The sequence below is a fragment of the Holtiella tumoricola genome (assembly GCF_027857615.1).
GTDB classification, from domain to species: domain Bacteria; phylum Bacillota; class Clostridia; order Lachnospirales; family Cellulosilyticaceae; genus Holtiella; species Holtiella tumoricola.
In genome coordinates this window covers 1-57,671 of the sequence record NZ_JAQIFT010000012.1, presented here as the reverse complement: position 1 = coordinate 57,671, position 57,671 = coordinate 1, and the positions used below count along the sequence as shown (strand labels likewise).

Sequence of the window (57,671 nt, the reverse complement as noted above, 5' to 3'; positions counted from 1 at the left end):
CTCTCCTATTTATAGTATATATCATATAATATCTCATTATAAAGTATATTCTATTAAACAACAATAGCAACCCCTTTAATCTCAAGAATATTATACAATATTCCTTCTATATCAAAGCACGTCCTCGCCAAGTTCCTTTTTTCCATCTTCTATAAACAAGAATGGCTCTTATAATCTCATCAAGGGCCATAGCAATCCATACCCCTACTAATCCCATACCTAGAATAATACCAAATACATATGATAATAGTGCCGCTACACCCCACATTGATAGTATCCCTATCATAACCGGATACTTGATATCTCCCGCTGCTTGCATCGAACGTATAATTACTAAATTAAATGTTCTTCCAACTTCTAAAAAGATTTGTATAAACATAATCTGTTTTCCCAATGCCAACATAGCTGGATCCTTTGTAAATAATCCAAAGAAAATATCACTTCCTAGATAAAGTAAAATGGCTACTACTAATGAGATAAATACTGTTGGCCTAAGGGTTTTCATTACTAATTCATCTGCATCATCAATATCTCCTGCTCCAATTAAGTGCCCCACAATAATTTGTACAGCCGATGAAATAGCCGCTGAATAGATACAAGATATATTCGTAATCATTGTACTATAAACTCTTGTTGCAACAACATATGTACCCATTGTATTGACAAATGCTAAAATACACATTTGCGCAATATCATAAGATAGTGACTCACCTGCCGATGGTACACCTATTTTTAATAAACTTGCTAAAGTTTCCTTAGGAAATGGTCTTAAATATTTGATGCTTATCTTGGCATCTAACTTTTTGCTAAATAACCACATAACTACAATAAGCCCTATGGATCTACTGATAACACTTGACATGGCAACCCCTGTTACACCCATTTGTGGCAAACCAAATAATCCATTTAAGAATATAAAGTTCCCTACTACATTAATAATGTTAATAATCATGGAAATAATCATAGTTTGCTTCATAAGACCATTACTTCTAAAAATAGCCGCATAAGACATAAATACACCTTGTAAAAAAATCATCCCACCCACAATAACAATATAAATGGTTGCATCTTGATATAATTCAGCTGGCATATTCATGAGTGTAAAAATAGGTTTATGGAAAATAATCATAATACTTCCTAAAACAATACTAAAAAAGAGATTTGTATACGTTGCTAAAGAATAAATCTCTGATACTTTTTCCTTATTATTAGAACCTAAAAATTGTGAAACTAAAATTGTTGTAGCCATAGTAATGATGTTAAAAGTAATAAGAAGAAGTGTCATAATCTGATTGACATTTCCAATAGCTGCTACTGATGTTTGTGAATATCTACTAATCATCATCTGATCCACATTTCCAATAAGCATCTGCAATAATAGCTCTACAATAATAGGCCATGTTAGCATAAATAGTGAAGTATTCTTGTTAATTTTTGTATTCATCTTGCCTCCTCAGTTGTTGTACGATATAAACTGTTTTATTATATCAATAACGCTTTCAAACTTCTACTGTTTTGGACTATTTATTCTTTCAATCTAATATATATAACTATAAATTATCCTTCGCTTAGGCAGGTGTTATTATGGAAATCTTGTACGAAAGCTTTAAACAGTTCACCTTTGGTCACTTCTTTATGATTCTCATCGGCTTTCTCCTCATCTATTTAGCTATTGTAAAAAAATACGAGCCTACACTTTTACTCCCTATGGGTTTTGGCGTACTTCTAGTCAATATCCCTCTTTCGGGTGCCATTACACAGGCTACCGAAGGAACCTCAATGGAAGGAATCTTAGATCTACTCTTTAACAATGGAATTGCCACTGAACTCTTTCCTTTACTTATCTTTATAGGGATTGGTGCAATGATCGATTTTGGTCCTCTACTTGAACGGCCTTTTATGCTCTTTTTAGGTGCTGCTGCTCAATTTGGTATTTTCTTTACACTCATCATTGCATTACTTTTTGGTTTTTCTCTACCCGAAGCTGCTTCTATTGGTATTATTGGTGCTGCTGATGGACCTACTTCTATATTCGTTGCAAGTAAACTTGCTCCAAACTTACTAGGTCCTATTTCTGTAGCTGCTTACTCTTATATGGCTCTTGTACCACTTATTCAGCCTATAGCTATTAAGTGTGTAACAACAAAAAAAGAACGTTGTATACGTATGACTTATACGTCTGGCCATATATCAAAACGTGCTAAATTATTATTTCCTATCATCGTAACCTTAGTTGCTGGTTTTATAGCGCCTCACTCTATTCCACTCATTGGTTTCTTAATGTTTGGAAATCTTATGCGTGAAAGTGGTGTCGTAGACCGTCTAAGCCAAACTGCTCAAAATGAGCTTGTAAATATTGTTACCATTTTACTCGGTCTTGCTATTTCTTCTACTATGCGTGCAGATACTTTCTTAAAGACAAGTACAATCATTATTATTGCTATGGGACTTATCGCTTTCGTTTTCGATACTATCGGTGGTGTTCTTTTTGTAAAACTCATTAATCTTTTTAGAAAAGATAAGATTAATCCTATGGTAGGTGCAGCTGGTATATCCGCTTTCCCTATGTCATCTCGTACTATTCAAAAACTCGCTAAAGAAGAAGACCCTCAGAACTTTGTTCTTATGCAAGCTGTAAGTGCTAATGTTGCTGGACAGATTGCTTCTGTTATTGCTGGAGGACTGATTTTAGCTCTATTACTTTAATTTCAATAGGAGGCGTACTATGTTACAAGAAGGTTTTATGATTATGTTGGGTGGTATGGGTGGTATCTTTATTGTTATGGGTATCATCTATATAATGATTAAACTACTTAACTTTTTTGCTAAATCTCATTCTAAATAAACCAATCACATAGTTCATATCTATTGCTACACATAAATAAAAGAGCTCTAAAACTAAATTTATATTAGTTTTAGAGCTCTTTTTGCATTGAGTAAGTTACTTCTTCATAGCTACTATTTTTTTGTTTTAATACGATAATAAAATTCCTGTGTCTGCTCATTAATAGCTTTAAAAACATATCCTTGAGATTTATAATAATTAATAATTTCAGGAAGTGCATTATAGGTATTCTTATTATTTGAGTTACAATGTGCTAGAATAATACGTTTTGTTGTATTACGGCTACATTTTTTTGCATTTTGAACCATCTGACTTGGTGATAGATTTGGATTCACACCATCTTCTAAGCTTACATTCCAATCATAAATTTTATACTCTTCATCATGTAGCTTATTTAAAAGTCCTTCACTAAGTCTTCCTGAACTACCACCTGGGAAACGAATAATCTTTGGATTTACATCCTCGCCAAGTACTTCATGTATTTTGTCTGTTGTCTTTTCCATTTCTGCTAAGAAATTTTCATCGCTAGCATAAATAGATTTTAAGTTATGAGAATAAGTATGAAGTCCTATACTATGTCCTTCTTCGTGAATACGTTTAAGTACTTCTTCCCTTTGTATAATTTCTTTTCCTACTACGAAGAAAGTTGCTTTGACATCATGTTCCTTCAATATATCTAATATTTTTTCTGTCACTTTTCCTGTTGGACCATCGTCAAAAGTTAAATATACAACTTTCTCTTCCTCATCTACATTTTCTTGAACTTGTTCCTTTGATTGATTCTTTTCGGGATCAGGTTTAGGAATGAGAGGCTCTTCAATAAGTTGTTCCATTGTTTCATCTTTTATTTGTCCAATTGCTTTTTCTACATTGGGTTCTGTAGAATGCTCTTCATTTTTTTCTGCTGGTTGAGTCACAAATTGTTCCATAACCTGTTCACTTACTTGTCCTATCTCATGATTTAGGATAAACTGATTGCACCCAAGGACAACTAAGAAAGCTATCACAATATAAGATAGACTTAAAGTAATTTTTTTCATTCGACCATCTCCTTTGGGCTTATTATGTGCCATTTCATAAAAATAAAAGAGAGCAAAAAGATTGTAATTTCTACCAATCTTTTTGCTCTCTTTATTATTTCCGCTATTTATGTTAATTATCCTATTTCTCTATATGGATATTTTAAATCCTGACTTTTTAACTTTTTTATAAATAATCTATTTTCCCCATTGACTTTCTGGAATAAAGCCAAAGAGTACGGGTGCAGAAGATCCATTTGGTAACATATAAGTAAATGTTCTTGTTTCACCTGCTTTAATTACACCTACAAATGCAGCACGATTAGAACTTGGGAAATAGCCAGAAGTTGGTGTTAAGTAGGCTTTATCATTCTCCCACTTGATCGCACCTTTAAACATATTACCACGAGGATTTAAAATAACTGCTGTATCCTCTTTAGCTGTTACTGTAACATGATAGTTCACACCAAAGTTACCTCTATTAGCTGACTCTGTACCAAGTAAAGCATCATAGCCTTGTACCCATTCTGTTGCATCTTTTCCAATAACTAATTTTGTGTTTTCCTCTTCATCCCTTAGGTCTATCATAATATTTTTATCTAAAATGCCAAATGTTCCTCTTGGGTGTACATCTCTATCTGGTCTTGGCATAAGTGGAATATTTTCAATTGTATCATTTTGTCCAAGTAGTGCTACTGTAAAGGTTACAGGACCACTTAATTCTACATCAAACATTCCGGAAATTGCTTGACCTTTTAACCAGTTTTTATTTTGGCTATCATAAATAATTTGCTGTGCACCTGGTTCTAAGTTTAGGCTTTGTACTGAATTATTATCTAAATAACTTAAAAGAAGTTGCTGTCCTACAAAGAGTACATCATCAGAAGGACCTTTTGTTGTAAGTTTAGAAATTGTTCCCGCTACAGGTGCTTCAGTATTATTTTTTGCAATCACAACAAGACGTTTTTTATCTAATTGGTTATCTGTACTGTCAAAGTTATTAATATGATGGAACATAACGCGTCCTGTTCCAATTAAAGTATCTTCATAAAGAAGTCCTTTTTGTGTCACTACTTCAGGAGAGTTACTCATCATAAGTAATCCTTTAGTATCTTCTAAGTACATTGCATCTGCTTCTTTATAGGTTTGATAGTTCGTTCCTTCAAAGTTTGCAATAGTGTTGCCTATATTACCCGATTTAAAGATTGCTTCAAACTCAGTTTGTAACGTTTCATCTGTTACTTCCACTGTTGTTTGTGCTTTTGTACTCCAATTTCCATATGCATCTTTTAATTCTAATGTTACTATGTATTCGCCTTCTGTGTAAATGGCAGTTGGTTTTGTAAATAAGTAGTTGTTTGCTGGATCTTTTGTACTACGATAAGTCCATTTTTCAGCTACAATATCTTCCCATTCTTCATTATCGTACTCATACTCGAAAGTAATTGCTTCACCTTGCTTATAGTGGCTCTTAACAGTATCAAATGTTACAACTTCTGGAGCCTCATTTGGTAAAATCATAATAGTCTTTGTTGTCCATTCACTCCAAAGACCTCTCTCATCTCTAACCTTTAAAGCAATTTCATAATACCCTTGTTTTGGTGTTTTAAAAATCTTTTCAAGACTTGATGCTGTTTTCGTTTGATCCCCATCAATCATCCACTGGCGTTCTGTAATTCTATGTCCATCTGGATCAAAACTTGATTCTATGGTCTGTACAGTTTGACCTGCTACATAACTTTCTGATACAAATTCAAATAGTGCAATAGGTGGAGTATTGGGAACTTCTATAGGTTTTTCAATAGAAATTGTACGTGTTGGTGCATCGTATTCAATAAGAAGTTCAAATTGCTCTGCCATGAAACGTAGTGGTAAAAGTGTTGTACCATTTTCTACAATAGGTATAGCTTCTATTGCTACTTCTTCACCATTTACAAATGCCTTTGCTACCTTTGTGCTTAGTACAACTTCTCTACCATCTTTTGTCACACGTACTTCTTGTGTTTCTGGCAACCACTCTACTTGAGCTTGTAAAATTTCTTCCCCTACAAATCTAAGTGGCAAATAAGTACGCCCTTCAACAACTTTAGGTGCTAAAAGAAGTTCTCTTTTTTCTCCATACAACCATACTGTTGTCTTATCTAAAGTAAGTAATACTTTATTAGGATCTATAACCTGTTCAGTTTCTCCTGGTACTTCCTCTGACACTTCCCCTTCCACTTCTGTTTCTTCTTTAGGTATTGTTTCTTCTAGAGTACCTTCTGGTAATACAGGTGTCTCCTCTACTTTATCTTTTTCTGGTAGCACACCTGGATTATCACCAATTGGATTGCCATCTTCACCAATGACGATACCTAAGTTTTCATCTTTCCCTTGACTAGTTTCTATACTATCTAATACTTCTTTGATTGGATCGAGTTCTTCTGCTTGCACATAAATTGGGCTAAAAAAAAGTGTGCCAGCCATGAATAATGTCCAAATTTTTCGCATATATTCTAACCTCCTTGCCGGTTTAAACGCGTTCATTTTTAGGAACATCTTTCATTTTAACACACTTTAAATTTTTGTTAAGTTAGTTTAATAGAATGTTATCAAATTTTAACATTCTATTCTTATTATAAAATTTCTACCACATACTCTTTATTTTCATATTGAGGAAATTTAGCTCTTTCTACTACAAGACCACATGGGAAGGTTGCAAAAAGTACCTCTTCAAAAGTTCCAGATAACTCACCTTTTGCCACAAGTTCATTAAAAAGTATTTCTGCCTGTTCTCTATGGCTTTCAAGAATAATATTATATGTCCCTACATGCCCCATATTCTTGCTAATTTCCCCTGTTTGAAGACGTTCTTGCACACGGTCATTTTGCATATCTATCATAATCTCTGCGATTAAAAGACTTGCAATATCATGCTCTAAAATAGCTTTAATACGTTCTTTAAGATCCGCATCATCTGTTCGATAGTATAATTTTGTAAGAGCTGTTAAGTTTGGCATTTTTAATTCTTCACCATTTGCTTTTACAAAAATCACTTCATCATTTGTATATTTAAGTGTATCAAGTTGTTTCATCATCAGTGTCATCTTCCTTACTGTAGTCTATTTTTATTCTTTTATTAGCTTATCATCAATTTTCTTCAATGCCAAGTCTATTATACTGAATCATCCATAAGTTATTGAGTGTTATTTTTTCTTGTTCTGTTAAGTCTTCTAAAGTTTTAATCTGCCCTTTTCCATCAATAACAAAATGCTCTCCATAAGCCTTTAATATCTTACTCGTATCTAAAAGGTAGTTCATATAGGCATCTTTATGATAACCAATATAATCTAATACTTGCCCCCCTAAATACGTTGCATCAATGGTTCCAAAATCCTTCTGAGGTAAATTGTAATTATTCCATATTACAAAAGGTGTTTGATAAAGTTTTGCACAGTCTTCCTTATCAAAGTTCCCTTCTATAAAATCACTATCTTTATATAGTTCATATTGTTCATCTAAGGCTGGTAAATGATCACCGTACATAACAATAACCGTTGGTTCATCTACTTGACTAAAATAATCTATAAGCTGCTTCAATGCCTTATCTGAATCCTTTATGCTATTTACATAACTGGTTAAACTATTTAGCTGTGTATCTGATAAATTAGGATGGGATACCGTAATATTATTCGCTGTATAGGTATCACTATAAGGCATATGATTTTGCATGGTTACAACATGATAAAACAAAGGATTATTATCTTTATGCTCATATAGATCTATAATTTTGTCTACTAAAGCTTCATCCGAGATATAGCCCCTTGCTAACTTAGGATTTTCAAAATCCTCACTTGCAATAAACTGGTCAAGCCCTAAGTTTGGATAAGCTTCATCACGTGAAAAGAACTTCTTCTCATATCCATGTAAAGCAACTGTCTTATAGCCTTCTGCCTTAAGTAACTTTGCCATACTTTGAGTATCTTCATGTACAAACTTACTATATGCAATATTGCTTGGGTCCGTAAAATATACAGATTCTCCTGTAAGAACCTCGTACTCTGTTTGACTCGTACGCCCACCATATATAGAAGTAGCAATACTTCCTTTTGCAAAGCTATTTTGATAATCTTTAAAGTTACTTAAAGGATTCTCTGAAAAACTTACTTCTTCTAGCTTTGTTACATCAAAGAACGATTCATTCATAATCATAATAATATTAGGTTTAACTTTCATTTCTTCTTCTGTACCCATTTGATAAGGTGCCAGCAGTCTTTGCACCTCTTCTTCACTGTAACCTTCTGGCTTCTCTAGCATAAGTTCCATAATTTCTTGAGTAAAGCCAACTATAAACCCATTTTCATTATACTGCTCATTTACTGTAAGATCTGAGGAATGAACGCTGATGTCCTTCTCACTAGGACACACTTTAACGCCTACTATTGCTGTTGTAAAAAATAAAAGGGCACAAAGTATTGTTCCAACAAAGCGATAACCTTTTTTTAACTCAATCCATTTACATTTAAATGCACTAATAATGATAGTGATAGACAAAAGTACGCCTATTACAACATTTCGCTCTATTCGTATATTCATCTCTTTACTAATACTCGCAGCTTCCCCTGCAAGTGCTAAATCTGCCGGTACTAAATATTCTCCACTAATGACAAACTTATAAAAAGAGATGACACATAGTGTCATATAGATTCCACCTACAATCAATACACTAGTTCCTATCTTATTAAACATTATGGAAAATATCATAAGTAAACTAAAAATTAAAATCCAATTTATAATAAAGCTTTTAGGATAGTCATATACCCACTTAAAAAGCCCAAAGAAATTCTGTCTGAGTAGTGCTTCCCCACAAAATAAAATAAGAAAACTAAATAGAATCATCCATCCTGAACTTATATAAAATTCTTTTTTTAAATCCCTTTTCATTCCCTCACCACATTCTTATAAAATCTTTTTACACCATCCTAGCATCTCTTCTCTAGTTCCTTTTTTATAGTCAATAACTCCAATTACTTCATCTTTATTAACAAAAATTCTATCATCTTTTTGAGGCAAATGCCAATAAAAACAACCTTCAGAGTTTACTCTTTTACTTAAATGTTCTATTTTAGTGCCTCCAAAAAGTTTTTTTACATAGTGATCGTATTCTAAAACTTCATCTCCTTTTTTTACCCATGTTTCATCTGCAATCAATGAGTTCAAATCTACGATATCTTCAACATGCAAATACTGTTTTTTCCCTTCTTCTTTTCTTTTATATAACGTTGCAGGGCTAAGTACTAATTCATATCGTAAGGTGGTTTCATACTTACTCCAATCCATATCTAATACATACTTATAGATGTCAGCAACTGCAGCAGGAAGTTTATCTGCCTCTTCCTCATATTCATTACCTTCTTTTATTATACGCCCTTGCTCTTTTTGTACAACCTCTAGCATTGGTTCTATACGTTCGGCATAGATTTGTTCACTTTGTGCCACATATCGCTTTGCCTTCATAAGCCATTCATAAAAGCGTATGTCGTCAAAAAGAAAAATGAGACGGTTATTTTTAAAATTATTATACTTAAGAGGATATTGCATATATTCCAATAGTTTTTCAAAATCCTCATAATGATACACTTCCCACGAATCTGCTTTCTCAAATTTAACTTCTTTAATTTTCTCTTTGTAATAATCTCCTACGTATATTTCATGCTTATAATATAAAAATATAATTGTATCCATTGTTCTCATCCTACCTTCTGCTATTCAAATCATTAACTATTGTATACCTATTTTAATCATTAGACCACATTAATTTGTTATAGTATTTATGTACTTAACTTGCTATAATAGAATAAAATAAAAATGATAAGTAAAACGAGGTGATTTTCATGTCTTCCACTTATGAGGAAGTATGTACCCTTCTTTCTAATAGGGAATTTAAAAAAGCGGAATCTTGGCTCATTGGTCATCCTATTAAAGATGATAAATGGCATTTTTTATATAGTAAAGTATTAATGCAAAAAGCATGGTTTGACTCAGCTAAAAGTCATTTAGAAAAAGCTATTGCACTTAATCCTTCTAATGAAGGTTATAAAAAGCAACTTGCTAGCTTTATGGCTAGACCTGGTCGTTATAGTGATGACTACTATAATGCTAGACGCTATAGAAGACGTAGCGGATGCTGTTGTTGCTGTTGTGACGATGATTGTTGTCACTTTAGTTGTCTTGATCTTATCTGCCTAGACTCTTGTTGTGAATGTATGGGTGGCGATTTAATCGAATGTATTTAAAGGGGGCTTCTTATGTTTGGTTATGTTACACCCTTAAAAGATGAACTTAAAGTACGTGAATTTGAAGCCTTTAAAGCCTATTATTGTGGTCTATGTTCTCATATTAAGCAAAACTTTGGTCAACTTCCACGTATGGTTCTTAATTACGACCTCGTTGCACTGGCTCTTCTTTTAGATGGATTAAGTCCAAATAAAGCTTACGTGCAAAAACGTTCTTGTATGGTACATCCTGTTAAGAACAAACCTATGATTGTTAATAATGAAGCTTTAGACTATGCAGCAAGTATGAATGTATCCTTAGCATACTATAAACTTCTAGATGATGTAGAAGACGAACGCAATCTTAAAAGTGAAGCCTTTGCTTCACTTTTAAAACCCTACAGTTCTAAGTTTAGCCCTGATGTAGTCAAAGTTAATCACTTAATTGAACGTGAATTAAAAAATTTACATGTTCTTGAAAAAAATAAGGATTTTGATTCTATTGATGAAATCAGCCATCCTTCTAGCTTGATTGTGGCTAATATTTTAAAACACTATCCTTATTCTTTTGAAAATGATAGCCCTGAACTTCGAGAACAGCTTTTTGATTTTGGGTATGCCCTCGGAAAGTGGATTTATGTTATTGATGCATTAGATGATTTAGAAAAGGATATGAAAACTGGGCAATTTAATCCTATTGTTATTCTTTATAATCATGAAGATTTAAGCTATGAAACTTTAGTTAAAAAAATTCGTGAATCTATTAGTTTTACACTTTTAAACTGTGGCTATAACTGTAGCCATCTTTTAAAAGCATTACCACTCAACCGTCATCGTGTACTACTTCATAATATTATTAATTTAGGCATGATGGATAAATATAATAAAATCATTTCTCCTTGTGCCCATCATTGTAAGGGAGGTAAATAGATGTCTACAAAGCAACTCGTAAGTGGTAGTATTTTAACTGCACTTACTATTATTATCTTGTATTTAACTTTACTCATTCCAACAAATACACTGACTTTGCTTACATTAGCATCTATTACTGTACCTATTGCACTTATTCGAGAAAATGTAAAGACTTCCTTAATGGTCTATATAACCTCTAGCTTATTAGGGGTTATTCTTTTACCACTTAACATTAGTTTACTTTATATCTTATTCTTTGGCTGTTACGGAATCATTAAATATTTTATTGAAAAACTAAATCGTATTCCTCTGGAATGGTTACTAAAACTTATTTTTTTCAATATAATGTTTACTCTCGCCTATTTTTTATTTGATAACTTAATAACCCCTGGTGCTTTTGCTGGACTGATTAACTTAATACATCAGTTATTTCCTGGTTTACAACTTCCACCTACTGTTATTATTTTTGTTTTAGCTCAAATTGGTTTTATTATTTTCGATTATGTATTTACATTACTTATTGATTTTTATTATACTTACTGTGAACAACATATAAAGTAATATTATACTCTCTGTATTTGTAACTTCTTTTCTTTTATAGAATAGACTAAATACAGAGAGTATTTCTTTTATTAAAGGATGATGACTATGAATAATTTACTTCCGTTAGCAGCACTAGGCTTGTTTTATTTAAATCATCAAAAAGCATCTTATAGACAATCTGACTCAGATACAATGCCAATTACTTTCTCTGTACTCGGACCAAGTGCTGCTACAATTTTACTACCTCCTACTCCAGAAGATGTTACTATTGGTGATTCCGTTCTTCAAGCCTCAATAGAAGTATTTACTAATCAAAACATCCCCTATGTATTAGGTGGAAAAAATAATAACGCTTATATTACAAGTATTAATAATATCACTCAAAACGATTATGGTAGCTCTAGTCGTTGGTTTTATAAAGTAAATGGTACCTTTTCATCTCTCCCTCCTACTGATTACACACTTAAAAGTGGAGATATTGTTGAATGGCTCTATACAACCAATGATGGCATAGATATTGGCGTACCTTTTAAAAACACTGCAGGAAAAAATAATACACCTTAAATAAATCTTAAACATACAAAAAGGAACGCATTCATCATTAAGATTCTGCGTTCCTTCTTTATTAATACCTTCTATAGATATTATTACTTTGGATATTCCGTTCCCCTACGTTCTCTATCTCTTATAGCACTTCTATCCCCTTATAGTACTGCCATCCCTTATAGCAATACTACTTCTCTTATTCCCCTGTTCTTGCTTTCCCCTTATGAGAATAGATTATATCTACTTTTTAGTGCCTTTTTTTATTTATGTAACGAACACTACAAACTTATGTAGTGAACTAAGTTATTTAATATAAATTAATATATGACTTACAAAAAATTAAACATAACTTTACAAATGAATAAAAAAGTAGTGTGTAGTTATCCTACACACTACTCAACTCTATTCAATTGTAATAATTTTACTACTACTATTCCAGTCAACTTTGGCTCCTAATTTTTCACTAATAAAGCGAATGGGTACCATTGTTGTTCCATTAACCATTTGCGGTGCCTCAAGTAAAGTTTCAGTCTTCCCATTAACCATAGCCTTTTTGCTATCTATAGTTAAAACCATCATATTATTATCTTGTTGAATAATAATACTTCTACTTTCACTTTCCCATTCTACCTCTGCACCTAAGTTTTCACTAATAATACGAAGTGGTACAAGTGTTGTCCCATTTTGAATAAATGGTGCTACTGGTGGCTTAACTTGTTTCCCCTTAATAATTAGTTTGATTGTTCCATCACTTACTGTTTGATCATTTGAATTAGGTGGAATAATTACTTCTTGATCCTCCTCTTCAACTACTTCATTATCTCCTAATATACGAACATAATTAGAACTTACAAAACCTACTTGTCCATTTGTAAGTCCTACTTGATACCATCCATTTGCCTCTGCAAAAATAGTTACTTTTGTCCCTTTATTCAATTTGCCAATGCTACTATAAGTAGTTCCTGGTCCTTCTCTAAAGTTAAGACTATCTTCTGTAACAACGCCCATTTTCCCTACTAATTCTGGATTAGAAGTATCACCTGTTTGCCCACTATCTACCTGGTCATCCTTGATCTGATCATCACTATCATCTACCCAGGAGCCTTTATAGTAAGTTTGTAATGCTGTTGAGACACCTTTCCTATTATTCATTAAATCTTTCATACTGAAATAAATACTACCTTCAATCTGGGGGTATTTTTCATTTTCTTTTAACTGAGTAATCATTTCTTCTGCTACAGTATCTTTGTAGATACCTTGCCCTATGTAAAGTTTTACCTTTGTTCCTTTAACTTCATTTGACCACCACTCTACAAGTGTCTTGTAGTTAGCTGTTTGATGTGTTGTCTCCCAATAAATCTGAGGTACTACATAATCAATCCATTCATTTTGTATCCATGTTCTTGTATCTGCACAAACAGTGTAGTAAGACTCTCCTCCACCTGTGTTAGATCCTGTTGGATCACTTTTTTGGTTTTTCCAAATACCAATTGGACTAATCCCAAACATCACATTAGGCTTTGTACGTTCAATAACCTTGCTTACACGTTTTACCATATCATTAATATGTTCTCTTCTTGCATTTGCAGTAGGCCCATCTCTATCTTCACCTGCTGGAAGTGGGTAATTAGATGGATAGAAATAGTCGTCAAAATGAATACCATCAATATCATAGTTTTTTACAAGTTCTTCAACTGTATCTACAATGTGTTGCTTTACTTCTTCTAATGCTGGATTATAGTAATAAGCATTGTTATAAGACATTACCCACTCTGGATTAAGTCTCGCTGGATGAGTTAAACTCAAACTATTTAAATCTGTTCCTGATTGCGTTACACGATATGGATTTAACCATGCATGGATATCCATTCCTCTCTTATGTGTTTCTTCAATCATAAACGCTAATGGGTCATATCCTGGATATAATCCTTGTGTTCCTGTTAAAACATCTGACCATGGATTAATATTTGAGACATATAAAGCATCTGCCTTTGGTCTTACTTGCACCATAATCGTATTAATCCCAATTTCTTGCATACGATCTAATTTTTTGATAAATTCTTGTTTTTGAGCTGTGGCATTATTCTTATTTTGTACGCTTGGGAAGTCAATATTACTTACTGTTGCCATCCATACTGCTCGCATATCATCATTATGCTGAGCTGCTTGTATTTGGCTTGGAAAAATACTTACCAAGGAGAATATAACAAGTAATGCCATCATTGTTTTTTTCATCTTTCTTCTCCTTTTTTGTCTTATTTTAATACATTTTTATTATACTCATCTATTATATACCATAATATGCCTGTTTAGGGTTTTGTCATGAAATCGTAAAGAATTTGAAAAAAGGGTATGATTTTATACCTTTTGATAATACTAATTTATAAGAATCAACCAAGGAGGACATCATGAACAAACATTATAAAGATAATGGCAAAACATCTAGCGACCCTAAAACAGGTAATACAAAAGGTCATATTTCTTCAAAAGCAGGTATCAAAGATCCTGATACTAAATAAGACATCGCATAATCCTATACTCTTACAACTTTAAAAGCCATGCATAGATTGTAACTATGCATGGCTTTATATTTATAACTGAATAAATTTCTATTTTACACACTCACTATCCTTTTACAGTATCTACAACACTCTCTTTAATAACATGTTTTTGACAAGTTAAATAACTATAATCCCTATTACATTATCTATTTTTTTAATATTAAATTTTTCAATCTCATAATTAATTTTACATTCCATTTAGACTAATACTCTTTTTTTTCGCTACTTCTTTAAAACTCTTGTTCCTTACTTTATTTTACTCTACAATAAAATTATATCTAATTTATTCTTATAGGGGGATTTATGATTAATTATACCATTGGTACATCATCTGAATACGCTGATTTATTGGATTTCGGTAATTACGTTTTTAAAATTGATTTTAAAGAGCTTCTTCCTAAGCTCTATGACGGAAGAGAAGATTTAGCACCTTATCATTTTATAGCTAAAGAAAATGACCGTATTAAAGCTATGGTAGGATGTTTTCCACTAACTTTACAAACTGGAGACCACCTTTTAAAAGGTATGGGAATTGGTACTGTTTCTGTTCATCCTTATAGTCGTGGGCAAGGACATATGAAACAACTTATGAAAAATGCTATGTCCTTTATTGAGACTGAACAAGCTGACTTTGCTATTTTAAGTGGCCAAAGACAACGCTATGAATACTTTGGCTTTACACCAACAGGCTCACTAATACATTTAGTTGTTGACAAAGTAAACTTAAAACACAAAGGAATTACTCATTCAACTACAGATACACTTAAGTCTTTTGATACGCTATCTCAAGATGATCTACAACAAATCTCAAATTGGCATCATGCTAAACCACTTCATAGCATTCGTCCATTAAAAAATTTTGTTACTATTTGTAAATCTTGGGAAGCAAAGCCTTATGCTCTTTACAATGATGGAATTCTAAAAGGATATATGATTCTTGCTGGCTCTAATATTTTAGATTTCTACATTGAAGATACTAGCCTTCTTGGCTCATTCTTATCTTTAATCTTAAATAAACTAGATTTAGATGGTGTTAACTTATCTATTGGCTTACACGATCAAGAGAATCTTAAATACTTGATGAGTTTTGCGGAAAACTATAGAATGGCTACGGCAACACAACTTAAAATTGTAAACTATCAAAATTTCATCCAAGCCTTCCTAGAACTAAAAGCAAGCTATGAACCTCTTGAAAAAGGAAAACTTATTTTAGAAATCAAAGATCAAGTAATACTCTCAATTGAAGTTAGTGATACTATCCAAGTTTCACCTACAACACATACACCTGATATCAGTCTATCTCACTTAGAAGCCACACACTTTATCTGTGATCCAGTTAGCTTCATTCCTCAAGAACTAAGAAGTTTTAGTCACCTTATTCACTCTTGGTTCCCACTCCCATTTAGCTATTGTCATACTGATAATGTCTAAGTATCTATAAAAAAGGACGAACATATTGCAATTTAATATGTTCGTCCTTTTTACTGTACGATAAATATTGGGGTAAGTGTGAGGGCATGTAGGTAAGCTTATTGTATTCCAACTTCTCAAATTTAAATTTCGTAGCTTAATTTGATAAATGTATCAATATCTTCTTCTATTGTTTTAAGAGATGCTTTCCAGAACTCAATATCATGAACATCGATGCCTGCGGCCTTTGTAACATCTACGATTTTATTTTTACCTGTAAGTGCAAGAATTTTCTCATATTCTTCTGGGAAAGTCTCTGGCTTTTTACAGTATTCTGCATAGAGACCTTTTGCAAAGAGAAGACCAAATGCATATGGGAAGTTGTAGAAGTTTCTGGTTGTGAAGTAATAGTGTGGTTTCCATGTCCACATATATGGATGTAAATATTCTGGGTCCAAGCCATCACCATAAGCTTCTTTTTGTGCATTTAGCATGGCATTCTTAATTTCTTCTACTGTAAGTGGGCTCACTTTACGTTTTTCAAATACTTCTGTTTCAAATAAATAGCGTGAATAAATATCTACAATAACTTGTGTTGCATCAGAAATCTCTGTTTCCAATATAGAAAAGGCTGCTTTTTTATCTACTTCTTTAATAGCAGCTTTTTTTACAATAGTTTCACAGAAAGTAGATGCTGTTTCTGCAAGTGGCATTGGATAAGATGTATTAAATGGTGATTCATTATTTAAACATGCACCATGGAACCCATGTCCTAATTCATGAGCCATTGTAATAACATCACTAAAGCTATTGCCATAATTAAGTAAAAATCTAGATTGTTTGATGGTACGAATTGTAGAACAGAATGCCCCACCACGTTTACCTGCTCTTGGATATACATCAATCCAGTGATTATCAAATGCTTTAACTGCATAGTTTCCTAAGTTCTCACTGAACTTTCTAAATTGCTTTTCTACAAAATCTTGCCCATCTTCATAGCTATAAGTCATATCTGCATCACATACTGGTGCATACATTTCATAAAATGGTAACCCATTTTTATAACCTAAAAGTTCTGCTTTTCTTCTTAAATAACTTCTAAACTTAGGGAAGCTTTCACGCATTGCACCAAGCATTGCCTCAAGTGTCTCACGGTCCATACGAGATTGATTAAGTGTCATCTCAAGTGGAGATTCGTATCCTCTTAAAGCACATACAGATATAGCCTCTCCTTTAATACCATTGAGTGCAGCTGCTACACCATCCTCAATTTTTTTATATGAAGCAATTTCAGCATGATATGCACGTTCTCTTACCTTTTTATCTGTGTCATATGCCATATTAAGTGCAACTGTTAATGGATACTCTTTCATCCCCTCTTCTTCTTCAATCTCTACTTTATGAGTAGAAATAATAAGATTCTTATAATCTTCCCATGCTGAAGAACCTGTTTCTTTTAATTTTGCTAACATGGCTTCTTCTTTTTCACTTAAGCTATGTGCATTGTTAGCTACAATTTCGCTTAAGTAAAAACTATGTTCTTTAAGAAGAGGTGACTTTTCTAATAATGTAGCTAAATCTTCAATTTGGGCAATCCATTTATTCACTTTCGCCATAGGTCCTGCTAATTCATTTCTTTTTGCTTGCAAAATTGCATTGTTCTTAATCGCAGGTTCATTTTTTGAATCTGTACTAAGGGTTAAATGAATAAATGCACCTAATCTTTCTTGATAGCTATATAGTTCTAAATCTTTTTTCATAAAGTTCTCTAACTTTTCAAGTTCATCCTCATGATTATTAAAATTTATGTCTATCCATTCTTTCATTTCATCAACTAAAATCGAACTTTTTTTTAAATCTTCTTTGAATTTCTCACTTTCAAATGAATCATATAAAGGGGTTAAGTCCCACTCTAATGCCATATTCACTCGCCTCACTTTCAATTTACTTTATTTTTTAGTTTTTGTTATATATTTCATATTATAAGTTAACATTTGACTTATGTCCATTAATCTTGTTTTTTTCTGTCATGTATATTTTTTTTATACTTGCAGATAATAAATGACAAATATTACTTATTGGAGGTTTACTATGAAACGTAAATTAGCTTTATGGGGCGTCATTGCTCTAACCCTTTCATCATTATTAGGAACTGTTTGGGCAGCCAATAAACTCTATCCTATCAAGGCATCCTTAAATAATAATTATAAGTATACCCTTGATGGCAAACAAATTATGAAGAACGTTCCTGCCATTATTTATAACAATCAAGTTTATGCTCCTATTTATAACCTAGCTAAAGATCTTGGCTATAGCGTAACAGTTACAGAAAGCGAAACAAATCTTGTAAAATCAACTACTAGTACACCAACTACTCCAGCTCAACCTAGCGATACTGTTACTATTGATCGTGCGCAAATCATTGCAATTAACTTTGCAGATGACACAGTGACAGTTGTTCCTGCCGGAAAATCTACTGATACTAAAAATCAAATCGTACTTAAAGTTACACCTGAAACAGCTATCCAAAATAGTAAAAACAAAAAAGCTTATAAACTATCTGATTTAAATACAGGTATTGATGTAAAAGTTGTTCATTCTTCTGCTATGACTAAATCTATACCTCCTCAAACAACAGCTTATAGTATTACCATTTTATAACTTTACTCAATATTTTTCCTTCCTTGCTTTATATGCTATAATAAGAGCTAAACATTTATAAAAAGCAGAGGAAGAATTATGGATATAACACAGTTGGGCGAAATAGCCTACGAAGATGGTAAATATTTAAAAGCACTTAATTACTTTTTACAAGCTTACAACGAAGATCAAGATACCTATACTCGCTTAAATATTGCACTATGCTATCAAGCGTTAAATAATAAAGAACAGGCTTTTTCAACTTATGAAGCCATTATCAAGGAAGATCCAGATGAGTCTATGGCCTATTATGGTATCGCTTCTTTATATGATGATGATCAAAACTATGAAATGGCTATTGCTCATTATCAAAAAGCTATTGAAATAGATCCTTTTTATGATAGAGCCTATTTCTTTTTAGCCAATGCTTATGATATTTTAGGAGAAACCTCTAAAGCTATAGAGACTTATAAAGCACTTCTTGAAATGGTTCCTGATGATTTTTGGGCGCTTACTAATCTAGGGTCTATCTATGAAATTCAAGGTATGGTTGACTTTGCACACCAAATGTTTAAGCGCGCCCTAGCATTAGAGCCACATCATTCAGTGGCACTCTTTAACATGGGTGTTATAAGCTCTAAGCTTAATCGTTATACCGAAGCCATTCATTATTACAAGCAATCTTTAACTCATGATACTTCTTATCCTTATACTTATTTAAATCTGGCAGTTCTCTATAAAGAACAAGGTGAAATTGAAACAGGATTAGAAATTCTGAATGATGGTATTTCTCATATTGTTGAAGAAGGTTTTCTCTATTATAATAGAGCTTGCTTCCACGCCTTACTTGGGCATCTTGAAGAAAGTAAAATAGATTTAGAAAAAGCAATCAAGCTTCATACTGGCTTTTTAGAATACTCTAAGAAAGACCCAGATTTAAAAGCTGTTTTGTCTCATTAAAAAAGGACCATAATGGTCCTTTTTTGCTACTCATAAACTTTTATTACTTAATACTTCATAAGAATACTTACTATTGTCCAATGTGTCCCTACTGTCCACATGTTAATTAAATCGCCTCTTTGTATACGCTTTTCTTTTATAGCTTCATAAAGTGCTATAAAAGGTGACGATGTTCCTGTATAACCATACTCATTCCCTATGTATATAAACTTATCCCTTGGCACATCTAATGCCTTACTACAGTTTTCTACCAATCCTAATGCATATTGTGAAGAACAAATGAGTTTAATATCTTCTAATGTGTAAGCATTTCTATCTAACAGTTCTATTAATGCATCTTTCATATACCCCGCTACAAAATCTGCGTCAAAAGGTGTCCACTTCATATATAGTTCTTCTACCTTTTCTGTTACACATTGTGAAAAACCTTTTTGAGGGTAAGTTACTAATCCCCATGTCTTACCGTCTGTACGATATGTACTATCAATAAAACCAGATTCTTGTTCTTTTGTTCTTTCTAAAATAACTGCACATCCTGCATCTCCAAATATAGGATAGGTATACTCATCTTTGTCTGTAGTTGTAAAAGTTAAGCACTCAGCTCCTACAATAAGTGCTTTTTTAAGATATGGTTTGGCCTGCATAATTTGTACTACAGTATCAAAGCCAGTTAACATTCCTGCACAGTTAACATTGATATCCATAACCTGTGCCTTTCTACTGCCTTCAATAAGTCCATGTAAAATAACTGCCTGTGAAGGAATTAAATACTCTGGACTTTGAGAACAAAATACTATAATGTCTATATCTTCTCCCTTCAAACCCTCTTTTGCTAAAAGTACTTTTGTAGCTTCATACCCCAATGATAATGTATTTTCTTTTTCTCTATCAGCTATATAATACTGTTCTCTTCCATAACCTTCTAATAACCGCTCAATATTTTTTCCTTGCTTTTTAAAATGCTCAATATAAGAATCAGCGTATACAACATTTTGTCCTCGCTGAACTTCAATACCTCTAATTTTTATATTTGTCATCTGATATACCTCTTTTATTAGATATTAAAAGTATTATTTTAGCAAAGCTTGGATCTCATCAATAATTTGGTTTAAATCTTCGATATGACATACAATTTGTTCTATAGCATGTTTATTGTCTTCAACTAATTCTGTTATTCCCTCTACTTGAGTCACTTCATCTTTCATGCTATTTGTAACTTCTTCATTAAATTCTACCGTCTGCTTCGTATACCCATATTGTTTTTCTGCCAATTCATCTACAACCGTTACTTTATTAGCAGCTACTTTTAGCTGTTCTAACATCTGATTAATATCTTGTTCCATTTGAGTAATTACATTGTTATGATCCCCTATTTGCTTTGTATTTTCTCTCATAAGACCTTCTACTAAATTAGCATCTTGCTTGAAGTTATTAATCACTTCATTTACATTTTGTAAAGATTTTGTAGTGCTATCGGAAAGTTTCTTCACCTCATCAGCTACAACTGCAAATCCTCTACCATGCTCCCCAGCACGTGCAGCTTCTATTGATGCATTTAATGCTAATAAATTAGTTTCATTTGCAACCTGTTCTATGATATTTAATAGGCTATCCACTTGAGTTGTTTTACTTTGTAGCTCCTGTGCAACTTCTAGTGTATGATTGGTAGAAGTTGCAATTTCTTTATTAATATTTAAAATATTATTTAGCTGTTTCTCATTATTAATAAATAACTGCACAAGCTCATTAGAAATATTTTGTGTTTCTTTCATTTGGTTTGATATATTGGCTACCCCAGTTTTTAGATTTAAAAGATTTTCTCTACTTTGTGATGACTTATCAAGCATCTTAGTATTACCTTGTACGATTCTTCTACTCACTTCATATATATTTTCCATAGAAGCTGTTTCCTCTTGTGCAATACAAGTTAAGGAATGAGAAGCATCTGTCAACTTATCCATTAGTAAGCTTACTTTACTAATAATCATCTTTAATGCTTGGTTATTTTTCATCATACGTTCTTGCCCTACATTTGCCAAAATATGTCCTGAGAAATAGCTCATAACCACAATAGCAGCAGTATTTAACCCTCCAACTAAAATCAGTGCAATTACTTCATCTCCTACAGGAACACTTTTAAGCACTGTTATAGGGTGTGTCATAAAATACATTACAATGATGGCAATATTTATGATGACATTAATCACTGTAAGCTTAAAATCTTGCTGTAAGGCTACTAAAACTGTAAAGAAAATACACGTTGTCCAAAGTATTAATGATGGCATTAAATTAATTACCATTCCAAAGTTTAAAATACATATAATAAGTACACATGCTTTAAACTTTTGGTAAGTCTTAATTACTATTTTATTTCCATCATACATTTTTTTTAGAATGTAACTTAAGATTATTATCTCTAATATTCCAATACATTCAAAAGCTATAAATCCTCCTATCGGTTTAGATGTGTAAAATCCAAATAACCTACACCCTAATGAAACAACCATCGCTGCAGCAATAGCCCCAACAACGATCCAATACGTAGCTTTTGCTACAGACGTCTGATAAAACTCTAACGTTGTCATCTCTTGATTATCCATATTGAGTTCTCCTGCTTTTTATATTTGTTTATGGGTAGCATAAATATTATATAATATTTTAAACACTAGTTCAAATTAGAATTGATAATTAAATTATGTTTTCAGTCTGATTTCATAATAAAAGAGACTATTGTGTCAATAGTCCCTTCCTTATTTTAACCTATTCTCCTGCAACCATTATATCTTCTAAGCAGATAGATACTGGACCTTCATAACCTTTTCTTACTTGACATTCCTTTGAAAGCATCAAATTATGCTGTACTTCTTGAATATTACCTGAAATTGAGCCACCTGTAAGTGGTGTAACTTTATCCCCTTCATGATAAAGAGCAAGTCTCATTTCTCCACCAAAATCTCCAGTAAAAGGATCTATTTGAAAATCGGAAAAGCTAAGGACTTCTAAATAAGTTCCTTGTTTCATTTCTTCTAATGTATGTGTACCTTCTGCAACTTTCACAGTACCATAAGACCCTGTTGGCTCTATACCTAGATAATGAGCAAACTTACATGCTCCATGAATAGTTTTTAAAACACCATCTTGAAGTAATACACGGTCTACCATTTTGATACCTTCACCACTATAGGGATCTGTTGCTTTTAATATAATATTTAGCTTATCCCCTTTTACATCTTCCCCTTGCACACAGTCTTCTACTTTAAAATTAGAGTACTTTGGATAAACCATGCTAGATGCAGATTTAAAGGTATAGTAATCTAACAAAGTTGCTATATGGATATCTGATAATATAACTTTGTACTTACCTGTACGAGGATTGTCTTTTGCTTGTGCTCTTAATGCCGTTGTTTCTAGTGCACCTTTTACTTTAAGTGCAAGTGCCTCACATTCTAAGTTTTCATAATAGAAATCATGATAGGTCTCTACATCTTGAGGCACTCTACATTGAACGACAAACTCTCCTTTTGCACAGTATTTTTCATAGGATACATCTATCCCTTCTGAATTTAAAATATGTATTGTACGTTTTTCAACGAAGACTTCACTTGAATTTATAAAAGTTTCTTCTTGCGTATCATATTTAAATAAGGCATCTGTAAGCTTTCTAATACATTCTTCTAAAGAATAACTTGCTAAAGAGGTCTGAGTACATATCCTATCTTCTTTCTCTCCTTTAGGTAAAGGATAGTAAAGATTGTTTACAAAAGAAGCAGCATAATATGCATCTTTAAGTGTATCATCTACTTCTTCATAAGACATACTTGGATAAATCTTTGCTGTTGCAGAGCCTCTCATCTTTGTACCATCTTTTTCAAAATCACGAAATACATTAACAACATAGTGTGTTACTTTTTTCATGCGACTCATATCAAGTTCTTTTTTTACAAAGAATAACTCTACAGACTCTACTTCTGCTTCATTAATAAGATAGGTCTCTATCTGATTTATTTTAAGTGCTTGTAAAATTTGTTCTTTCATCATCTTCCCCCCTTATCCTAATCTTACTCGTGTTTTAATATATGGACCACCAGTAGATACTTTGACCCATTCTTTATAGCCTTTACCACAAGCACCTGTACCTACTAATTGTAGATCCTTAGATACCATAGAAATCGATTTTAATAAATCTGGTACATATCCTGTTAATACAACTGGTGAAAAGATTTTACCTGTTAACTTACCATCTTTAATTTCTCTTGCAATACTTACCATACATTGGATTCCCCAGTTTTTAGGGTCTTCCATACCACTAGCACTTGCATCAAGTAGATAGCCATCTTGAATGGAAGCAATCATTTCCTCTAAACTAGAATCTCCTGGTTTAAAATAGGTATTAGTCATACGTGTATACGCTTTTCTTTCATAGCTTTCACGTCTACCATTGCCTGTTGGTATAGTACCTAATTTCATAGAAGTTAATCTGTCACTAATACCTTGTTTTAAGATCCCTTTATCGATAATAACAATATCTTGGGCAAGTGTGCCTTCATCATCAAAGAAATAAGAACCTGTATTTTCTACACCAACTGCCCCATCATGCATTGTAACAAGAGGGGAAGCCACATATTCATCAATGTATTCTTTTGCAAGGGCACGGTCTTTAACAAACATATCCATCTCTACACCATGTCCAAAAGCTTCATGTGCAATAAGACCTGATACATCCGGTGCACAAATCACATCATATGTACCTGGTATCATTTTTTCACTATGTAGAAGTTCACAAGCTATTTGTACAATTTCTTCTACCGAGCTATCCATTTCATTTAATAGCTCACTTCCACAAGCCCCTGAGAAGCCTTTATAATGATAGTTATTTTTGTTACCATCATCGCTCATACACATTAATGCACCCGTTGACCACATCAGGCTTTGCTCCAAATCTTTATTATTAGATAAAAAGCATTTACTAATTTCTAGGTATTCAAAATCTGCACGAAAATCAACAACTCTCTCATCTAAAGATTTTCCTTTAGAATGTAATGCTGTTAATATCTCTATGATTTTTTCATCCCCTAAGCTGCGTGGATGTTGGTCTATTTCTTTTGCTTTAGAGAAAGTACAGCTTTCTTCTTCAAGCTTTTCATATTGTCCTTCGGTAAGATTATCACTCAAATCCTCCGGCAACTTATTTACTTTCATAATTTGGTTTAAAAGTTCATCTATACTATTTGCATCTATTTCATTAAAAACATACTCACTATAGCCTATACCATTATAAACTTTAGCAACAAAGCCTCTTTCATCAAACATGCCATTTCCAATATTGGTCCCTGCACGTGATACGCGATAACTTTTCCCTTTAGCATCTGTCCCTAAAATAGAAGCATATGGGTAAACTTCTAATAACTTATTTAATAAACTTATCAAATAAGGCTTAACCTGTTTTAAATAAGGGCTCATTTCTACTTTCATCATTTCACCTTCCTTTTCTAGATTGTACTATACTTTTTTATTCTATTATGTAAAAATTCTAAATTCAACTCTATTTTCATATATTAAACATTAATTTTTGTTAATAAATAGTGCTTTTTATAAACTATATGGTATACTAAGACATATTAACAAATGAGGCGAAAAGCCAGGAGGTACTTTATGAAACTATCTGACTTTCATGTTCAAATAGGCACTAAGTCCATCAATGGAATATGGGCTGCCATTCTTGCAATCGTCATTGCAATCCCTATCCTTGCACTTGTAGGTGTTATTTTAGCAGGGGTATTTTCTATTGTTGGTGTCATCATTACAATCGCATTAGGTATAGCAGGTATTGCTATTATTATAGGACTTCTTTCACTCCTTATCCCAAAAAGCTGGCGTGAAAAACTAGGTATTCATGTAAACTTCTCTCGTGAGCATGCACAAACTTCTAAACCTAAAACGACGCCTGATGGAAAACCTATTATTGATGTAGACTTTGAAGAAGAAAATAAATAAGAAAAGCTACTGCATTTAATGCAGTAGCTTTTCTTATATCTAATACTTCTAAGTAATTATGTACTTATTATACTTTTAACTTATAAGCCAACTGTAGCATTTGAGATTTTTCATTCCATAAGCCCAGTGTCTTAACTGCTCCATGAAACATATTAAGATGTCCTGCTGCCCCTGGGTGAATACAGGATTCATCCCCAGCTGCAATCCAACCACCGCGTTTAATCATTGCCAGATGAACTTGGCCCATTTGCATCCATTCATCATAATGATTAATCAGTATAATTTCATTTTCTTTTGCACATTCTTTTATGGCTTCTACATATGGAATAAGTCTTATACCTCTTTCACTTGGTGCATCTAAACAAGGATTAGGTGCACGGAGCACAGGGATAGCCCCAACTTCTTTAATATCTTTTACTATTTTATAAAGATTTTTTCTAAAGTCTTCTAAACTCACGTCACTTACACAATCATTGGTTCCAAACATAATAAAGACCACATCTACATACTTTTTGTACGTCTCAAATCGTGCTTTATAGTTTTCAAGTTGGTCTTTTGTTGTAGCACCTGATACAGCTGTGTTAATAACCACATCGCCCACTCTTCCATACTCATCTTTCAAAAATTGCTCAAAGAGCTGAGGAAAACTTGCATACCCATGTGTATGTAAGGCACCATGTGTAATACTATCTCCTATAAATAACCAACGTAATGGTTGATCTTTATCTCTTTGAATAAGTGACTTGATAGAGCAAGCATATGGATTTTCCTCTAGCGTACTTTGCCCCTTCTGATATGTCTCCACTACTTCATCTAATGCAAAAGTTGTTACATCACCAATAGTTCCCTGCATCAATTGGTAGCCTATCTCTAAATGTCCGAGTGTATCTAATTCACCTTTACTATAACTTTTCCCTTTGGTCACACATTGATTATAATGATCTATTAGTATAATCATATGATCTTCTTTTGCCATCTCTATCATTACCTGAGCACACTTGTGAGCTTGCTGATTAAGATCATCTTCTTTTGCAGGTACAGGAGTCTGCAGTATAACTACAGCACCTATTTGTTTTACTTTTTCTACAAATATTTTGAGTGCTTCTTCAAACATACTCACCGTTTCAAATTTACCGTGATAATCTTCTGGCCCTGCTAAAAAGGCTACTGCCTTAGGTTGATACATACTTACTAATGTATCAAATTTCTCATTGATTGATTTTATATTTTGACCTGCTTGAGCAGTATTGATTGTATAACGTTCTCTTGTCCCAACGTGGTCATTATCTCGCTTTTCCCATCTAATATGTTCTTCAAAATGTCCAATGAAATTTCTAGCGCCTTGTGTTTGATGCCATCCTCCTTGTACATTTATTCCTCCTGTAAATACCCATGTGTTACCACTCTCTAGATTAAATAAGTCCATGCAACCTTCTCCTTGTACATTTATATATAGAAAAAGCTAATTTAAGTTGTCCCCCCTTAAAACACATAGACAAACTTAAATTAGCTTCTTTGTAGTGCCCATTGAGCTACTACTACGCTATATTCTCCTTTATAAAACCTTCCTAATACTATACTTTGCTTACCAGGTACAGCAGTCCTTCACCTAATTCCTCTCTTAGTGAAAAAAGCATCCCTCTTTTTATTATACACTGCAAGGTTTCAATTTAGGCACCCTACACTTATGGATTACATTAAGTATAAAACTAGTCATGTCTATAATCTTATAGAATGTAGCTTAATCGTTAGTGCTATATAATAGCCACTTTTACTATTATATAGTTAAAGAATTGATAGCAATTCTTTTTACAATTTAATTATATAAACGTTTTTTAGACAAGTCAATAATATTTTGCTATCAATCAAAAATATACTTATTATAAATACCTAATATATATCTTATATAATGAAGAAACTCATTTTAAAATCAAAACTTAGATTTGTTAATTACTCCATTAAAATAGGTTTCTATACTTGCTTTGCAAATTGCAATCATCTCATCCATTTCTTCTTCTGTCATACTAAGAGGTGGATTAAAATAGAGTACATTGCCTAATGGACGTAGTAATAATCCTTTTGACACTGCTATTTTATAAATCTCATATCCTATTCTTAACTCACTTGAAAATGGCTCCTTTGTCCTTTTATCTCGTACAAGCTCAATGCCATTAATAAAACCAATATGACGGATCTCACCTACGTAAGGTAAATCTCCTAGTGCATCCTCTACTTTCTTATGAAATAAAGCATTTCTACTTGGTAATCCTTCTAGTATTTTTTCGTCTTCAAAAATATTTAGTACTGCAAGTGCGCAACTTGCACCTAGAGGATTGCCACTATAAGTATGGCTATGCATAAAAGATTTCCCCTCTAAATAATCTGCATAAAAGGCGTCATATACTTTATTCGTAGTGGCTACTAAAGCCATCGGCATATATCCACCGGTCAAACCTTTAGATAGACAAATCATATCTGGGCTTATACCTGCATGTTCACAAGCAAACATTTTCCCTGTACGCCCAAATCCAACAGCTATTTCATCTGCTATTAAGTGGATGTCATACTGGTCACATGCTTCTCTTAGCTTCTTCAGATAAATAGCTGGATATATTTTCATCCCTGCTGCTGCTTGCACCAAAGGTTCTATAATAAAAGCTGATACTTCTTGTCCATAAATCTTTAATTCCTTTTCTACTTTCTCAAAGCATTCTGCTTGACAATTCTCTCTACACTTTCCATATGGACAGCGATAACAATCTGGTCCTTGTACTCTTGTTACATCTATCATAAGTGGCTTATAAACTTCTGTATAAATGTCTAAATCTCCCACTGATAATGCACCTATGGTCTCACCGTGATAAGCATCTGTCAAAGCCATAAAACGTTTCTTATTAGACTGCCCTATTTGTGCATGATAATGGAAACTCATTTTAAGTGCCGCCTCTACAGCAGCGGAACCATTATCCGTAAAGAAAAACTTATCTAGCCCTTTAGGCAATACTTTATGCAACCTGTCACACAGTTCAATGACAGGCTTATGTGTAAAATTAGCAAAAATCACATGCTCTAAACTTTCTACTTGTTTGCAAAGTGCAGCATTGATTTTAGGATTTGAATGTCCAAATAAATTACACCACCAAGAACTTACTGCATCTAGATATACATTACCGTCTGTATCATAAAGTCTAAGCCCCTTTCCTTTTTCTATCACTATAGGCTTAAAGCTTTCATAGTCTTTCATCTGAGAACAAGGATGCCATATATATTCTAAATCCTTTTCTATATAATCCATTACCTCTTCACCTCTTGCCATTTCATTAATACCTATTCATTTTTTTATTTAAATGAGTTTATTAGCATGAGCTCATCTAGCTAACTATATAGTTCAACAAGCTTCTCTATATCTAACTCAACTTGCTTCTCTTTGCATTTCATTCTTGGAATAGTTGCTATAACCTCCACTTTACTTAGACGTTCTATCATTTGCCTATTATCCTCATGTAATCTATTTCCTATTTCATACTCATTAAGAATAATCCCTTTAATAGGTATTCCTAATTGTCTGATATAAGCAACTGTTAGTATGGTATGATTGATTGTTCCAAGTCCTGCACGTGCTACAATCACCACTGGAAGTTCTAATAACTTTATAATATCTTCTAACAAAATCACTTCTGTATCACTTACTTGAATAGGACAAATAATACCGCCACTTCCTTCAACAGTAATATACTCATATCTTTTAGAGAGCGCCTCATAATCTCTTTTGATCTTATGAAGTTTAATAGGTCTTCCTTCTATTTGTGAAGCAAGATGAGGAGAAACTGCTGTTTCAAAAGTATAGGAAACACATTTATCATATTCTTCCTCTATACCTGCTCTTGTCAAAACTTCCTTTGCATCACCTGGTATAAGTTTATCGCCCTCATAATAACCACCACTTAAAGCTGCCTTATAATATCCTGCTTGGATACCCTGTTTTCTAAGTGCCTCTACTATAAGACTGGTTACAAAAGTCTTTCCCGCATCGGTATCTGTTGCTGTAATAAATATTCCTTTACTCATCTAACTTCACCTCATACTCTAAGCCTTCTAATAGTTTAAAGTCATCTTGAATGGTATTACCACATGTCGTAAGTAAGTTTCCACTAATCGTGGCATTGGCACCACCTTTAAAAGCATACCTACCTGCATCAGTTAACTGACTTCTACCTCCAGCTAAACGGATTTTAGCATCTGGATGAATAAATCGATAGATGGCTATGGTTTTTAAAACTTCTTCTTCTGCAATAGGCCTGATTCCTTCTAACGGTGTACCTGGAATTGGAACAAGAACATTAATAGGAATAGACTTTACTTCTAATGCCCTTAAGTCAAATGCCATATCTATACGATCTTCTAAAGTTTCTCCCATTCCAAATAAGCCTCCGCTACACACTTCCAATCCCACTCTTTTGGCTGCTTGTAATGTCTCTAGTTTATCCTCGTATGTATGTGTTGAACAAATAAAAGGAAAATAGCGTCTAGAAGTTTCTAAGTTATTATGATAACGCCTTACACCACTTGCCTTTAACTTCTTCATGTCCTCTTCTCCTAAAAGTCCATGAGAAGCGCAAAGTGAAATCCCCACTTTTGTATGTATTTGTTCATATATAGGAATAATAGCTTCCATATCTTTTTGATTTAAACGTTTACCTGAAGTCACAATGGAATAACGAAGTACACCTTCATCCTTATGTTCTTTAGCATCTCTTAAAAATGTAGCTGCCTCTTGTAGAGGATATACCTCTGCTATTCCCTTATAGTGAGCTGATTGAGCACAGTACTTACAGTCTTGTGAACAAGCTCCACTTTTCCCATTAATAATCGCACACATATCAAAACTGTTCCCACAATGCTTTAATCTAATTTCATCTGCATACTGACTCAGTATAGGTTGAGGATACTGCATGAGCTTCATTGCTTCATCTTTTGTTACTTTGTAACCTTCTAATACCTTATCTTTAATTGCTGTAAGCCAATCCATCTTCTGACCTCCTAAAGTTATTATGCCACTGCTCTCATCTTCCTAAGAATAGGAATAAGTTTGGTACCAACTACTGCTGTTACAGCACATAGAAGTATATCACCAGGTGCACAAATAATTGCACCACCCCATACTGCACTCCAAAGTCCCATTTCATTTCCTATATAAAAGTTATAAATGGCATACATGTAGATTACACCCAATACATACACCACTAATAATCCTACTAATGAAGCTATAAATAAATTTTTAAAGTTAACTGTTTTTAAGTATTCCATGCATTTCCCAATCACATAAGCCCCTACTATAAAGCCTATTAAATATCCAAATGTAGGTTTAAGTATATAGTGAAATCCACCACCTTCTGTAAAAATAGGAATACCTACTAACCCTACTAAAACATAAATAAGTTGAGATAATCCACCTATTTTAGCACCTAATAATACACCTGCTAGTGCACTAAATAGAAATTGTAGTGTAAAAGGTACTAGTGGTGGTGGTAATGGTATTTTAATAAATGCTCCTATAGCTGTTAATGCTGCAAATAATCCACATAATGTTAACGTTCTTGCATTAAATTGCTTAGTATTTTCCATATTTTTTTGCCTCCTTTAGTTTAAAAATAAGTTAACATACAAAAAAATATAAGTCAACTTAATTTTTCATTTAAGTTGACTTATATTTTTGATTCATAAATTCTTTTGGCGAAAGTCCTACCCATTTTTTAAATACTGTACAAAAACTCTTATACTCAGAAAAACCTACCTTTTCAGCAACTTCATAAATCTTATATTCATGACTTAAAAGTAACTCTGTTGCTTTTTGAATACGATAGCCATTTAAAATTTCTCCAAAGGTATGACCTGTTACTTGTTTAAACTTTCTACTCAAATAGCTACTACTAATTCCCATTTCATCTGCTATCAATTCAATACTTAAATGTCCGGTATATTCTTGCGCAATCATTTCTAATACTTTCTCAACTTGAGGTTGGGTCCCCTTTGCCTGCTCTAATAAAATGACTGGGTTATAGAGTCTCTCTTGTTCTTTCGCTAATTGTTTAATATCTTGAATTTGACCCTTTTCTTCAATTTTTTGTCTCAGACGTGTTAATGCACTTTTTAGATTCTCCTCATCTACAGGTTTTAAAAGATAGTCAAAAACTTGTAACTTAATTGCTTGTTTCGCATATTCAAATTCCTCGTAACTAGTAAGTAAAATACTTTCAAAATCATGTATCTTCTTCCCTTTTCTAATCATCTCTATCCCATCCATTACAGGCATACGAATATCTGTAATTACAACATCTGGAAGATATTCTTCAATAAGTTCTAGCCCTTCTTGCCCATCACTTGCTTCTCCTACTATTGAGCATCCCATCTCTAGCCAATCTATTGTGCTTATAAGCCCTTTACGAATAATCCACTCATCTTCTACAATTATTATTTTTAGCATCTTTGTTCCCCCTACTACCTTGCTGCAGTCTCCTTAAATCTTATGAGTTCAAAAGTGGTAGTGTAATTTTAATAACTGTCCCTTCATCAAGTTGACTAATAATACTTAATCCATATTGCTCTCCATACATCAATTGTATACGTCTATGCACATTATATAATCCTATATGTTGATTGCCCTTCGTATGTAAAATTTCATTAATACTTGCTACCTTCCCAGCACTCATTCCCTTTCCATCATCATAGACCACAATAACTAGTTGTTCCTCTACTGCACGTATGGAAATCTTAATGGTAAGCTTCTTTTGGTTATTAAAGCCATATTTAATTGCATTTTCAATGAGTGGTTGTATAGTTAGTTTGGGTACTTTATAAATCTCTGCTTGATCATAGACATCTATAGAATATGCAAAACGTTCATGAAATCTAAATTGTTGAATTTCTAAGTAACTTCTTGTATAACCAAGATCCTCTTCAATAGTTACCTCCGAAAGGCCTCCATTAATGCTATAACGCAAAATAGATGATAGATTCAAAATGATTTTATAAGCAGTCTCTTGATCTAGTTTCATGGTATACCTTAACATTTCTAACGTATTAAATATGAAGTGAGGATTAAACTGACTTTCTAATTGTTTAATTTCTGATTGAATACTGTGACATGCCTTTTCTTTATTCAGTTCGATTAAAGCTTTAATGTCCTCTAACATTTGGTTATAAGCAGTTGCAATAAATTCAAATTCATCTTGTGTTTTTATGTCTAAATAAGTTTCTAAGTTACCCCTTTGGACTTCCTCAATTCCTTTTACAATCTTATCAATTACCTTTGTTTTATCATTAGCCACCTTCTTTGCCGCAAAAGATAGAGCACCTAATAATACAATAATCATAATAAGTAAGAACAAAAAGCCCATTCTTAATAAATCATCTAAGAAACCTATAAATGAAATCGTATAAACATATAAATTTTCTTGAAAAAGTGTAGATCTTGATATATAGACATCATTATCTATTAGTTTTAAATATCCCGTTTCATCTGCTAAGTCATTCCTGACTTTGCCGTTTTCATTTTTAAAGCTCTCATTGGTCGTAAGAATAATATTTTTATGCCTGTCTGTAATCATGATATTATACTGACTATTTTTCCCTACCATATTCTTTAGGCTATCTTCCTTAATGTCAAATACAATAAAGCCTACAATTTCTTCGCCTTGGGTAATCGCCTTACCTATAGAAAGAATCGTAAACTTATCATGTCCTAAGTAAGTTCTATTTGGCATAGTCCATGCTGTATCAGGCTCCAGTCTCATCTTCTTAAAAATCCCCCAATTATAAGTCTGTGTACTATATTCAGGAATTAACGTTGTATTACTCATAAGAATTTTATAGTCTGTATCAAAAATATAAAAGTTACATTGTAACTCTCTTTGGCGCATGAACGTATAAATATCTTCATACCATTTCTTCTCGTCTAAATGACTTATCTCTTTACTTAAAAGGTCTGCCAACTTCTCTGCCTTTATCTCATAAAAGTTTAATTCACTTTCTAGTTGACTTGCTAATACTTGTGTATTTTGCTCATTTCTTTTGGTTTGAGCAATATAACTCATACTATATAAAAAGATATAGCACCCTACACATAATAAAAGGGTTGGAATCAATGCATAAACAAAGAAAGACCTTCTTATCTGTTCACTAAAACGCATTCATCCCACCCCTTATTAACTTATTCACATTTTAAATACTGTCATTCTACTTTTTGCTAACGAGTTATGCACATACTTCACATTATTTTGTTAATTATTTGTTATTTTCTATTAAATTTTAACATATTTTCTTTTTATCCACAATCCTTAAAGACTAACCTCTTTACTTCCAGATAACTTAAAGAATATGAGTAAAGAAATAACTGTCGTTAAAGTTAGAATTGTAGATAACGCTGCTGCTGTTCCATAACTGGCCCTTATAACTTCCGTATAAATTGCAACAGACATAGTCCTTGTAGAACCCGTATATAAAATAACAGAAGAACTTAACTCATTAATAACTGTAATCCAACTTAAAATGGCACCAGATAATACCCCTGGTAGCATCATCATCGCTGTGATTTTGAAAAAAGTCTTGACTGGTGAGGAACCTAAACTAATAGAAGCCTCCTCCATACTTGGACTAATCTGATAAAGAATAGCCGATGAAGACCTTAATGTGTAGGGCAAACGTCTAATGACAAAAGCCACAATCATAATCATAGCTGTTCCACTTAGTAAAAGGGGCTTGCTGTTAAATGCAAGCAATAATGTAATACCTATAACAGAACCCGGAATAATATAAGGGAACATGGTAACTGTATCAATAAATCCTGTAAAAATATTACGTCTTCTTGTTGAAAGATAAGCTATAAACATCCCTAATAATATAATAATCACAATTGCTACTAGCCCAAATAGATAAGTATGAGTAATACTATCACCAAGCTTATTGAAAACTTTAATATAGCTATCATAGGAGAACTCTTTTACAAACATAGAACCCTTAGTCTTTAAGAAAGACGTGTAGATCACTGTAAGCTGAGGAATAATAGATAAGAATACAACAAAATAGATAAACAAATGCATAAGAACATTTTTATAACCTTTTAATGCTTTAGGTTGAATAGGTCTTAAAGAACTCATGACAAAAGATTTCTTATTTACAATATACTTCTGCCCTAAGAAAAGAACGGCAGTAATCAAAACCATGATTGTTGCCATTGCTGCTGCAAAGTTACCATCCCCCCCCATCTCACCTACAAACTCGGAATAGATAAGAACAGGCATAACATTGTATCCTTCTCCAATAAGCATTGGCGTACCAAAGTCTGCTAATGCATTCATAAAAACTAATAGTGCGCCTGATAAAAGGGTAGGTAATATAAGAGGCATAATAATGGTTACCACTTTTTTCACTGAACTACATCCTAAACTTTCTGCTGCTTCACTTAAAGACACATCTATTTTCTTTAAAGCACCGGAGACATAAAGATAAATAAAAGAATATAACTTTAAAGTAAAGACAAGTACAATCCCATTAAAACCATAAATAGTTGGTATTTGTATATTGAAAACTTGGTTAAAGAATTGTGTAATCACACCACTACGTCCACATAAAATAACCCAAGAATAGGCGCCAATAAACGGTGGTGATAGCATAGAAATAATAATCAATATTTCCATCAAACCTTTTAACTTTACTTTATAAGAAGTCATAAAATATGCCATTGGTACACCTATGAGTACTGCACACACAGTAGCACAGGTCGTTACTGCAAAACTATTAAATAACCCTTGATAATAATATTTCTTAGTGAAAAACCGACTAAAGTTCGCTAGACTACAAGCTCCCGTTGCTGGATCTTTAAAGCTACTTATAAGCAATGAAAATAATGGATAAATTAGAAAAAGGGCAAAGAGCAGAAAGATGATAATGGTAATCACTGACCAAAAATCCCATTTTATTTTTAAGCGTTTCACCTTTGTTTCATTCATATCTTCTCACATCCTTAATGAGACTCTTCTCACCATCTGCTGTAAACACATTCATCTTTTTGGCATTCGGTACCAGATGTACCTTCTCCCCTACATCATAGATACATGTTGCATGCCCAATATCTTGTGAAACTTCTACTGGTGGTAAATTAGGTACAATCATCTTCTCCTCAACTTCTACTTGATACGTGTTATATTTCCCGAGAAAAGTACTTGTATGAATCGTTGCACTTAATCCATCTTCTGCAAATTTAAATTCTTCTGGTCTTACTGCAATACATACTTCTTGCCCATTTTCAACTGTCTCTAACAAATTATCCATTTCAACTTCATAGCCATCATTAAAGACTACAAAGGTATGCCCTTCAAAGCACTTGATATGTCCTTTAAATAAATTGGAAGAACCTATAAAAGTTGCTACAAATTGATTATAAGGTCTTGTATAGAGTGTATGAGATCTATCAATTTGTTGGATAACCCCATCCTTCATAACCGCAATACGATCTGAAATAGAAAGTGCCTCTTCTTGATCATGAGTAACATAAACCGTTGTAATCCCTACTTCTTTTTGAATTTCTCTTATAGCTGAACGCATTTCAATACGTAATTTGGCATCTAAGTTAGAAAGAGGTTCATCCATCAGAAGTACACTGGGATGGATCACTATTGCACGTGCAAGTGCAACTCGTTGCTGTTGCCCACCTGATAATCTTTCTGGTAAACGTTCTTGATAATCACGAATCTTAACAACATCTAAAATATGATCAACTTTTTCTTTGATTTCTGCTTTATTAAGTTTACGTAATTTCAAGCCATACTCTACATTTTCTCTAACTGTCATATGTGGGAAGATGGCATAGTTTTGAAATACCATTCCAATATTACGCTTATGCGCTGCAACATCATTAATACGTTTTTTGTCAAAATAAATGGAACCATCTTCTATGGAATTAAATCCTGCTATCATACGTAATAGAGTGGTCTTACCACATCCGGAAGGTCCAAGTAATGTAAAGAATTCTCCGTTTTTTACTTCTACTGATAAATCTGGAATAATAGTCGTTTCCCCAAACTTTTTAACTACATTTTGAATTGTAATAGCAACACTCATGGAATCCCCTCTTTTCTACGTTAAAAAGGGCTATCGCAAAAGCCGCCCTGCTCATCTTGGGAGAAGGCATTTTTACGATGGCCCCTTTGCCTAAACATTATTTTGTATAGATTTCTTTGAAACGATCAAGCCATACTTGTTTATTAGAGTTAACTACATTAATATCATCTTCAATGACCTTAATATTTTCATAAGGTTCAAGACCTTTTCCACCTGTAATATCACTACGTACAGAACGTCTATTAAGTTCTTCAGTAATCATTGTTTGAGCATCTTTGCTTGTTGCAAAATCTACGAATGCTTTGGCATTGTCCATATTCTTGCAGTTTTTGATAATATAGATTCCATCTGGTTTAACAATGGTTCCTTCTTCCATGTAAACCACTTTTACAGGGGCACCTGAATTGACATATTTCGCAGCACCTTCCTCAAATGTAAGCCCTACTGGGTATTCACCATCTGCTACACCTTTATAAACAGCTGATGAGCCTGAAAGTAACGTATTATTTGTATTCTCCATGAATTTTTCTACATAGTCCCAACCTTGTTCTGGGTCACCATTTCCCATTGCATAAAGCATATTTACTAGGTGCTCAAAAGATGAGGAAGATTTAGCTGGATCAGCCATTGCAATTTTGCCTTTAAGTGCTGGATTTAGTAAGTCTTCATAACCATTAACCTCAATATCCCCGATAATATTTGTATTAATCATAATAACACTCGGTACAGCAGTAAAGCGTGTCATATTACCTTCTACATTCTTATAAGCATCTAAAATAGCTTCTTCATTAACAGAGGTATAAGGTTCAAAATAATCCTTAATAGGTTCTACTGTTGTGATTGTTCCTCCCCAAAGAATATCACCTAGTGGATTGTCTTTTTCAGACTCTACACGTTTCATAAGCTCTCCAGTCCCAGCAGCGATTACTTCTACAGATACACCTGTTTCGGCTTCAAATTCAGCTACAAGTGGATCAATAAATTCAAGTGGATGAGGGCAGTATACAACCAAATCTCCTCCCTTTGCTTCTGCCCCACCAGAAGCTTTAGCACAACCACCTAAAGATAATGCCATTGTAAGAGCCATCAAACCTGCTACTAATTTCTTCATATAAAATCCCCGTTCATTCTTAACGCTTACTTATACTTATATCCTATCATTTTTATCATTTTTTTCTATCCTTATATCTTTTTATTTATACCCAATACTGAACATTTGAATAATATTTACTACGCTATCAAAATAAAGTATAATTTAAAACAGTATCTTTACCCTCATTATTAATATCTTAGCAAGAAGGACATGAACCTTACTTATTTAACTACATCAAGGAGGCCTCAAGATGAATACCAAAAAACGTATACCTATTCAAAGAGCAATTTTACAGATTTCTCTCATCTCAATTATCGTTACCAGCTTAATTTTATCTGGAATGTTTATCTCTTACACCATTAAATCTAGCCAAGCCATATTAGATATTAATATGGATAGTTTTAATACTAGTGTTTTAGAACAGATTAATGATCCTATTGAACAGGCTACACAAATTTTACAAAATATAAAAAATATACCTATTATTAAATCCTGGGATGGTTCTGATGAAGAATGCGAAAATTTAATGAACTTTTTCAACGAAATCCTAGCTCAATCCCCTTTATTTACCCATATCTATGTAGGCTTTGAATCTAAGCAAATGGTTGCCACAGGCTCTGTACCACCAGGCTATGACCCAACCATTCGACCTTGGTATCAAGAAGCTCAAAATACTAATCGTTTAACTGTTAGTAAACCTGAAATAGATGTCGCTACAAATCATCTTGTAGCCTCTATTAGCACGCCTGTTACAACTCTAGATAGTAACTTTAATGGTGTCATTGGTGTAGATGTTGATCTCTATACACTTGATAACATTATTAAACAGCAACTAGATAACCTTCTTTTTAAAGAAAGTAAAGTATTTGCATATACGAATGATTTTATGATTGTCGCTTCTTCTGAGAAAGATGTTATAGGAACAAATCTAAATGATTTAATTCCTAACTTTTCACCTGAACTGACTGAAATTGAAATAGATGGAACAACTTATTTAGCAACTACTGCTCAAGATAAAGTGGGCTATCAACTTATTACACTTTCTCCTAAAAAGTTAGTTTATGGCTTTGTCTTTAGAGAAATGTTCATTGTTTCTATCGTTGTACTGTTCATTCTTATCATTGTTTCTTTACTCATTACATTCTTTACAAGGAAGTTAGCTAAGCCTATTGAAGCAATGACTACTGTTATGAATGCAGCTAGAGAAAAAGACTTAACAAAACGTGTAGATACCAATACTATTCCTATTCAAGAGTTATTCCTTGTATCTGAAAGTATGAATCAACTAATGGACAGTATGACTAGCCTTATTAATACACTTAGCCATTCTTCCCAAACGCTAGCCTCTGATACCCATTTTACTCAGACAGCTATTAGAGAAAACTGTATGACCTGTGAAGAAATTGCTTCAGCTGTTACTCATATTGCTGAAGGTGCAACAGCTCAGACAATGGCTACTCAAGAAAGTATTGCTATTTCTCAAGAACTACATAGTTGTATTCAATACAGTGTTGAACAAACAACACAGATGTTACGCTGTTCTTCCTTAGTAACTGAAGCTATTGGCGATGGTGTCAATCATGTAAGTTTACTAGAAAAGGCTTTTGAAAATAATAAAGTTACCTTAGCATCTCTTCAGACACAAAGTGTAACGATTGATAATAACTCTAATAAAATCCAAAATATTGTAGGTACTATCCAACAAATTGCTGCTCAAACCAATCTTCTAGCCCTAAATGCTTCTATAGAGGCCGCACGTGCTGGTGAGTCTGGACGTGGATTTGCAGTAGTTGCAGAAGAAGTACGTAAACTAGCAGAAACTTCTTCTCATTTTGCTTCTGAAATTGAAATGATTGTTTCTGAGAACATTAAAAATGTTAAGCTTCTTAATCATCATGTTGAATCTTTCCTTACTTCACAGCATACCATGCAAGAATATGGTCTAAATACAAGTAAAAGCTTTGATAATATCCAGCATAGCATTGAAGATATGGACAAAATCATCCATGATATTGCACAACAAATTCACGTTATTGATCAAGGTAAGACGACTTTAGTAGAAAAAATCGAACACGTGGCTAATGTTGCTACAAATGCAGCAAGTGCTACTGAAGAAGTCAGTGCTTCTACTGAGGAACAAGTATCTGCCCTAGAAAATATTATTAAAGGCACCACACATATTGTTGAACTTGCAAATGATTTTAAAACTATTACAGAGGAATATCGTATCTAAATAAATTAAAAGGGATGTATTGAAATGACTAAGTCATTTCAATACATCCCTTTTCTTATAAACAAATATTAATATATATACCTAACTTTACTACATTATTATCTCACAATAATATAAGCCATATATGCTACATAAGTTGCTACAAGGATTCCACCTTCAACACGGTTAATACGTTTACTCATAGCAAAGAAGTAAGTTATAACTGTAATAACAATCATAATAAACATATCTGTAAAGATTGCACCACTTAACTCAATTGGATTAATCGTTGCAGATACCCCTAAAATAAGGAATACGTTGAATATACAAGAACCAATAACGTTACCTAATGCGATATCACTTTCACCTTTTCTTGCCGCTACAATAGATGTAACAAGTTCAGGTAATGATGTTCCTACTGCAATAATTGTAAGACCTACTAATGTTTCACTCATTCCCCATGCAAGAGCAATATTAGTTGCACTGTCTACAACAATATCTCCACCAACAACAATCCCTGCAATACCACCTAATGAAAATACAATCCCTTTCCAAAGAGGCATGCCTTCTATTTCCTCTTCCTCTTCACCATTTGCTCTAGCTTGAAGAGCAACTTCAATTAAATAGTACATAAAAATGCCAAAGAAGATGAGTAACATGATTCCATCTGTACGAGATAAAATATTAGCTGATCCACTTCCTAATACTGTATCTATTGCCATAATGAATAATGCTATTCCAGCAAGAATTGTAAATGGGAATTCTTTAACTAAAATAGACTTTTTAACAACTAAAGGACAAATCATAGCTGATACCCCAACTACCATTAAAACGTTAAAGATGTTTGATCCAACTACGTTCCCAACAGCAATACCGTTTTGTCCTTTCATAGCTGATGTAATACTTACTGCAAGCTCTGGAGCACTTGTTCCAAAAGCTACAATTGTTAAACCGATAATAAGTGCAGGTACTTTTAATGTTTTAGCAATAGAAGATGCACCATCTACGAAGAAATCAGCACCTTTAATTAAAAGTACAAAACCAATTAATAATAAAATATAATCCATCGCCTTATCCCTCCTGTTTCCTTTTTAAGTCAAGTAGCATAAAAAAACCTTCAGAATAATAGGTAGCACAAAGCTAGCTTATTATTCTGAAGGTCTTGCATCAAGATCGTTCTTGTTAATTAACCGAGTACCAACTTGGTACTGTCATGACGACTAATTATCACTATAAATAGTGTAGCTACTCCCCTTCAAGGTGTATAAAGTTGTCTACACGTTATTATAGCATATTTTCTTGGTTTCGCAATATTAATCCTTTCGGATTATTGAATCTCGGCACCAATTGCTGTTGCAATATCTTCTAACATAAGTTGTGTAGAAGTAAATCCACCACCTGATAAATACCATGGCTCAGGACTTAAATATACGATTTGTCCTTTTTCATAAGCTTGTGTCTTTTTCACAAGTTCATTTTCAATAATTTCTTTAGCAGGTGTTGCATCACCCATAATTGCTCCTCGATCAAGTACAAATAAGAATTCTGGGTTTTTCTCTAAAATATATTCAAATGAAATCGTTTGTCCATGTGTTGCATCTTCTAATGTTGTATCAACATTGCCAAATCCTAAATCATTAATGAATGAAAAACGTGAATTGTTTCCATATGCATTAACTGATCCATCATTTACAAGTGTAATAAGAGCATTTGCATCTTCTGCTTTTACCTTTTCAGCTACAATAGCCATTTTTTCTTCTATAGCTTGTAATCTTGTTTCAACTTCTTTTTCTACTCCAAAAAGTTCACCAATAAGTGTCATGTTATCTCTAAATGAATTAATGTACTGTGTATTGTCTATTGCCATAGAAATAGTAGGTGCAATCTCACTTAATTTTTCATATAAACTTGCTTGTCTACCACCAATGATAATAAGGTCTGGTTGTACACCATAGATTTTTTCCATATCTGGTTCTTTTACTGAACCTACATTTACAATATCTTCTGTGTTAAAACCTTCAAGATATGATGTTAAACTATCTGTTGGAACTGCTGCAACAACTTCTTCTAATCCAAGTTCTTGAAGTGCATCTAAAATACCAAGTTCAAATACAACAACTTTTTTAGGATTTTTAGCTACAGGAGTTTCTCCTAAAGTATGTGTTACTGTTAAAATTTCAGTTGCATCTCCTGCTCCTTCTACTGAGGCTGTACCTCCCATACCTTTTAATGCTACAAATCCTGCTATTATAAGGAGAATAATACCTCCTACAATTATCCCTACTTTTTTATTCATTCTAAATCCCTCTTTTCTTTCTTTTTATTAATAATACACACAAATGTTTTGTCCATTCAGACTATGAATGTCAAAATTCATCTCATAAATTTCTTCTAAAACTTGTTTTTTGATAATTTCTTCTGTTTTACCTGCTGCTGCTACACGACCTTTTTTAAAAGCAACAATATAATCAGAATAGCAAGAAGCAAAGTTTATATCATGCATAACGATAATCACTGTCTTACCTAACTCATGGGCTAACTTTCTAATGACTTGCATCATTTTTACCGAATGGTGCATATCCAGATTATTAAGAGGTTCGTCTAATAAAACATATTCTGTATCTTGGGCAATAACCATTGCAATATAAGCACGTTGTCTTTGGCCCCCACTTAATTCATCTAAATATTTATGTTCTATATCTGTAAGCTCCATATAATGAATTGCCTCATCTATTTGCTTCTCATCTTCTGGTGTCAAACGACCTGCAGAATGTGGGAATCTCCCAAAGCTTACGAGTTCTCGAATAGTGAGCTTAAGGTGATGATGATTAGATTGCTTAAGTATCGCTAACTTTTTCGCTAAGTCGTTGCTCTTATAGGCTTCTAGTGATTGCCCATCTAACATAACTTCACCATTATCTCTAGCAATGAGTCTTGTAATCATTCCAAGTACTGTACTTTTACCTGCTCCGTTAGGGCCAATAAAGGATGTTACTTGACCTTTTGGAATAGTTACAGAGACATCTCCTACTACTGTTTGTTTGCCGTATTTTTTTATGAGGTTTAATATTTTCATGTTTGTTTGCTCTCCTTCAATAAAAGGTAGATAAAGTACAGACCACCTATTAAATTCACAACTACACTTAAAGTTGTTGTAAAGCCTAATACTTGTTCAACAATCAACTGCCCATAAAGTAAGGTAATACCGCCAAGCATCATTGAACCTAGTATTAAATAACTATGTTTATATGTCTTTAAAATTTGTCTTGCCACATTTACAACTAATAGCCCAAGGAAAGTAATCGGCCCAATTAAAGCGGTTGAAATGGAGATAAGGATAGTAACAACCACTATTAATTTTTTTACAATCCTATCATAATCAACCCCTAAGTTAATTGCATGGTCTCTTCCTAATGTCATAACATCTAAGTATTTTAAGTCATCCCATACAAACGGAATGAGTAAAAGCATAATAATAATTGCTATAGTAAGAATAGATGTATGTATGTTATTAAAACTGGCAAATAAATTATTTTGCAAAGCTAAAAATTCATTTGGATCAATTACACGTTGCATAAAGGATGATAGGCTTCCAAACAAAGTTCCAAAGATCATCCCCACAAGAAGTAAGAACATGAGATCGCCTTTACCTCTTTCAAAAAGCACTTTATATAGTGCAACTGAAGCAAAGATCATAACAGTTAAAGCAATCATAAAATTATATTGTTTGTTAACAATAAGTGGGCTAGTTGAACCTAGTACAAAAACGATAAAGGTTTGAACTAATACATAAAGAGAGTCTAACCCTAGTATACTTGGTGTTAAAATATGGTTATTACTAATGGTTTGAAACACTACTGTTGCACCACCTATACAAAAGGCACTAAGTAACATTGCAAATACTTTAGGAATACGATTTTTCATGGCATAGTCAAAATATGACCATTCCACTCCCACAAAGAGGAATAATACAATGCCAACGATGAGTAACCCTGTGAGCCAACCTATTTTACGTTTAGCTTGCATAGTTTTTCCTCCTTAAAATTAAATATAAAAAGATAACGCTTCCCACTACACCTACTGTAAGTCCTATTGAAATCTCATAAGGATAAATCACAATACGCCCTACTATATCACAAGCAAGTAAAAATACTGCCCCAATTAATGCTGTATCAATAAGCGTTCCTTTTATACGATCACCTTTATAAAGTGAAACAATATTAGGAACAATAAGTCCTATAAAAGGAATACTTCCAACCGTAATAACAACACTTGCTGTTACCAGTGCTACAACACCTAATCCCATATATAAAATACGGTTATAGTTCACCCCTAAGTTGGTTGCAAAGTCTTCACCCATACCAGCAATATTAAAATGATTTGCATAGATGAATGCAATCATTACAAGTGGTATACAAAGATAAAGCATCTCATAGTTTCCTTTTAAAATCATAGAAAAATCACCTTGCATCCAAGCGCTTACATTTTGCATAATGTCATACTTATAAGCAATAAAAGTGGTAATAGATCCAATAATGTTCCCAAACATAATCCCTACTAATGGAACAAATACTACATTTTTGAAGGTTATTTTACGAATAATAACCATAAATGTTACTGTACCAACAAGTGAAAAAATAAATGCCATCCCTGTTTTAAAAGCTATTGTTGCACCTGGTATCATAACCATTGCAATAACTATTCCTAACTGTGCAGCATCTATTGTCGCACCAGTTGTAGGTGATACAAATTTGTTGCGACTTAATTGTTGCATGATAAGTCCACTAATACTCATTCCCACTCCTGCCATAATCAAACTCACAAGACGTGGCAAACGACTAATAATGAATACATCTGTGTTTAAACTGGTAGCACCAATCAAAAGTGATGCTAAAGATAATGTAATCATAAGTATAATTAATAGAAAACGTTTCATTATTTTGTTCCGTCTCTTTCGATATTGATAATTCTTTTCACTTAGTGAGTATACACTTAGTTGATAACTATTGTCAATAAATTTTTAAGAATAATTATCATTTACAGCTTTGCTTGCAATTTTTTTCTTGTTTTTGTATTCTAAAATCAAAAGTTTTACTTAAAATTAAAGCCTAAATTTGAGGTGAATGATGAAACATTATTTAATTGGAGATGTGGCAAAGCTCCTACCTATAAGTAAAGATACACTACGCTATTATGATAAATTAGGGCTTGTGAGTCCAAAAAAGTCTACACAAAATAATTATCGTTACTATACAAAGGAAGACCTTCTTACACTGACTTATGTTCTCGTTTTAAAGGATCTAGAATTACCATTAGAAGAAATCAAATTACTCATATGTAATAATTCTCTAGAAAGTTTCAAGCAGCTTCTAGAACGACAAGAACAAATTATAGACTTACGTCTTGCAAAGTTACAACATCTAAAATCTAAGCTACACTATTTCAAAGAAGATATTGAAAAGGTACCTCAGCATTTTAGAAAAATCGATTGTATTATGAGCCCTTCTTTTGTTTATAAGACCCTATCTTCAGAGTTTGACCCTAATTACTCGAATATTATGACTGAAATGGAAGAGGCCCCTTATATTAAGGCCCCTGTATTTTCTGCTCTTATTTCAAAAGATACCTTTTCTACTAACAATCAATTTGACTTATTAGTTGTAAGCGGTCTTGCTGATGAACAAAGATTTTCTCACTATCCTAAAAACTATAGTTATCTCAAGCCCACTTTATGTCTTCGTACAATTTTAACTATTGGTGAAACCATTTTAGAAGAAGATTTTGAACTTATTCGTAACTATTTAGAAAAGCATGAACTGACTCTAAACGGTGATATTCTTGCTCGTTGTATTGCCTTTGAGCATCATGATGAATTACCTGTTGAATACTATGAACTTTTCATTCCCATTAAAAATTAGCAAAAAAACCTTGACCTTAGACTTACTCCAAGGTTTATTCTATTAAGATGAGCAAAATTTTTTAAAAGGGGGTTATCAGATGGATCATACTTTAGAACTTGGAACCGAACGCATCGGGAAACTCTTCTTGAAATATTCAATTCCTAGTATTATTGCTATGCTTTTCTTCTCTATATACATAGTGATGGATGGCATTTTCGTAGGGCAAGCAGTAGGGCCTAGTGCCTTAGCTGCTATTAATATAGCTATGCCATTTTTCAGTGTAGCCATGGCTATTAGTATTATGGTTTCTGCTGGTGCAAATACTATTGTTGCTATTGAACTGGGTCAAGGGCATGCAGATAAAGCTTGCAAAACTTTTAGTTTAGCTTTTTATACATTAATGGCTTTATCTATTACCGTTTCACTCATTACAATTATTTTCTTAGAACCTATTTGCCGTGCCTTAGGTGCAACAGATGAACTTATGCCTATGGTTAAAGAATACCTGGTTATTCTTTGTATCTTTGTTCCTGTATTTACAGGTGGTGGCTTACTTGCAAACGGTATTCGTAATATGGGTAAACCTAATTATTCTATGTTTTGTAATGTTATTGGTTCTGTCTTAAATATTGTATTTGACTATGTATTTGTTATGGTACTTGGCATGGGAGTCTTTGGTGCTGCATTTGCATCAGGACTGGCTTTTATGGTTTCATTCCTACTTGCTTTCTTCCCATATTTCAAGAAATCTAACATTCTTCATTTCACTAAATGTACAATAGATATTAAGAAAATTGGACGTTTCTTCTATAATGGTTCTTCCGAGGCATTAACAGAAGTTGCCGTTGCTTTTTCAACTTATATTTTCAATATTGTACTTTTAAAACAAATAGGTGAAGTAGGTGTCTCTGCTTTTTCTATTATCACTTATGTAACATCATTAGTTGTTGCACTTCTTCTAGGAATTGCAACAGGTATTGCACCGATTACAGGCTATAACTATGGTGCTAACAATAGTGAGCGAATTATTGCACTGAATCGTTTAGCCTTTAAGGTTATGCTCGTTATTGGAATTATTTGTACAGGTGGACTCTTCTTATTTGGAAAACCACTTATTTTACTCTTTGCACCAAATGATCCTGAGCTTATTGAGATGACCGTATGGGCTACTAAACTTTATGGTTTAGCCTTCCTCATCAACGGTATTAACATTTTAGGTTCTGCATACTTTACTGCACTAGAAGATGCCAAAACATCCGCTCTTATCTCTTTCCTTAGAGGAATGGCTTTCATTATCGTAGGTATTGTCTTCCTTCCTTCTATACTAGGAGAAGCAGGTATTTGGCTTACAGTATTCTTTAGTGAAGCAGTTACTTTAGTCTACACCTTATACCTCTTTAGACGATCATTTAAACAACTTCAAACTGAAGAATCTTAAATCACTTGATTCACATAAAAACTAGGGATATTGCCTAATGCAATATCCCTAGTTTTTTATTCTATCTATGCCTTTTCACCAAAATCTAAATTTAAATTTGACTATCATCTAAATTTATTTTATACTCATCACATAATATTAGATATCCATCTAAAGTAGTATTTTTATGAACATCAATAATTCTTACAAAGCATTAAAAGGTGAAAAGGAATATTGGAAACTTTTCATCGCACATAATATTAGCCGTTTCGGAGATTCTGTAGATGCCATTGCATTTAGCTGGATGGCCTATGAAATTACAGGTTCTGCTAGCTGGTTAGCTATTATCATGGGGATTAATGCTATCCCTACTATTCTTTTTCAGCCACTCGCTGGTGCACTTGTTGAACGCATCAACAAAAAAATGCTTATGGTTCTTACAGACTTTGGTTGTGGTTTACTCGTTCTTCTCATTGCTATGCTCTTCTTATTTGGAGAACTCTCCCCTTGGACCCTTGCCCTATGTACTTTCTTAATGTCAACTTTAGAAGCCTTTGGCTTACCTGCAAGTATGGCAATCTACCCTAAAATTATTTCTAAAGAGAAGTACACCGTTGCCACTTCTTTGAATCAGTCGGCATCCCAAGTCTCTCAAATTATTGGTATGGCGTTAGCTGGTGTCATCATTGGCTTTTGGGGAACTAGCGGTGCTCTCGTTGTAGATGCTATTACCTTCTTCTTATCAGGTCTTATTCTTTGCTTCTTAAAAACGAAAAACGATGTAGATACTTCTAATAAAAGTACAATTAACTTTTCAAGCTATAAGAAAGACTTCCAAGAAGGGCTTACATATTTTAAAGGTCATAAGCTTATCCTCATTATCTGCGCTATTGGGAGCTTTATGAATGTTGTTATCTTCCCCATTGGATCTTTACAAGCTGCCTATATCAATGAAAGTCTACAACTAGATGCTATTGCTCTCTCAGTAGCAAGTATTTCTTTAACCGTTGGTATGACAGTGTGCTCTTATTTGTATCCTTTTATTAGTAATAAAGTTAAACGTTATAAGCTTTTTCTTGTCTCTTGGTTTATTATGATGATTTTATTTGTTGGACTTTTTATTAATGGACCACATCTTCCACTTTGGCTTATTTGGGGACTCTTAATCCTTCTTCTTTTCCTCGTTGGATGTTGCTGCTCTCTTATTAGCTTAGCGGTTAATGTATCTTTTATAGAACATGTTGAAGAAAACTATTTAGCACGTATTGGCTCTTTATTTAACAGTATGGTTATGCTAGCAACGCCTATTGGGTCATTCATTTTTGCAGGCATGGCAAAAGTGATGCATGTTAATCAAATCTTTCTATTTACTGGATTATTTGGTATGATACTCTTTATTATAATGTGTTTAAACAAAACTATAAGAGAATTATAAGAGGTGACATCATTGAACTATACCTTACACGAAACACTAAGTCCTATTTTAGAAGCTTACTTTGCACTTAACATAGTAGCAAATGGATCTAATCCTAAAGAAAAAGAAGCGCCACTTCTAAAAAATAATCCAGAGTTAAAAGCAGAATTTGATTCTATGATAGCATTGCCTTGTAAATTATATGACCTTGTAAAAGAACACTGCCCTTGTACCAAAGAACGTCTTTTCTTCTTTTTCAAACATTGGGAAGATCCTGGGCAATGTATTGCTAACCTTTTTCTCTATCCTTCATTAGATACTTCTTTTGAAGCTTTACAGATACATCTAAAGACATTATCGGATGATGAACGCTTTGAGTTTTTAAAACAAATTGTTTTACTTAGTACTTCTCTAGAAAATTTAAAAACTGATTTTAATGCCTTTACTTTAAAAACCGAAAGGGAACTGTTTCAATTTATAGAGCAATTAGGGCAACTTTCAGATTTAGAGAAATATCATATTACACTTGTTTATTATCAGTATGATACCTTGCTTACAGAATTGTACCAAGTGCTACAAGAAACCGCCCAACTTATTGCACCACTTCTAGAAGAAGCTAAGCCTCTCGTAAATACTTTTGTTACTGCTTTAGATGCAACACTTAAACAACAAGGTATAGACTATTTTAAAAATGCTTTGAATATTGCCTTACCACCTGATAGTAACATGATTATTTATCCTTCTCTTAGTGCCTATAATAGCCTTACCTTAGAAAACTTTCTAGGTGCTGGTACTTATGATCATCTTGTCTTTGGCATTCATATTAGTAGATTAATAGAAATGCGTAATGCTTATGTTAAGCAAGAAATGGATCTTACACCTTTTCTTAAAGCTATTGCCGACTCTAGTAAATTAGATATTTTACGCTACTTAAAAGAGGAACGTCTTTATGCAAGCCAGCTAGCTGAACGACTTGGCATTAGTAATGCAACCGTTTCTCATCATGTTTCAACATTACTCAGTTTAGAACTTATAAGCTGTGAAAAAGAACAAAATAAAGTCTACTTTATCTTAAATCAAACAAAGATTCATGATTATATTGATATTCTTAAACATCTTTTTGAGTAAACATGTCCTTTCCCTCGTACACTATAATGTGTATAATAGGATTTAGTAAAATTTTTGAATCTAGGAGCATACACAACTATGGAAAATACATTTCAGGCCTTAGGCGTATCTGAAGAACTTATCAACGGCCTTTCAAAACAAAATATTACATCACCTATGCCAATTCAATCTTTAGTGCTACCAGTGGCTAAAGAAGGTAAAGATTTAATTGCTCAAGCACATACTGGAAGTGGCAAAACACTTGCCTTCTTACTTCCTCTTTTTGAGAAAATTAATCCATCTTTAAGACAAACACAAGCACTTATCTTAGCCCCTACTCATGAACTTGTTATGCAAATTCAAGAGCAAATTAGACTTCTTAATGAAGGATCTAATGCTGGTATTACTAGCCTAACCATTATGGGTGGTATGAATATTGAAAAACAAATTGAAAAGCTTAAAAAGAATAAACCACATATTATTGTAGGTTCAACGGGTCGTATCTTAGACCTTATGAAAAAGAAAAAGATTACCGCTCATACGATCAAAACAATTGTTTTAGATGAAGCAGATAATCTTTTAGACAAAAACCAAAGTCATCCTATTAAAGACATTATTAAAGCAGTAATGAAAGATACTCAAATCATGCTCTTTTCTGCAACCATCAATCCTTTCACTCTAGCTAGTGCTAAAGAGTTTATGAAAGAGCCAGTTATGCTTAATGCGTGTACTGAAACGATTTTAAATCCAAACATTACTCATCTTTATACTGTAACTGAATTTCGTAAAAAGTTTGAAACACTACGTAAGATGATTAATATTCAAAACCCAACAAAGTCACTTGTATTCCTTAACAATAACCACGAAGTTGAAGTTGCTGTAGAAAAACTTAACTACCATGGCAAACTTGCTGGTGGCTTATATGGATCACAAACAAAAGAACAGCGTAAACAAACTTTAGACCAATTTAGAAGTGGTAAATTAGAAGTACTTGTTTCTTCTGACTTATCTGCTCGTGGTTTAGATATCCAAGATATCACACATGTATTTAGCATGGATTTACCACCAAGTGCTCATGACTATCTTCACCGTGCAGGTCGTTGTGCACGAGGACATAACAAGGGGACTTCTCTTTCGATTCTTACACCAAGAGATTTAGCAACGGTTAAAGAATATGAGAAAAAACTTGGTATTAAAATGGAAGAAGCTTAGAGCAATATAAAAAGGGCCATATCTATGGTCCTTTTTATATTGTATGTGGAAAGCTACAGTCTTCTACTCATTAAAGCATAAACCATCTCTCAAACCAAGCGGCTCTAAAAAACAAAATAAGCAAGTAGAATAACGATTTATAGCTCTCCACTTGCTTATACGACCTTGGTTATATATCTCCTGTCCCTATTACATTCCTGAGGAGTGTAATAGGGACAGGAGGCTACTTGGCTAAGTTGTAGGCAATAAAACTCCCTAATACAAAACATAGGGCCGCTGTAATCCAGCTGAAGATACCATTTACAACTACTCCAGATGTAATCCATATAGCAATAGATGATCCAATTACTAGCCCTATAATAGCCCAGTATACTAATGTCTCATATCGTTCTAAAAGGAATTCTATTATTTTAGCTATAAGAAAAATCCCAACAACTACACCTATTCCAAATGGAACAAGAGGCATTCCTGAGGCAATACAGGTTACCCAGTCTAAATGGATTAATCCTTTTATACAGTGGTTAATGGTTTCTATAATAGGTAAATAAAAACCCATAAGTGCTAAAATCATAGACCCACTTACTCCAGGTATAACCATTGTGGCTGCAGCTATAATACCAACTAAAAATAGCTCTATTCCTCCGCCTATGCTCATCGTTAAAATCTCTTGTGTTGCACTCTTTCCTTTCATTAAGCTCATACCTACTACAATGATAAACATGACTAAAAAAGCTAGTATATAATTTCCTTTTACTGGCTTGCCTTTAACTTTTTTATATAAGATAGGCAATGCACCTATAATAAGTCCAATAAAGAATAAATTCGTTTCTAAAGGATAGTATTTAAAAAGCCATTCTATACAAAAGGACAATCCTATTATCCCTACTACAGCCCCTATTCCATAAGGTAGTAAAGTTCTCATACTCTTTTTAGGTTGTTTGAAAAATTGTGTAATGGCTTGTATGATTTGGTCATAAATCCCCATGGATACTGCAAGTGTTCCACCACTTACCCCTGGAATAATATTGGCTACTCCAATTATGGTACCTTTTAATATTTGTTTAACAAATGCTCCACTCATTATTTCTCTCCTTCGCGAGTGTTATTTATATATGTTCTATAATTTACCATCTGATTCCTTATTGCTCAATAGATTGTCTAACTTCTTAACAGTTTCTTAGCAGTCCTAAGCTATTGTCTTTTTTATTTATTATTGTATAATTAATCATCATTAAGATAGGAGATGTTTTATGTTTAATTCAAAGCTTAAAGAAACTTTATACAATCTTTGTATAACTGCTACATTACTTCTTTCAGCCACTGGATTTTCTTTCTTTTTTCATCTAGTCACCCAAAATGTAGCTAATGTTACTATTTTATATATTCTTGCACTTGTTCTTATTGCACGTTTCACCACCCATTACTGGCCTGGTATTGTAGCCTCTTTAGTTGGTGTAGTATGTGTTAACTTCCTTTTCACATATCCTTATTACGAACTTAACTTTTCTTTAAAGGGGTATCCTTTAACCTTTATAGGTATGCTTACTATTGCACTCATTACAAGTACAACGACTTCACACATGAAAACTCAGTCACGTATTATTCATGAAAGAGAGAAACTTTTATTAGAAGCTGAAAAAGAAAAAATGCGTGCTAATTTATTAAGAGCTGTATCACATGACTTACGTACACCTCTTACAAGCATCATCGGTGCCAGTTCTACTTACCTAGAGCATGAATCACGCCTAAAACCTAATGAACAATTAGATCTTGTACAACATATTCATGAAGATGCACATTGGCTCTTAAATATGGTTGAAAACCTTCTATCTGTTACCCGTATACATAACAATTCTACAACGGTTACTAAGTCTCTAGAGCCTGTTGAAGAAGTTCTTTCTGAAGCTATTTTTCGTTTAAAGAAGCGGATTCCAGATGCATCTATTACAGTTAAAGTGCCTGATGAACTCTTGATGATTCCTATGGACGCTATGTTAATTGAACAAGTTCTTATCAACCTTTTAGAAAATGCCATTATTCATGCACATTCAACCCAACCTATAGAATGTACAGTTGATCATGATATGGACTCTGCTATTTTTCATGTTCGAGATTATGGCATAGGTATTAATAGTGAACATATTGACCATCTCTTTGATGGTACCTATTCATTAAACACATCTAGTCCTGATTCAAAAAAAGGATTTGGTATTGGATTATCCATCTGTCAAACAATCATTGTTGCACATAATGGTACGCTATGGGTAACACCTAATGCAATTGGCACTACCTTCTCTTTTAAACTTCCAAAGGAGGCCTAATCATGCCTAATAAATTATCTATTTTAGTTGTAGAGGATGAAAAGAATATCTGTGACTTTATTTGTACTACTTTGATAGCCCAAGAGTACAAAACCTTTAAGGCTTATTCAGGTTCTGAAGCTTTCGCACTTATTGCTTCTCATTGTCCTGACCTTATACTACTTGATCTTGGCTTACCAGACAGAGATGGCATGGAATTGATTCAATATGTACGTAGTTGGTCTCATATTCCTATTATTATTATTTCTGCACGTACACAAGAAAAAGATAAAGTAGATGCTCTAGATCTAGGAGCTGATGACTATATTACAAAACCCTTTGGTACTTCTGAACTCTTAGCACGTATCCGTACAGCCATTCGTCATAGTCATAAAACCATTTCCTCCTCTCATATGACTTCCCATCTTTTTAAAGCTGGTAGGCTGGAAATTGATTTTGATAAACGATTAGTGCTTATTGATCACCAAGACATTCACCTCACTCAAGTTGAGTATAAAATTGTATCACTACTTGCCGAAAACTCAGGCAAAGTCATAACTTACGATACCATTATGGCCCATATTTGGGGTCCCTATACCGATACAAACAATCGTATTTTACGTGTAAATATGGCCAATATTAGACGTAAAATGGAGCGTAATCCTGCCGAACCTGAATTCATCTTTACTGAAATTGGTGTAGGTTACAGAATGATTGAAGAAGATATTCATCCATAACCTCTTCCCCTTTCTTGCTAAGATTCTGCTAAGAAAGGGGCTTTATTATTGTATAGCCTTATAAGTAATGCTATCCTAATCTTGTCAAATTTATATCATAATACATTTTTATAAAAGGAGATATTCTATGGAACCCTCAAATTTATTTGTATGCCTTATGGGGATGGGAACTGTATTCGCTTGCTTAATTTGTATTATTCTACTTTGTATGCTGATGAGCTTCTTATGTCAAAAAGTTCAGCCCACCCATACCCCTCCCGCCCCTACTTCATCTACTCCATCAGCTTCTTCGTCTATTCCCAATCATCAAGAGTTTGTTGCTGCTGTCTCTTGTGCTATTGCTGAGGATTTAGGCGAAGAAGTTAGCGGTATTCGAATTGTTTCTATTAAAAAACTATAAGGAAGGTGTCATGCTATGAAAAAGTATAAAGTTAATGTTAATGGAACTGATTATGAAATCACTGTAGAACTCCTTGGTGAAGTCCCTTCTCAAAACATCTCCTCTACTTCTAGTGCCTCTTCAACCTCACCATCTAATGTAAGCCCTACCCCATCTACTAATTCCTCTGTCACTAAAATTACTAGCCCTATGCCTGGTACGCTTTTAGCCATTAATGTTTCCCTTGGTGCAACTGTCAAAAAAGGTGATACACTTATGATTCTTGAAGCCATGAAAATGGAAAATGAAATTCTTGCACCTAAAGATGGTAAAATCTGTGCACTTCATTTCACAAAGGGAGCAACAGTGGAATCTGGTACACTCCTTTGTGAAATTCAATAGTACTTATCTAAAAGGAGATACATACAATGGAAACCTTTATAAATTTTCTTAATCAATCAGGTTTTTCTCTTATTATGGAAGATCCTAAAGTCATTATTATGCTCTTTATCGCTTGCTTCTTAGCTTATCTGGCTATTGTCAAAGGCTTTGAACCGCTTTTGCTTCTTCCCATTGCTTTTGGTATGTTGATTACTAACTTACCTGGTGCCGAAATGTATCATGAAATTCTATTTGCAGATGGCTATGTGCATTGGGATTTATTTGGAGGTCACTCAGGTATTACGCCAGGTTTAGTAGACTTTTTATATTTAGGTGTAAAACTAGGTATTTATCCTTGCCTTATTTTCTTAGGGGTAGGTGCTATGACAGACTTTGGCCCACTTATTGCTAATCCCAAAAGCCTCCTCTTAGGAGCTGCTGCCCAACTTGGTATATTCTTAACCTTTGTTGGCGCTAGATATTTAGGCTTCACACCTGCTGAAGCAAGCTCTATTGGTATTATCGGTGGTGCAGACGGTCCTACTGCTATCTTTGTTACAACCAAACTTGCGCCTCACCTACTTGGTCCTATTGCAGTAGCTGCCTATTCTTATATGGCCCTTGTGCCCGTTATTCAACCACCTATTATGAAAGCCTTAACAACTAAGAAAGAACGACAAATTGAAATGAGAGAACTTCGTCCTGTCTCTAAAATGGAAAAGGTTGTCTTTCCTTTTGTCGTAACCATATTCATTGCGCTTCTTGTACCTTCTGCTACACCTCTAGTAGGTACATTAATGCTTGGCAACCTTTTTAGAGAGTGTGGTGTTGTAGACCGTTTAAGTAAAACAGCACAAAATGGACTTATTAATGTGGTTACTATCTTCCTTGGTATTTCTGTAGGTGCAACTGCAACTGCGTCTACTTTCTTAAGTACTTCCACACTTAAGATACTAGTTATGGGCGTAACAGCCTTTGCTATTGGTACTGCCGGTGGTGTGCTTCTTGCTAAGTTTATGAATCTCTTCCTTAAAAATAAGATCAATCCACTTATTGGTTCAGCAGGGGTATCCGCTGTTCCAATGGCAGCACGTGTCTCACAAGTAGTTGGTCAAAAAGAAAATCCAGGTAACTTCTTATTAATGCATGCTATGGGTCCAAATGTAGCTGGTGTTATTGGTTCTGCTATTGCTGCAGGTGTTCTACTTGCACTTTTCGGTTAAAGGAGATGGTACTTATGAGTCAAAAAATTTATATTACAGATACAATCTTAAGAGATGCACATCAGTCTCAAGCTGCTACACGTATGCGTATAGAAGATATGCTTCCTGCATGTAAGTTATTAGATGAGATAGGCTATTGGTCCCTTGAGTGTTGGGGCGGTGCTACCTTTGATGCTTGTATGCGTTTTTTAAATGAAGATCCTTGGGAACGCCTACGTACCCTTAAGGCACATATGCCTAATACTAAACTTCAAATGCTACTACGTGGGCAAAATATACTGGGCTATAAACACTATGCAGATGATGTAGTAGAAGCTTTCTGTAAGAAATCTATTGAAAATGGTATTGATGTTGTACGTATTTTTGATGCTTTAAATGATACTAGAAATATGGAAATGGCTATGAAATGTGTTAAAGAATATGGTGGTATATGTGAGGCTGCCATAAGTTACACAACTAGTCCCGTTCATAATGAAGACTACTTTGTTAAATTAGCTATTGAGCTAGAAAAAAAAGGAGCTGATGTACTTTGTATTAAAGATATGGCAAATCTACTCCTACCTTTTGAAGCTTATAACTTAGTCAAACGCCTTAAAGAAAATCTCTCTATTCCCATTCATCTACACACACATAATACAACGGGTACAGGTGATATGACTTATCTTTTAGCTATTCAAGCAGGTGTTGATATTGTAGATTGCGCCCTTTCTCCCTTAGCAAATGGTACATCTCAACCCACCACAGAGTCACTTGTCGCTACCTTAAAAGGTACTGATTATGATACGGGTCTTTCACTAGAAAAATTAAGCCTAGCTGCTAGCCATTTTCGTACCGTAGCAGCTAAGCTTAAAGAAGAAGGTTACCTTGATTCAAAAGTTCTATCTGTTGATACCAACACCCTCCTCTATCAAGTTCCAGGTGGCATGCTATCCAACCTCATTTCTCAACTTAAGGATGCAAAAGCTCAAGATAAATACTACCAAGTCTTGGAAGAAATCCCTCGTGTCCGAAAAGACTTTGGTTATCCTCCTCTTGTCACTCCAACTAGTCAAATTGTAGGTTCTCAAGCTGTACTTAATGTCTTATCTGGGGAACGCTACAAAGTATTTACAAAAGAATCTAAAGGCTTGCTTCGTGGTGAATATGGTAAAGTACCTGCTCCTGTCAATCCTGAAGTAAGAGCTAAGGCAATTGGTGATATTCCCCTCATCACTTGTCGTCCTGCTGATTTAATTGAGCCTGAACTTTCAAAGTATCGCCAAGAAATTGGTACACTTGCTCACTCAGAAGAAGATGTTTTAAGCTATGCTCTATTCCCTAAAGTAGCTCAAACCTTCTTTGAAAATAGAGAAAAAGCTACTTATTCCTCTAAGTTAAATGTAGATAAAGTACGTTACCTTTATGTACAAGATGATTCTTTCTCTAATTGATATAACTTTCCCAATCTTATTCCATTTCGTTCCTCATTTCAAAAAAACACAGAGATCATTCCTT

General features: G+C 33.6%; 50 protein-coding genes. 22 read left to right on the top strand and 28 right to left on the bottom strand.

The window, feature by feature from the left end:
* Positions 1–106: 106 nt before the first annotated feature.
* Positions 107–1,444, bottom strand: coding sequence for an MATE family efflux transporter (locus tag PBV87_RS02565; RefSeq protein ID WP_271011035.1), 1,338 nt, complete (start codon positions 1,442–1,444; stop codon positions 107–109).
* Between the two features lie 140 nt (positions 1,445–1,584).
* On the opposite strand from PBV87_RS02565, the gene PBV87_RS02560 reads away from it, so the two are divergent.
* Positions 1,585–2,706, top strand: coding sequence for a sodium ion-translocating decarboxylase subunit beta (locus tag PBV87_RS02560; RefSeq protein ID WP_053985818.1), 1,122 nt, complete (start codon positions 1,585–1,587; stop codon positions 2,704–2,706).
* 19 nt (positions 2,707–2,725) lie between these two features.
* A complete protein-coding gene (locus tag PBV87_RS02555) occupies positions 2,726–2,845 on the top strand; it encodes an OadG-related small transporter subunit (RefSeq protein WP_198524947.1) in 120 nt (39 codons plus the stop codon).
* A gap of 113 nt (positions 2,846–2,958) precedes the next feature.
* Here the strand turns inward: PBV87_RS02555 and PBV87_RS02550 are convergent, their stop codons facing one another.
* The 5 genes from PBV87_RS02550 to PBV87_RS02530 all read right to left on the bottom strand — a co-directional run bounded on the left by PBV87_RS02550 (position 2,959) and on the right by PBV87_RS02530 (position 9,588).
* On the bottom strand, positions 2,959–3,885 hold the full coding sequence (locus PBV87_RS02550) for a polysaccharide deacetylase family protein (RefSeq protein WP_242847697.1): 927 nt from the start codon (positions 3,883–3,885) through the stop codon (positions 2,959–2,961).
* Between the two features lie 177 nt (positions 3,886–4,062).
* Positions 4,063–6,354: a copper amine oxidase N-terminal domain-containing protein gene (locus tag PBV87_RS02545; protein ID WP_271011034.1), complete on the bottom strand. Its 2,292-nt coding sequence runs from the start codon at positions 6,352–6,354 to the stop codon at positions 4,063–4,065.
* Between the two features lie 125 nt (positions 6,355–6,479).
* Positions 6,480–6,941 carry a hypothetical protein gene (locus tag PBV87_RS02540; protein ID WP_271011033.1) on the bottom strand — a complete coding sequence of 154 codons (462 nt, stop codon included), beginning with the start codon at positions 6,939–6,941 and terminating at the stop codon, positions 6,480–6,482.
* A gap of 52 nt (positions 6,942–6,993) precedes the next feature.
* On the bottom strand, positions 6,994–8,787 hold the full coding sequence (locus tag PBV87_RS02535; RefSeq protein WP_271011032.1) for an LTA synthase family protein: 1,794 nt from the start codon (positions 8,785–8,787) through the stop codon (positions 6,994–6,996).
* A gap of 15 nt (positions 8,788–8,802) precedes the next feature.
* Positions 8,803–9,588: a hypothetical protein gene (locus PBV87_RS02530; RefSeq protein WP_271011031.1), complete on the bottom strand. Its 786-nt coding sequence runs from the start codon at positions 9,586–9,588 to the stop codon at positions 8,803–8,805.
* 149 nt (positions 9,589–9,737) lie between these two features.
* Here PBV87_RS02530 and PBV87_RS02525 point away from each other — a divergent pair, with 149 nt between their 5' ends.
* The 4 genes from PBV87_RS02525 to PBV87_RS02510 all read left to right on the top strand — a co-directional run bounded on the left by PBV87_RS02525 (position 9,738) and on the right by PBV87_RS02510 (position 12,137).
* Positions 9,738–10,139 carry a tetratricopeptide repeat protein gene (locus PBV87_RS02525; RefSeq protein ID WP_053985823.1) on the top strand — a complete coding sequence of 134 codons (402 nt, stop codon included), beginning with the start codon at positions 9,738–9,740 and terminating at the stop codon, positions 10,137–10,139.
* Positions 10,140–10,151: 12 nt separating this feature from the next.
* Positions 10,152–11,048 carry a DUF5685 family protein gene (locus tag PBV87_RS02520; RefSeq protein ID WP_271011030.1) on the top strand — a complete coding sequence of 299 codons (897 nt, stop codon included), beginning with the start codon at positions 10,152–10,154 and terminating at the stop codon, positions 11,046–11,048.
* Positions 11,049–11,591: a hypothetical protein gene (locus tag PBV87_RS02515; protein ID WP_271011029.1), complete on the top strand. Its 543-nt coding sequence runs from the start codon at positions 11,049–11,051 to the stop codon at positions 11,589–11,591.
* An 87-nt stretch (positions 11,592–11,678) separates the two neighbouring features.
* Positions 11,679–12,137, top strand: coding sequence for a DUF4430 domain-containing protein (locus tag PBV87_RS02510; protein ID WP_271011028.1), 459 nt, complete (start codon positions 11,679–11,681; stop codon positions 12,135–12,137).
* A gap of 384 nt (positions 12,138–12,521) precedes the next feature.
* On the opposite strand, the gene PBV87_RS02505 is transcribed toward PBV87_RS02510, so the two are convergent.
* Positions 12,522–14,354 (bottom strand): family 10 glycosylhydrolase, encoded by a 1,833-nt coding sequence (locus PBV87_RS02505; protein ID WP_271011027.1) that lies wholly within the window; start codon positions 14,352–14,354, stop codon positions 12,522–12,524.
* A 629-nt stretch (positions 14,355–14,983) separates the two neighbouring features.
* On the opposite strand from PBV87_RS02505, the gene PBV87_RS02500 reads away from it, so the two are divergent.
* Entirely contained in the window at positions 14,984–16,111 is a 1,128-nt protein-coding gene (locus PBV87_RS02500; RefSeq protein WP_271011026.1) for a GNAT family N-acetyltransferase, read from the top strand.
* A 122-nt stretch (positions 16,112–16,233) separates the two neighbouring features.
* On the opposite strand, the gene PBV87_RS02495 is transcribed toward PBV87_RS02500, so the two are convergent.
* Positions 16,234–18,012 carry a M3 family oligoendopeptidase gene (locus tag PBV87_RS02495; protein ID WP_271011025.1) on the bottom strand — a complete coding sequence of 593 codons (1,779 nt, stop codon included), beginning with the start codon at positions 18,010–18,012 and terminating at the stop codon, positions 16,234–16,236.
* A 169-nt stretch (positions 18,013–18,181) separates the two neighbouring features.
* Here PBV87_RS02495 and PBV87_RS02490 point away from each other — a divergent pair, with 169 nt between their 5' ends.
* Positions 18,182–18,751, top strand: coding sequence for a hypothetical protein (locus PBV87_RS02490; protein WP_271011024.1), 570 nt, complete (start codon positions 18,182–18,184; stop codon positions 18,749–18,751).
* Positions 18,752–18,829: 78 nt separating this feature from the next.
* Positions 18,830–19,690, top strand: coding sequence for a tetratricopeptide repeat protein (locus PBV87_RS02485; protein WP_271011023.1), 861 nt, complete (start codon positions 18,830–18,832; stop codon positions 19,688–19,690).
* 47 nt (positions 19,691–19,737) lie between these two features.
* Here the strand turns inward: PBV87_RS02485 and PBV87_RS02480 are convergent, their stop codons facing one another.
* The 4 genes from PBV87_RS02480 to PBV87_RS02465 all read right to left on the bottom strand — a co-directional run bounded on the left by PBV87_RS02480 (position 19,738) and on the right by PBV87_RS02465 (position 25,165).
* The gene (locus PBV87_RS02480) at positions 19,738–20,727 is read right to left on the bottom strand and encodes a 3-oxoacyl-[acyl-carrier-protein] synthase III C-terminal domain-containing protein (protein WP_271011022.1); all 990 of its coding nucleotides are present in this window, start codon (positions 20,725–20,727) and stop codon (positions 19,738–19,740) included.
* 33 nt (positions 20,728–20,760) lie between these two features.
* On the bottom strand, positions 20,761–22,290 hold the full coding sequence (locus tag PBV87_RS02475) for a methyl-accepting chemotaxis protein (protein ID WP_271011021.1): 1,530 nt from the start codon (positions 22,288–22,290) through the stop codon (positions 20,761–20,763).
* 160 nt (positions 22,291–22,450) lie between these two features.
* Positions 22,451–23,725, bottom strand: coding sequence for a metallopeptidase TldD-related protein (locus PBV87_RS02470; RefSeq protein ID WP_271011020.1), 1,275 nt, complete (start codon positions 23,723–23,725; stop codon positions 22,451–22,453).
* Between the two features lie 12 nt (positions 23,726–23,737).
* Positions 23,738–25,165: a TldD/PmbA family protein gene (locus PBV87_RS02465; RefSeq protein ID WP_330680337.1), complete on the bottom strand. Its 1,428-nt coding sequence runs from the start codon at positions 25,163–25,165 to the stop codon at positions 23,738–23,740.
* A 177-nt stretch (positions 25,166–25,342) separates the two neighbouring features.
* Here PBV87_RS02465 and PBV87_RS02460 point away from each other — a divergent pair, with 177 nt between their 5' ends.
* A complete protein-coding gene (locus tag PBV87_RS02460; protein ID WP_053985835.1) occupies positions 25,343–25,684 on the top strand; it encodes a hypothetical protein in 342 nt (113 codons plus the stop codon).
* Positions 25,685–25,751: 67 nt separating this feature from the next.
* Here the strand turns inward: PBV87_RS02460 and PBV87_RS02455 are convergent, their stop codons facing one another.
* From PBV87_RS02455 to PBV87_RS02410, 10 genes are all read right to left on the bottom strand, one after another.
* Positions 25,752–27,110: an SGNH/GDSL hydrolase family protein gene (locus tag PBV87_RS02455; protein WP_271011019.1), complete on the bottom strand. Its 1,359-nt coding sequence runs from the start codon at positions 27,108–27,110 to the stop codon at positions 25,752–25,754.
* Between the two features lie 504 nt (positions 27,111–27,614).
* Positions 27,615–29,000 carry an adenosylmethionine--8-amino-7-oxononanoate transaminase gene (gene bioA, locus PBV87_RS02450; RefSeq protein ID WP_330680336.1) on the bottom strand — a complete coding sequence of 462 codons (1,386 nt, stop codon included), beginning with the start codon at positions 28,998–29,000 and terminating at the stop codon, positions 27,615–27,617.
* Between the two features lie 59 nt (positions 29,001–29,059).
* Entirely contained in the window at positions 29,060–29,752 is a 693-nt protein-coding gene (gene bioD, locus PBV87_RS02445; RefSeq protein ID WP_271011018.1) for a dethiobiotin synthase, read from the bottom strand.
* Complete coding sequence (bioB, locus tag PBV87_RS02440) at positions 29,745–30,713, bottom strand: biotin synthase BioB (RefSeq protein WP_271011017.1); 969 nt, start codon at positions 30,711–30,713, stop codon at positions 29,745–29,747. Before bioB ends, bioD begins: the two co-directional genes overlap by 8 nt.
* A gap of 20 nt (positions 30,714–30,733) precedes the next feature.
* Positions 30,734–31,309: a biotin transporter BioY gene (locus tag PBV87_RS02435; protein WP_053985840.1), complete on the bottom strand. Its 576-nt coding sequence runs from the start codon at positions 31,307–31,309 to the stop codon at positions 30,734–30,736.
* A 70-nt stretch (positions 31,310–31,379) separates the two neighbouring features.
* The gene (locus PBV87_RS02430) at positions 31,380–32,168 is read right to left on the bottom strand and encodes a response regulator transcription factor (protein WP_271011016.1); all 789 of its coding nucleotides are present in this window, start codon (positions 32,166–32,168) and stop codon (positions 31,380–31,382) included.
* Between the two features lie 40 nt (positions 32,169–32,208).
* A complete protein-coding gene (locus tag PBV87_RS02425) occupies positions 32,209–33,873 on the bottom strand; it encodes a sensor histidine kinase (protein ID WP_271011015.1) in 1,665 nt (554 codons plus the stop codon).
* Positions 33,874–34,020: 147 nt separating this feature from the next.
* Entirely contained in the window at positions 34,021–35,676 is a 1,656-nt protein-coding gene (locus PBV87_RS02420) for an ABC transporter permease (protein WP_271011048.1), read from the bottom strand.
* A gap of 7 nt (positions 35,677–35,683) precedes the next feature.
* The gene (locus PBV87_RS02415) at positions 35,684–36,802 is read right to left on the bottom strand and encodes an ABC transporter ATP-binding protein (RefSeq protein WP_271011014.1); all 1,119 of its coding nucleotides are present in this window, start codon (positions 36,800–36,802) and stop codon (positions 35,684–35,686) included.
* A gap of 97 nt (positions 36,803–36,899) precedes the next feature.
* Positions 36,900–37,913: an ABC transporter substrate-binding protein gene (locus PBV87_RS02410; protein WP_053985844.1), complete on the bottom strand. Its 1,014-nt coding sequence runs from the start codon at positions 37,911–37,913 to the stop codon at positions 36,900–36,902.
* A 232-nt stretch (positions 37,914–38,145) separates the two neighbouring features.
* Between PBV87_RS02410 and PBV87_RS02405 the strand changes: the two genes are divergently transcribed.
* Positions 38,146–40,128 carry a methyl-accepting chemotaxis protein gene (locus PBV87_RS02405; RefSeq protein WP_271011013.1) on the top strand — a complete coding sequence of 661 codons (1,983 nt, stop codon included), beginning with the start codon at positions 38,146–38,148 and terminating at the stop codon, positions 40,126–40,128.
* 98 nt (positions 40,129–40,226) lie between these two features.
* Here the strand turns inward: PBV87_RS02405 and PBV87_RS02400 are convergent, their stop codons facing one another.
* The 5 genes from PBV87_RS02400 to PBV87_RS02380 form a co-directional block, all read right to left on the bottom strand.
* Positions 40,227–41,174: a calcium/sodium antiporter gene (locus tag PBV87_RS02400; RefSeq protein ID WP_271011012.1), complete on the bottom strand. Its 948-nt coding sequence runs from the start codon at positions 41,172–41,174 to the stop codon at positions 40,227–40,229.
* Between the two features lie 260 nt (positions 41,175–41,434).
* Complete coding sequence (locus PBV87_RS02395) at positions 41,435–42,403, bottom strand: siderophore ABC transporter substrate-binding protein (protein WP_271011011.1); 969 nt, start codon at positions 42,401–42,403, stop codon at positions 41,435–41,437.
* A 27-nt stretch (positions 42,404–42,430) separates the two neighbouring features.
* The gene (locus PBV87_RS02390; protein WP_271011010.1) at positions 42,431–43,183 is read right to left on the bottom strand and encodes an iron ABC transporter ATP-binding protein; all 753 of its coding nucleotides are present in this window, start codon (positions 43,181–43,183) and stop codon (positions 42,431–42,433) included.
* Positions 43,180–44,133 carry an iron chelate uptake ABC transporter family permease subunit gene (locus tag PBV87_RS02385; protein ID WP_271011009.1) on the bottom strand — a complete coding sequence of 318 codons (954 nt, stop codon included), beginning with the start codon at positions 44,131–44,133 and terminating at the stop codon, positions 43,180–43,182. Before PBV87_RS02385 ends, PBV87_RS02390 begins: the two co-directional genes overlap by 4 nt.
* Positions 44,123–45,043: an ABC transporter permease gene (locus PBV87_RS02380; protein ID WP_053985850.1), complete on the bottom strand. Its 921-nt coding sequence runs from the start codon at positions 45,041–45,043 to the stop codon at positions 44,123–44,125. Before PBV87_RS02380 ends, PBV87_RS02385 begins: the two co-directional genes overlap by 11 nt.
* 190 nt (positions 45,044–45,233) lie before the next feature.
* Between PBV87_RS02380 and PBV87_RS02375 the strand changes: the two genes are divergently transcribed.
* From PBV87_RS02375 to PBV87_RS02355, 5 genes are all read left to right on the top strand, one after another.
* Positions 45,234–46,025 (top strand): helix-turn-helix domain-containing protein, encoded by a 792-nt coding sequence (locus PBV87_RS02375; protein WP_271011008.1) that lies wholly within the window; start codon positions 45,234–45,236, stop codon positions 46,023–46,025.
* Between the two features lie 79 nt (positions 46,026–46,104).
* Positions 46,105–47,445 carry an MATE family efflux transporter gene (locus PBV87_RS02370; protein WP_053985852.1) on the top strand — a complete coding sequence of 447 codons (1,341 nt, stop codon included), beginning with the start codon at positions 46,105–46,107 and terminating at the stop codon, positions 47,443–47,445.
* Between the two features lie 166 nt (positions 47,446–47,611).
* The gene (locus tag PBV87_RS02365; RefSeq protein ID WP_271011007.1) at positions 47,612–48,859 is read left to right on the top strand and encodes an MFS transporter; all 1,248 of its coding nucleotides are present in this window, start codon (positions 47,612–47,614) and stop codon (positions 48,857–48,859) included.
* 12 nt (positions 48,860–48,871) lie between these two features.
* Positions 48,872–49,966: an ArsR/SmtB family transcription factor gene (locus tag PBV87_RS02360; protein WP_271011006.1), complete on the top strand. Its 1,095-nt coding sequence runs from the start codon at positions 48,872–48,874 to the stop codon at positions 49,964–49,966.
* Between the two features lie 78 nt (positions 49,967–50,044).
* Positions 50,045–51,157, top strand: coding sequence for a DEAD/DEAH box helicase (locus PBV87_RS02355; RefSeq protein WP_271011005.1), 1,113 nt, complete (start codon positions 50,045–50,047; stop codon positions 51,155–51,157).
* Between the two features lie 223 nt (positions 51,158–51,380).
* On the opposite strand, the gene PBV87_RS02350 is transcribed toward PBV87_RS02355, so the two are convergent.
* Entirely contained in the window at positions 51,381–52,238 is an 858-nt protein-coding gene (locus PBV87_RS02350; RefSeq protein ID WP_271011004.1) for a DUF368 domain-containing protein, read from the bottom strand.
* A 169-nt stretch (positions 52,239–52,407) separates the two neighbouring features.
* On the opposite strand from PBV87_RS02350, the gene PBV87_RS02345 reads away from it, so the two are divergent.
* The 6 genes from PBV87_RS02345 to PBV87_RS02320 all read left to right on the top strand — a co-directional run bounded on the left by PBV87_RS02345 (position 52,408) and on the right by PBV87_RS02320 (position 57,607).
* Positions 52,408–53,478: a sensor histidine kinase gene (locus tag PBV87_RS02345; protein WP_271011003.1), complete on the top strand. Its 1,071-nt coding sequence runs from the start codon at positions 52,408–52,410 to the stop codon at positions 53,476–53,478.
* 2 nt (positions 53,479–53,480) lie between these two features.
* Positions 53,481–54,194, top strand: coding sequence for a response regulator (locus PBV87_RS02340; RefSeq protein WP_271011002.1), 714 nt, complete (start codon positions 53,481–53,483; stop codon positions 54,192–54,194).
* A 127-nt stretch (positions 54,195–54,321) separates the two neighbouring features.
* Positions 54,322–54,594: an OadG family protein gene (locus PBV87_RS02335; RefSeq protein ID WP_271011001.1), complete on the top strand. Its 273-nt coding sequence runs from the start codon at positions 54,322–54,324 to the stop codon at positions 54,592–54,594.
* A 15-nt stretch (positions 54,595–54,609) separates the two neighbouring features.
* Positions 54,610–54,975, top strand: a complete 366-nt coding sequence (locus PBV87_RS02330; protein WP_271011000.1) for a biotin/lipoyl-containing protein — start codon at positions 54,610–54,612, stop codon at positions 54,973–54,975.
* Positions 54,976–55,049: 74 nt separating this feature from the next.
* The gene (locus tag PBV87_RS02325; protein WP_271011047.1) at positions 55,050–56,177 is read left to right on the top strand and encodes a sodium ion-translocating decarboxylase subunit beta; all 1,128 of its coding nucleotides are present in this window, start codon (positions 55,050–55,052) and stop codon (positions 56,175–56,177) included.
* A gap of 5 nt (positions 56,178–56,182) precedes the next feature.
* A complete protein-coding gene (locus PBV87_RS02320; protein ID WP_416388412.1) occupies positions 56,183–57,607 on the top strand; it encodes an oxaloacetate decarboxylase subunit alpha in 1,425 nt (474 codons plus the stop codon).
* The last annotated feature ends 64 nt before the right edge of the window (positions 57,608–57,671 follow it).

Bases quoted from the DNA above. Each gene is read 5' to 3' on its own strand.
- PBV87_RS02565 (WP_271011035.1), bottom strand. From the start codon at position 1,444: ATGAATACAAAAATTAACAAGAATACTTCACTATTTATGCTAACATGG.
- PBV87_RS02560 (WP_053985818.1), top strand. From the start codon at position 1,585: ATGGAAATCTTGTACGAAAGCTTTAAACAGTTCACCTTTGGTCACTTC.
- PBV87_RS02555 (WP_198524947.1), top strand. From the start codon at position 2,726: ATGTTACAAGAAGGTTTTATGATTATGTTGGGTGGTATGGGTGGTATC.
- PBV87_RS02550 (WP_242847697.1), bottom strand. From the start codon at position 3,885: ATGAAAAAAATTACTTTAAGTCTATCTTATATTGTGATAGCTTTCTTA.
- PBV87_RS02545 (WP_271011034.1), bottom strand. From the start codon at position 6,354: ATGCGAAAAATTTGGACATTATTCATGGCTGGCACACTTTTTTTTAGC.
- PBV87_RS02540 (WP_271011033.1), bottom strand. From the start codon at position 6,941: ATGATGAAACAACTTGATACACTTAAATATACAAATGATGAAGTGATT.
- PBV87_RS02535 (WP_271011032.1), bottom strand. From the start codon at position 8,787: ATGAAAAGGGATTTAAAAAAAGAATTTTATATAAGTTCAGGATGGATG.
- PBV87_RS02530 (WP_271011031.1), bottom strand. From the start codon at position 9,588: ATGGATACAATTATATTTTTATATTATAAGCATGAAATATACGTAGGA.
- PBV87_RS02525 (WP_053985823.1), top strand. From the start codon at position 9,738: ATGTCTTCCACTTATGAGGAAGTATGTACCCTTCTTTCTAATAGGGAA.
- PBV87_RS02520 (WP_271011030.1), top strand. From the start codon at position 10,152: ATGTTTGGTTATGTTACACCCTTAAAAGATGAACTTAAAGTACGTGAA.
- PBV87_RS02515 (WP_271011029.1), top strand. From the start codon at position 11,049: ATGTCTACAAAGCAACTCGTAAGTGGTAGTATTTTAACTGCACTTACT.
- PBV87_RS02510 (WP_271011028.1), top strand. From the start codon at position 11,679: ATGAATAATTTACTTCCGTTAGCAGCACTAGGCTTGTTTTATTTAAAT.
- PBV87_RS02505 (WP_271011027.1), bottom strand. From the start codon at position 14,354: ATGAAAAAAACAATGATGGCATTACTTGTTATATTCTCCTTGGTAAGT.
- PBV87_RS02500 (WP_271011026.1), top strand. From the start codon at position 14,984: ATGATTAATTATACCATTGGTACATCATCTGAATACGCTGATTTATTG.
- PBV87_RS02495 (WP_271011025.1), bottom strand. From the start codon at position 18,012: ATGGCATTAGAGTGGGACTTAACCCCTTTATATGATTCATTTGAAAGT.
- PBV87_RS02490 (WP_271011024.1), top strand. From the start codon at position 18,182: ATGAAACGTAAATTAGCTTTATGGGGCGTCATTGCTCTAACCCTTTCA.
- PBV87_RS02485 (WP_271011023.1), top strand. From the start codon at position 18,830: ATGGATATAACACAGTTGGGCGAAATAGCCTACGAAGATGGTAAATAT.
- PBV87_RS02480 (WP_271011022.1), bottom strand. From the start codon at position 20,727: ATGACAAATATAAAAATTAGAGGTATTGAAGTTCAGCGAGGACAAAAT.
- PBV87_RS02475 (WP_271011021.1), bottom strand. From the start codon at position 22,290: ATGGATAATCAAGAGATGACAACGTTAGAGTTTTATCAGACGTCTGTA.
- PBV87_RS02470 (WP_271011020.1), bottom strand. From the start codon at position 23,725: ATGAAAGAACAAATTTTACAAGCACTTAAAATAAATCAGATAGAGACC.
- PBV87_RS02465 (WP_330680337.1), bottom strand. From the start codon at position 25,165: ATGATGAAAGTAGAAATGAGCCCTTATTTAAAACAGGTTAAGCCTTAT.
- PBV87_RS02460 (WP_053985835.1), top strand. From the start codon at position 25,343: ATGAAACTATCTGACTTTCATGTTCAAATAGGCACTAAGTCCATCAAT.
- PBV87_RS02455 (WP_271011019.1), bottom strand. From the start codon at position 27,110: ATGGACTTATTTAATCTAGAGAGTGGTAACACATGGGTATTTACAGGA.
- bioA (WP_330680336.1), bottom strand. From the start codon at position 29,000: ATGGCAAGAGGTGAAGAGGTAATGGATTATATAGAAAAGGATTTAGAA.
- bioD (WP_271011018.1), bottom strand. From the start codon at position 29,752: ATGAGTAAAGGAATATTTATTACAGCAACAGATACCGATGCGGGAAAG.
- bioB (WP_271011017.1), bottom strand. From the start codon at position 30,713: ATGGATTGGCTTACAGCAATTAAAGATAAGGTATTAGAAGGTTACAAA.
- PBV87_RS02435 (WP_053985840.1), bottom strand. From the start codon at position 31,309: ATGGAAAATACTAAGCAATTTAATGCAAGAACGTTAACATTATGTGGA.
- PBV87_RS02430 (WP_271011016.1), bottom strand. From the start codon at position 32,168: ATGCTAAAAATAATAATTGTAGAAGATGAGTGGATTATTCGTAAAGGG.
- PBV87_RS02425 (WP_271011015.1), bottom strand. From the start codon at position 33,873: ATGCGTTTTAGTGAACAGATAAGAAGGTCTTTCTTTGTTTATGCATTG.
- PBV87_RS02415 (WP_271011014.1), bottom strand. From the start codon at position 36,802: ATGAGTGTTGCTATTACAATTCAAAATGTAGTTAAAAAGTTTGGGGAA.
- PBV87_RS02410 (WP_053985844.1), bottom strand. From the start codon at position 37,913: ATGAAGAAATTAGTAGCAGGTTTGATGGCTCTTACAATGGCATTATCT.
- PBV87_RS02405 (WP_271011013.1), top strand. From the start codon at position 38,146: ATGAATACCAAAAAACGTATACCTATTCAAAGAGCAATTTTACAGATT.
- PBV87_RS02400 (WP_271011012.1), bottom strand. From the start codon at position 41,174: ATGGATTATATTTTATTATTAATTGGTTTTGTACTTTTAATTAAAGGT.
- PBV87_RS02395 (WP_271011011.1), bottom strand. From the start codon at position 42,403: ATGAATAAAAAAGTAGGGATAATTGTAGGAGGTATTATTCTCCTTATA.
- PBV87_RS02390 (WP_271011010.1), bottom strand. From the start codon at position 43,183: ATGAAAATATTAAACCTCATAAAAAAATACGGCAAACAAACAGTAGTA.
- PBV87_RS02385 (WP_271011009.1), bottom strand. From the start codon at position 44,133: ATGCAAGCTAAACGTAAAATAGGTTGGCTCACAGGGTTACTCATCGTT.
- PBV87_RS02380 (WP_053985850.1), bottom strand. From the start codon at position 45,043: ATGAAACGTTTTCTATTAATTATACTTATGATTACATTATCTTTAGCA.
- PBV87_RS02375 (WP_271011008.1), top strand. From the start codon at position 45,234: ATGAAACATTATTTAATTGGAGATGTGGCAAAGCTCCTACCTATAAGT.
- PBV87_RS02370 (WP_053985852.1), top strand. From the start codon at position 46,105: ATGGATCATACTTTAGAACTTGGAACCGAACGCATCGGGAAACTCTTC.
- PBV87_RS02365 (WP_271011007.1), top strand. From the start codon at position 47,612: ATGAACATCAATAATTCTTACAAAGCATTAAAAGGTGAAAAGGAATAT.
- PBV87_RS02355 (WP_271011005.1), top strand. From the start codon at position 50,045: ATGGAAAATACATTTCAGGCCTTAGGCGTATCTGAAGAACTTATCAAC.
- PBV87_RS02350 (WP_271011004.1), bottom strand. From the start codon at position 52,238: ATGAGTGGAGCATTTGTTAAACAAATATTAAAAGGTACCATAATTGGA.
- PBV87_RS02345 (WP_271011003.1), top strand. From the start codon at position 52,408: ATGTTTAATTCAAAGCTTAAAGAAACTTTATACAATCTTTGTATAACT.
- PBV87_RS02340 (WP_271011002.1), top strand. From the start codon at position 53,481: ATGCCTAATAAATTATCTATTTTAGTTGTAGAGGATGAAAAGAATATC.
- PBV87_RS02335 (WP_271011001.1), top strand. From the start codon at position 54,322: ATGGAACCCTCAAATTTATTTGTATGCCTTATGGGGATGGGAACTGTA.
- PBV87_RS02330 (WP_271011000.1), top strand. From the start codon at position 54,610: ATGAAAAAGTATAAAGTTAATGTTAATGGAACTGATTATGAAATCACT.
- PBV87_RS02325 (WP_271011047.1), top strand. From the start codon at position 55,050: ATGGAAGATCCTAAAGTCATTATTATGCTCTTTATCGCTTGCTTCTTA.
- PBV87_RS02320 (WP_416388412.1), top strand. From the start codon at position 56,183: ATGGTACTTATGAGTCAAAAAATTTATATTACAGATACAATCTTAAGA.